Origin of the sequence: Cupriavidus sp. WS, assembly GCF_000395345.1 — a bacterium.
Taxonomy (GTDB): Bacteria; Pseudomonadota; Gammaproteobacteria; order Burkholderiales; family Burkholderiaceae; genus Cupriavidus; species Cupriavidus basilensis_B.
The window spans coordinates 1-54152 of record NZ_AQPL01000199.1 but is presented as its reverse complement, the minus strand read 5'-3'; the positions used below and the strand labels follow the sequence as shown (position 1 = coordinate 54152).

The 54152-nt window shown below is 61.2% G+C and carries 62 protein-coding genes and 1 pseudogene; 48 read left to right on the top strand and 15 right to left on the bottom strand.

The features are described 5' to 3' along the window. From K206_RS0116780 to K206_RS38500, 23 genes are all read left to right on the top strand, one after another. On the top strand, nucleotides 1-2571 hold a 2571-nt coding region (locus K206_RS0116780), incomplete at its 5' end, for an error-prone DNA polymerase (RefSeq protein ID WP_020203553.1). A gap of 110 nt (nucleotides 2572-2681) precedes the next feature. Beyond that, nucleotides 2682-3353, top strand: a complete 672-nt coding sequence (locus K206_RS41665) for a tyrosine-type recombinase/integrase (RefSeq protein WP_231401618.1) — start codon at nucleotides 2682-2684, stop codon at nucleotides 3351-3353. A 322-nt stretch (nucleotides 3354-3675) separates the two neighbouring features. Beyond that, a complete protein-coding gene (locus tag K206_RS0116775; protein ID WP_020203552.1) occupies nucleotides 3676-3948 on the top strand; it encodes a hypothetical protein in 273 nt (90 codons plus the stop codon). Next, the gene (locus K206_RS0116770) at nucleotides 3902-4363 is read left to right on the top strand and encodes a hypothetical protein (RefSeq protein WP_196812887.1); all 462 of its coding nucleotides are present in this window, start codon (nucleotides 3902-3904) and stop codon (nucleotides 4361-4363) included. The genes K206_RS0116775 and K206_RS0116770 overlap by 47 nt, the downstream gene beginning before the upstream one ends. A 94-nt stretch (nucleotides 4364-4457) precedes the next feature. Further along, nucleotides 4458-4679 (top strand): hypothetical protein, encoded by a 222-nt coding sequence (locus K206_RS0116765; RefSeq protein ID WP_020203550.1) that lies wholly within the window; start codon nucleotides 4458-4460, stop codon nucleotides 4677-4679. Between the two features lie 23 nt (nucleotides 4680-4702). Beyond that, nucleotides 4703-4981 carry a hypothetical protein gene (locus K206_RS0116760; RefSeq protein ID WP_020203549.1) on the top strand — a complete coding sequence of 93 codons (279 nt, stop codon included), beginning with the start codon at nucleotides 4703-4705 and terminating at the stop codon, nucleotides 4979-4981. Between the two features lie 245 nt (nucleotides 4982-5226). Beyond that, on the top strand, nucleotides 5227-5457 hold the full coding sequence (locus tag K206_RS42915; protein ID WP_155888107.1) for a hypothetical protein: 231 nt from the start codon (nucleotides 5227-5229) through the stop codon (nucleotides 5455-5457). Nucleotides 5458-5894: 437 nt separating this feature from the next. Continuing rightward, nucleotides 5895-6146, top strand: a complete 252-nt coding sequence (locus K206_RS42910) for a hypothetical protein (protein WP_020423814.1) — start codon at nucleotides 5895-5897, stop codon at nucleotides 6144-6146. A gap of 23 nt (nucleotides 6147-6169) precedes the next feature. Continuing rightward, entirely contained in the window at nucleotides 6170-6562 is a 393-nt protein-coding gene (locus tag K206_RS42905; protein ID WP_155888106.1) for a hypothetical protein, read from the top strand. An 11-nt stretch (nucleotides 6563-6573) separates the two neighbouring features. Continuing rightward, nucleotides 6574-6771, top strand: coding sequence for a hypothetical protein (locus K206_RS42900; RefSeq protein WP_020423813.1), 198 nt, complete (start codon nucleotides 6574-6576; stop codon nucleotides 6769-6771). Nucleotides 6772-6782: 11 nt separating this feature from the next. Continuing rightward, the gene (locus K206_RS0116745; protein ID WP_020203546.1) at nucleotides 6783-7007 is read left to right on the top strand and encodes a hypothetical protein; all 225 of its coding nucleotides are present in this window, start codon (nucleotides 6783-6785) and stop codon (nucleotides 7005-7007) included. Between the two features lie 15 nt (nucleotides 7008-7022). Then, the gene (locus tag K206_RS0116740; RefSeq protein ID WP_020203545.1) at nucleotides 7023-7250 is read left to right on the top strand and encodes a hypothetical protein; all 228 of its coding nucleotides are present in this window, start codon (nucleotides 7023-7025) and stop codon (nucleotides 7248-7250) included. 485 nt (nucleotides 7251-7735) lie between these two features. Next, the gene (locus K206_RS41650) at nucleotides 7736-7975 is read left to right on the top strand and encodes a hypothetical protein (protein ID WP_081651425.1); all 240 of its coding nucleotides are present in this window, start codon (nucleotides 7736-7738) and stop codon (nucleotides 7973-7975) included. 59 nt (nucleotides 7976-8034) lie between these two features. Next, nucleotides 8035-8385 (top strand): phage protein NinX family protein, encoded by a 351-nt coding sequence (locus tag K206_RS0116735; RefSeq protein ID WP_020203544.1) that lies wholly within the window; start codon nucleotides 8035-8037, stop codon nucleotides 8383-8385. Between the two features lie 16 nt (nucleotides 8386-8401). Further along, entirely contained in the window at nucleotides 8402-8626 is a 225-nt protein-coding gene (locus K206_RS0116730) for a hypothetical protein (protein WP_020203543.1), read from the top strand. Nucleotides 8627-8641: 15 nt separating this feature from the next. Continuing rightward, nucleotides 8642-8854 (top strand): hypothetical protein, encoded by a 213-nt coding sequence (locus K206_RS41645; RefSeq protein ID WP_081651424.1) that lies wholly within the window; start codon nucleotides 8642-8644, stop codon nucleotides 8852-8854. 227 nt (nucleotides 8855-9081) lie between these two features. After that, complete coding sequence (locus K206_RS0116720) at nucleotides 9082-9327, top strand: hypothetical protein (RefSeq protein ID WP_020203541.1); 246 nt, start codon at nucleotides 9082-9084, stop codon at nucleotides 9325-9327. 13 nt (nucleotides 9328-9340) lie between these two features. Then, on the top strand, nucleotides 9341-9565 hold the full coding sequence (locus K206_RS41640) for a hypothetical protein (RefSeq protein WP_020203540.1): 225 nt from the start codon (nucleotides 9341-9343) through the stop codon (nucleotides 9563-9565). A gap of 12 nt (nucleotides 9566-9577) precedes the next feature. Then, nucleotides 9578-10069 (top strand): hypothetical protein, encoded by a 492-nt coding sequence (locus tag K206_RS0116710; protein ID WP_020203539.1) that lies wholly within the window; start codon nucleotides 9578-9580, stop codon nucleotides 10067-10069. A 171-nt stretch (nucleotides 10070-10240) separates the two neighbouring features. Next, nucleotides 10241-10417, top strand: coding sequence for a hypothetical protein (locus K206_RS42895; protein ID WP_155888105.1), 177 nt, complete (start codon nucleotides 10241-10243; stop codon nucleotides 10415-10417). Nucleotides 10418-10479: 62 nt separating this feature from the next. Then, entirely contained in the window at nucleotides 10480-10824 is a 345-nt protein-coding gene (locus tag K206_RS42890; RefSeq protein ID WP_155888104.1) for a hypothetical protein, read from the top strand. After that, nucleotides 10811-11041, top strand: coding sequence for a hypothetical protein (locus tag K206_RS0116705; RefSeq protein WP_020203538.1), 231 nt, complete (start codon nucleotides 10811-10813; stop codon nucleotides 11039-11041). Before K206_RS42890 ends, K206_RS0116705 begins: the two co-directional genes overlap by 14 nt. 214 nt (nucleotides 11042-11255) lie before the next feature. Beyond that, the gene (locus K206_RS38500; protein ID WP_043366823.1) at nucleotides 11256-11558 is read left to right on the top strand and encodes an H-NS family nucleoid-associated regulatory protein; all 303 of its coding nucleotides are present in this window, start codon (nucleotides 11256-11258) and stop codon (nucleotides 11556-11558) included. 9 nt (nucleotides 11559-11567) lie between these two features. Here K206_RS38500 and K206_RS0116695 read toward each other — a convergent pair whose 3' ends face one another. Continuing rightward, nucleotides 11568-12536, bottom strand: coding sequence for an SOS response-associated peptidase family protein (locus K206_RS0116695; RefSeq protein WP_029043726.1), 969 nt, complete (start codon nucleotides 12534-12536; stop codon nucleotides 11568-11570). A gap of 105 nt (nucleotides 12537-12641) precedes the next feature. Beyond that, nucleotides 12642-12842, bottom strand: coding sequence for a hypothetical protein (locus tag K206_RS0116690; protein WP_020203535.1), 201 nt, complete (start codon nucleotides 12840-12842; stop codon nucleotides 12642-12644). Between the two features lie 376 nt (nucleotides 12843-13218). On the opposite strand from K206_RS0116690, the gene K206_RS40910 reads away from it, so the two are divergent. From K206_RS40910 to K206_RS41635, 13 genes are all read left to right on the top strand, one after another. Then, nucleotides 13219-14160 (top strand): HNH endonuclease signature motif containing protein, encoded by a 942-nt coding sequence (locus K206_RS40910; RefSeq protein ID WP_020203534.1) that lies wholly within the window; start codon nucleotides 13219-13221, stop codon nucleotides 14158-14160. A 627-nt stretch (nucleotides 14161-14787) separates the two neighbouring features. Next, nucleotides 14788-14997: a ribbon-helix-helix protein, CopG family gene (locus K206_RS0116680; RefSeq protein ID WP_020203533.1), complete on the top strand. Its 210-nt coding sequence runs from the start codon at nucleotides 14788-14790 to the stop codon at nucleotides 14995-14997. After that, entirely contained in the window at nucleotides 14994-15260 is a 267-nt protein-coding gene (locus tag K206_RS0116675) for a hypothetical protein (protein ID WP_020203532.1), read from the top strand. The genes K206_RS0116680 and K206_RS0116675 overlap by 4 nt, the downstream gene beginning before the upstream one ends. A 64-nt stretch (nucleotides 15261-15324) precedes the next feature. Continuing rightward, the gene (locus K206_RS0116670; RefSeq protein ID WP_020203531.1) at nucleotides 15325-15831 is read left to right on the top strand and encodes a hypothetical protein; all 507 of its coding nucleotides are present in this window, start codon (nucleotides 15325-15327) and stop codon (nucleotides 15829-15831) included. 13 nt (nucleotides 15832-15844) lie between these two features. Continuing rightward, entirely contained in the window at nucleotides 15845-16111 is a 267-nt protein-coding gene (locus K206_RS0116665; RefSeq protein WP_155888103.1) for a hypothetical protein, read from the top strand. A 55-nt stretch (nucleotides 16112-16166) separates the two neighbouring features. Next, nucleotides 16167-17303, top strand: coding sequence for a helix-turn-helix domain-containing protein (locus tag K206_RS0116660; RefSeq protein WP_020203529.1), 1137 nt, complete (start codon nucleotides 16167-16169; stop codon nucleotides 17301-17303). Between the two features lie 221 nt (nucleotides 17304-17524). Further along, nucleotides 17525-18064 (top strand): hypothetical protein, encoded by a 540-nt coding sequence (locus tag K206_RS38490; protein WP_155888102.1) that lies wholly within the window; start codon nucleotides 17525-17527, stop codon nucleotides 18062-18064. Between the two features lie 347 nt (nucleotides 18065-18411). Further along, nucleotides 18412-19812: a P-loop NTPase fold protein gene (locus tag K206_RS40905; protein ID WP_020203527.1), complete on the top strand. Its 1401-nt coding sequence runs from the start codon at nucleotides 18412-18414 to the stop codon at nucleotides 19810-19812. Next, the gene (locus K206_RS0116645) at nucleotides 19812-21938 is read left to right on the top strand and encodes a phage integrase family protein (protein ID WP_052165892.1); all 2127 of its coding nucleotides are present in this window, start codon (nucleotides 19812-19814) and stop codon (nucleotides 21936-21938) included. Before K206_RS40905 ends, K206_RS0116645 begins: the two co-directional genes overlap by 1 nt. Before the next feature lie 1926 nt (nucleotides 21939-23864). Continuing rightward, nucleotides 23865-24569: a ParA family protein gene (locus K206_RS0116640; protein ID WP_029043724.1), complete on the top strand. Its 705-nt coding sequence runs from the start codon at nucleotides 23865-23867 to the stop codon at nucleotides 24567-24569. A gap of 2 nt (nucleotides 24570-24571) precedes the next feature. Continuing rightward, nucleotides 24572-24904: a stability/partitioning determinant gene (locus K206_RS42885; RefSeq protein ID WP_155888101.1), complete on the top strand. Its 333-nt coding sequence runs from the start codon at nucleotides 24572-24574 to the stop codon at nucleotides 24902-24904. Nucleotides 24905-26349: 1445 nt separating this feature from the next. Then, a complete protein-coding gene (locus K206_RS0116635) occupies nucleotides 26350-27654 on the top strand; it encodes a replication initiation protein (protein WP_029043723.1) in 1305 nt (434 codons plus the stop codon). A gap of 427 nt (nucleotides 27655-28081) precedes the next feature. Next, the gene (locus K206_RS41635) at nucleotides 28082-28369 is read left to right on the top strand and encodes a hypothetical protein (RefSeq protein ID WP_081651423.1); all 288 of its coding nucleotides are present in this window, start codon (nucleotides 28082-28084) and stop codon (nucleotides 28367-28369) included. A gap of 125 nt (nucleotides 28370-28494) precedes the next feature. Here K206_RS41635 and K206_RS0116630 read toward each other — a convergent pair whose 3' ends face one another. The 13 genes from K206_RS0116630 to K206_RS0116570 form a co-directional block, all read right to left on the bottom strand. After that, nucleotides 28495-30222 carry an ATP-dependent helicase gene (locus K206_RS0116630; RefSeq protein ID WP_020203523.1) on the bottom strand — a complete coding sequence of 576 codons (1728 nt, stop codon included), beginning with the start codon at nucleotides 30220-30222 and terminating at the stop codon, nucleotides 28495-28497. Nucleotides 30223-30448: 226 nt separating this feature from the next. After that, nucleotides 30449-31300: a hypothetical protein gene (locus tag K206_RS0116625; protein ID WP_020203522.1), complete on the bottom strand. Its 852-nt coding sequence runs from the start codon at nucleotides 31298-31300 to the stop codon at nucleotides 30449-30451. A 61-nt stretch (nucleotides 31301-31361) separates the two neighbouring features. Continuing rightward, nucleotides 31362-31976 (bottom strand): DUF4400 domain-containing protein, encoded by a 615-nt coding sequence (locus K206_RS0116620; RefSeq protein WP_020203521.1) that lies wholly within the window; start codon nucleotides 31974-31976, stop codon nucleotides 31362-31364. Between the two features lies 1 nt (nucleotide 31977). Then, nucleotides 31978-32286: a hypothetical protein gene (locus K206_RS0116615; protein WP_029043722.1), complete on the bottom strand. Its 309-nt coding sequence runs from the start codon at nucleotides 32284-32286 to the stop codon at nucleotides 31978-31980. Then, nucleotides 32261-32767: a hypothetical protein gene (locus tag K206_RS0116610; protein ID WP_020203519.1), complete on the bottom strand. Its 507-nt coding sequence runs from the start codon at nucleotides 32765-32767 to the stop codon at nucleotides 32261-32263. The genes K206_RS0116615 and K206_RS0116610 overlap by 26 nt, the downstream gene beginning before the upstream one ends. Before the next feature lie 6 nt (nucleotides 32768-32773). Then, on the bottom strand, nucleotides 32774-34630 hold the full coding sequence (gene traD, locus K206_RS0116605) for a conjugative transfer system coupling protein TraD (protein WP_020203518.1): 1857 nt from the start codon (nucleotides 34628-34630) through the stop codon (nucleotides 32774-32776). Continuing rightward, nucleotides 34630-35880 carry a TraI domain-containing protein gene (locus K206_RS0116600; protein WP_020203517.1) on the bottom strand — a complete coding sequence of 417 codons (1251 nt, stop codon included), beginning with the start codon at nucleotides 35878-35880 and terminating at the stop codon, nucleotides 34630-34632. Before K206_RS0116600 ends, traD begins: the two co-directional genes overlap by 1 nt. Then, the gene (locus tag K206_RS0116595; protein WP_029043721.1) at nucleotides 35877-36953 is read right to left on the bottom strand and encodes a type IV secretion system protein; all 1077 of its coding nucleotides are present in this window, start codon (nucleotides 36951-36953) and stop codon (nucleotides 35877-35879) included. Before K206_RS0116595 ends, K206_RS0116600 begins: the two co-directional genes overlap by 4 nt. After that, the gene (locus tag K206_RS0116590) at nucleotides 36950-37690 is read right to left on the bottom strand and encodes a hypothetical protein (RefSeq protein WP_020203515.1); all 741 of its coding nucleotides are present in this window, start codon (nucleotides 37688-37690) and stop codon (nucleotides 36950-36952) included. The genes K206_RS0116595 and K206_RS0116590 overlap by 4 nt, the downstream gene beginning before the upstream one ends. Nucleotides 37691-37702: 12 nt before the next feature. Continuing rightward, entirely contained in the window at nucleotides 37703-40153 is a 2451-nt protein-coding gene (locus K206_RS0116585; RefSeq protein WP_020203514.1) for a VirB4 family type IV secretion system protein, read from the bottom strand. Next, nucleotides 40147-40476 (bottom strand): VirB3 family type IV secretion system protein, encoded by a 330-nt coding sequence (locus K206_RS0116580; protein ID WP_020203513.1) that lies wholly within the window; start codon nucleotides 40474-40476, stop codon nucleotides 40147-40149. Before K206_RS0116580 ends, K206_RS0116585 begins: the two co-directional genes overlap by 7 nt. Before the next feature lies 1 nt (nucleotide 40477). After that, a complete protein-coding gene (locus K206_RS0116575) occupies nucleotides 40478-40825 on the bottom strand; it encodes a hypothetical protein (protein ID WP_020203512.1) in 348 nt (115 codons plus the stop codon). A gap of 15 nt (nucleotides 40826-40840) precedes the next feature. Further along, nucleotides 40841-41893 carry a CpaF family protein gene (locus tag K206_RS0116570; protein ID WP_020203511.1) on the bottom strand — a complete coding sequence of 351 codons (1053 nt, stop codon included), beginning with the start codon at nucleotides 41891-41893 and terminating at the stop codon, nucleotides 40841-40843. Nucleotides 41894-42291: 398 nt separating this feature from the next. On the opposite strand from K206_RS0116570, the gene K206_RS0116565 reads away from it, so the two are divergent. The 12 genes and pseudogenes from K206_RS0116565 to K206_RS38475 all read left to right on the top strand — a co-directional run. Then, the gene (locus K206_RS0116565) at nucleotides 42292-42999 is read left to right on the top strand and encodes a type IV secretion system protein (protein ID WP_020203510.1); all 708 of its coding nucleotides are present in this window, start codon (nucleotides 42292-42294) and stop codon (nucleotides 42997-42999) included. Between the two features lie 20 nt (nucleotides 43000-43019). Further along, nucleotides 43020-43928 carry a TrbG/VirB9 family P-type conjugative transfer protein gene (locus K206_RS0116560; protein WP_029043719.1) on the top strand — a complete coding sequence of 303 codons (909 nt, stop codon included), beginning with the start codon at nucleotides 43020-43022 and terminating at the stop codon, nucleotides 43926-43928. After that, complete coding sequence (locus tag K206_RS0116555) at nucleotides 43928-45175, top strand: TrbI/VirB10 family protein (protein ID WP_020203508.1); 1248 nt, start codon at nucleotides 43928-43930, stop codon at nucleotides 45173-45175. Before K206_RS0116560 ends, K206_RS0116555 begins: the two co-directional genes overlap by 1 nt. Further along, nucleotides 45168-45977, top strand: a complete 810-nt coding sequence (locus K206_RS0116550) for a transglycosylase SLT domain-containing protein (protein ID WP_020203507.1) — start codon at nucleotides 45168-45170, stop codon at nucleotides 45975-45977. Before K206_RS0116555 ends, K206_RS0116550 begins: the two co-directional genes overlap by 8 nt. Further along, nucleotides 45974-47230: a hypothetical protein gene (locus K206_RS0116545; RefSeq protein WP_020203506.1), complete on the top strand. Its 1257-nt coding sequence runs from the start codon at nucleotides 45974-45976 to the stop codon at nucleotides 47228-47230. The genes K206_RS0116550 and K206_RS0116545 overlap by 4 nt, the downstream gene beginning before the upstream one ends. Continuing rightward, entirely contained in the window at nucleotides 47227-47667 is a 441-nt protein-coding gene (locus K206_RS0116540; RefSeq protein ID WP_020203505.1) for a lytic transglycosylase domain-containing protein, read from the top strand. Before K206_RS0116545 ends, K206_RS0116540 begins: the two co-directional genes overlap by 4 nt. Before the next feature lie 16 nt (nucleotides 47668-47683). Next, complete coding sequence (locus tag K206_RS0116535; protein WP_029043717.1) at nucleotides 47684-48304, top strand: toxin co-regulated pilus biosynthesis Q family protein; 621 nt, start codon at nucleotides 47684-47686, stop codon at nucleotides 48302-48304. A 15-nt stretch (nucleotides 48305-48319) separates the two neighbouring features. After that, a complete protein-coding gene (locus tag K206_RS0116530) occupies nucleotides 48320-50104 on the top strand; it encodes a hypothetical protein (RefSeq protein ID WP_020203503.1) in 1785 nt (594 codons plus the stop codon). Next, a complete protein-coding gene (locus K206_RS0116525) occupies nucleotides 50101-51441 on the top strand; it encodes a type 4b pilus protein PilO2 (RefSeq protein ID WP_020203502.1) in 1341 nt (446 codons plus the stop codon). The genes K206_RS0116530 and K206_RS0116525 overlap by 4 nt, the downstream gene beginning before the upstream one ends. A gap of 15 nt (nucleotides 51442-51456) precedes the next feature. After that, the gene (locus K206_RS38480; RefSeq protein ID WP_020203501.1) at nucleotides 51457-52089 is read left to right on the top strand and encodes a hypothetical protein; all 633 of its coding nucleotides are present in this window, start codon (nucleotides 51457-51459) and stop codon (nucleotides 52087-52089) included. A gap of 6 nt (nucleotides 52090-52095) precedes the next feature. After that, nucleotides 52096-53931 (top strand): ATPase, T2SS/T4P/T4SS family, encoded by a 1836-nt coding sequence (locus K206_RS0116515; protein WP_029043716.1) that lies wholly within the window; start codon nucleotides 52096-52098, stop codon nucleotides 53929-53931. Beyond that, a pseudogene (locus K206_RS38475) lies at nucleotides 53928-54152 on the top strand (pilus assembly protein TadE); the annotation flags it as partial. The gene K206_RS0116515 and the pseudogene K206_RS38475, both read left to right, overlap by 4 nt.

The window sequence follows — 54152 nt, the reverse complement described above, 5'->3', positions numbered from 1 at the left end:
GCGGATCACCACCTGCGGCTGGTGGCCACAGGCAACGTCCTCATGCACGTGCGCTCGCGCAAGCCATTGCTGGACCTGCTGACCGCCATCCGCCTGGGGAAGCCCGTGGCTCAGTGTGGCTACGATCTCACGCCGAACGCTGAACAGCATCTGCGCTCGCAACTGCGGTTGGCCAACGTCTACCCACACCGGCTGCTCACCGAATCCGTGCACATCGCGAACCTCTGCCAGTTTTCGTTGGATGAGCTGCGGTATGAGTACCCGGAAGAACTGGTGCCCGACGGCCGGCCCCCGACCGAGTACCTCCGCGACGAGACCTACATCGGCGCGAATCGCCGCTTCCCGAAGGGCATCCCGCTCGCGGTCCAGACGCAGCTCGAGCACGAGCTCGCCCTGATCGCAGAGATGCACTACGAGCCCTACTTCCTGACGGTCTACGACATCGTGCGCTTTGCGCGATCGAACGGCATCCTGTGCCAGGGACGCGGCTCGGCCGCGAACTCGGCCGTCTGCTACTGCCTCGGCATCACCGAGGTCGATCCTGCGCGCGGCAACCTGCTGTTCGAGCGGTTCATCTCGAAGGAGCGCGGCGAGCCGCCCGATATCGACGTGGACTTCGAGCACCAGCGGCGCGAGGAAGTCATCCAGTACCTGTACCGCAAGTACGGGCGCAACCGCGCCGCCCTGACCGCGGCGGTGGCCACCTACCGCCCCCGCGGCGCCTTGCGCGAGGCCGGCAAGGCGCTGGGTGTCGATCCGGCCATCGTTGACACCGTTGCCAAGGCACATCACTGGTTCGATGGAAAGGCCGACCTGCTGCTACGCTTTGCCGAATGCGGGCTGGACACCGACGCCGAACTCACCCAGCGCTGGGCCAGCATGGCGACGCAGTTGCTTGGCTTCCCGCGTCACCTGTCGCAGCATTCGGGCGGCTTCGTGTTTGCCAAGGACAAGCTGTCACGCCTGGTACCGATCGAGAACGCCGCCATGCCCGACCGCAGCGTGATCCAGTGGGACAAGGACGATCTGGATGCGCTGGGTCTGCTCAAGGTCGACGTGCTCGCGCTGGGCATGCTGTCGGCCATTCGCCGCGCGCTTGATCTGGTATCGGCGCGGCGCGGCGAGGCCTTCGAGCTGCAGGACATCCCGCCTGAAGATCCGGCGACCTACAACATGCTCTGCCGGGCCGATAGCATCGGGGTGTTCCAGGTGGAGTCGCGCGCCCAGATGTCGATGTTGCCGCGCCTGCGCCCACGCACCTTCTACGACCTGGTGATCGAGGTGGCCATCGTGCGCCCGGGCCCGGTTCAGGGCGGCATGGTCCATCCCTACCTACGCCGGCGCCAAGGCATTGAGCCAGTGACCTATCCCAGCCCGGACATGGAAAAAGCACTGTCGCGCACGCTCGGCGTACCGATCTTCCAGGAACAGGTCATGCAGGTGGCCATGCTTGCCGCCGGCTTCTCCGCCGGCGAGGCCGACCAGTTGCGCCGGGCGATGGCGGCGTGGAAGCGAAAAGGCGGCCTCGGCCAATACCACGAACGCATCGTGAGCGGCATGCTCGCACGCGGTTACGATCTTGAGTTTGCCGAGAGCATCTTCCGGCAAATCCAGGGCTTCGGCGAGTATGGCTTCCCGGAGAGCCATGCCGCCAGCTTCGCCCTGCTCGTCTATGCCTCGGCCTGGCTCAAATGCCATGAGCCGGCCGCGTTCCTTTGCGCGCTGCTGAACAGCCAGCCGATGGGCTTCTACACCCCCTCTCAGCTGGTGCAGGATGCGAAGCGCCACGACGTGACGGTGCTGCCGGCGGACGTGTCGATTAGCGGCTGGGACTCTGCCCTTGAGGCTGCGGACGGAGGCCATCGACCTGCGGTGCGCCTTGGCCTTTCCCTGCTGCGCGGCATGCGGCGCGAGTCGGCGCAGCGTATTGAGGAGACACGCGCCATCCGTGGGTTCTCCGATGCGACAGACCTGGCCCGGCGCGCCGTCCTGGATCGGCACGACCTGCAGGTGCTGGCCGCCGGCAACGCGCTGGCCTCGCTCACCGGCGGGCGCCGACAGGCCCTGTGGCAGGCCGCCGCCGCGGTGCCCGACAAGGACCTGTTGCGTCCCGCCGACCTGGTGGAGGCGCCAGCCGAGCTTGCGCCGGCGACCGAGGGCGAAGAAATCGTCGGGGACTACCGGGCGATGGGCCTGTCCCTGCGACGCCACCCGTTGGCGCTGCTGCGCGCGATGCTGGCCAGCCGTCGCTTCGTGGCTGCGGCCGAGCTGGCCGCCTACCGGCCGCGCCAGACCGCCCGGGCGGCCGGCATCGTCACGGTACGGCAGCGCCCTGCCACGGCGAACAGCGTCATTTTCATGACGCTGGAGGACGAGACAGGTGTCGTCAACGTCATCATCTGGCCCCATGTCTTCGAGCGGTTCCGCAAGGAAGTGCTGAGCGCCACGCTGGCCGGCGTCTTCGGGCAATGGCAATGCGAAGGCGAGGTGCGGCACCTGGTGGCGCAGCGGGTAGTGGATCTGTCGCCGTTGCTGGGTCGTCTGGAAACCAGCAGCCGCGACTTTTGCTGAACCGCCTAGCACGCCGGTCGGTAGTTCCGAGGTTTGGCTCTGGCTTGCCCTCGCCCATTGCTTTCGTCCGAGGTGATCTTCATACTATCTCGTAATATAAACGGATATGGATGTATTACGGGATGCCAAAGTCGGGAGTGATTGAAAATCACGAGGTCCGCCATGCCATCAAAGTGGCGGCGGCTACAGGGCAAAACAGAGAGCGGGATGTCGCCTTGCTGACCGTTGCCTATGGCACAGGCATCACACCAAATGAATGCGCCAAACTGCTTGTCTCGGACTATTTGAGTGCCGATGGCAACGTGGTACGGGAGTCAAAGGTACGCGCGGAGATTGCCTTCAATGGCAAAGCTCGGCCGCTTCATTGGTCGAGCCCTAGCGTGCGTGCGGCAGTTGATGCGTACCTGGCATATCGCTTGGCGGCGCGGCATGCCATCACAACGCACCCTGCCGCTTACCGCGGCTTGGATCACCAGAGCCCGCTATTTCTCGCAGGCGACGGCGCGCCCTTTGCTTTCACACGCCGCATAACGCCGGCTGGTGCGGTGAGCTACTCGTGCGAGTCCTTAACAGAGGTCTTTCGGCGATTGCACCAACAAGCAGGGATTGCCAAGGGCAGCGCCACCACCGCGCGCCGAACGTTTGCAGTGTCCCTCCACAGAAAGGGCCTGTCCCCCAAGCTGATTCAGGAGTTGATTGGAGTTTCGAGCCTTTCAGCCGTTAAACGAATGATTGCGGGCGATCCTGTCCGCCTGGGGTCAATTGTGAGCGGAGTTATCTGATGACCCGAGCACCGAAGATGACAGCGCGCGGGCCTGGCCGACCGGCAACGCTCACACCGGACGCGCGGCAAGAACAACTCCGAGCAGGTAAGGCCGCTCATCGAGAGCGCCAAGCGGAGTCGGGCCGCGTACGCCTCGATCTGACTGTGGATGGGGAAACGAAGGCTCGCCTGGAGGCTTATCGCGACAAGCACGGCCTACAGAACCTCGGCACAGCACTCGACCAGCTCCTGAAAAATATATGTTGACCGGGAAACATAAATAGACGATACTTATCTCATGGTCGGACGTGGGTGTGCCGAGGATCGCTAGGAGATGAGAGGTGGCAATCATTATTGGACGCATTGTGGCTGGGGACGGGATGAACCATCTGACCGACAAGCCGCTGACGGCGACAACAGCCGATACCGCAAACGACCTCCTCTATTCCTGCCCGGACGACCAGATCACGCGAATGCAACTGGTCTGGAAGGCTGTCACCGCCGGTGAATGGATGGATGCCGCTCACCATCTGCGTAACGCCGCGGCCGAAGGCGACACGACCTGGCATGACCGTTGCGATGCGCTGGCCGACGACTACGAGAAGCGAGCCTAACTACAAGCCGATCACAGGGTGCAAGATGAAGGTTCTCGGATACGACGAAGCGATTACCACCTGCGACTGCTGCGGCAAGGCCAATCTCAAAGGCACGTTCGCCGTCGAGCGGGTAGGTGGTGAGATCGTCCACTATGGCTGTGTCTGCGTGACCCGCCACACTGGCAGGGCTGCCAAAGTCATCCGCCAAGAAGCAAGGACGGCAACCCAAGAACGCCGCGATGCCGCCGTTCGCGAGGTGCGCCAGCACCCGACCTACGCCGCTTACCAAGCGCGGATGGACGACGCACGCAAAGCTGGCCTGCTGGGTGTGCCCTTCATGGAGTTCTGCCGCGCCGAGCGCGAAGCCCAAGAGGCCGTGCAGATGGAGATCGCGCAACGGGCAGGCTTCAAGTTCTACGAGATATACACCTAACCAGACTTGGATCGCGACGGCGATGAGTGTGCCGCTGCCGCCCAGCAATAGAACGGAAAAGCCGGCTAGGCCGGCGCATGGAAGACCAACAACGATGACTGATGACAAGAAGCAGCGGGTTGCCGACACGATTTCCAGCAACTGCGAAACAAGGACCCCGTTCAAATTCGACCCCCACGGCGCAGAAGTTGGCCATAGCGTTGTGATCGGGCCGACAGGCAAAGGCATGTCCGTTATGTCCACCGCCCTGCAGTGCGAATTGGTCAAGGCTGGTGGCACGGTGCAGGTAATCGACAAAGGTCGGTCCCTGTTCTGAGGGCGACGTAACCGCGAAATGAAATGAATCAGACCATCGACACTGAACGCGAGCGCTGGGCCGAAAACCTCTCGGTGGCGGTGCGCTCGCTACGCAAATACGGCTTCCTCTTCGTGCAGGACCCTGATGCTACCGCGATGGCGCAACCGGACCAAGAGCGCCAGGCGCGTGAGGCCGCGTGCTTCCTGCTCGCCGTGCCGGCGACGACCGAGAACCTGTCGGCGCACGCTGTCCACAACCTAGCGAGCGCTCTGCTCGAAAACGGCGCAGCGGCCCTCGACCGAATTCGCGGGCGGGTATAAGCGATGCCATCTCGCGCGGACCTCATACGACCTGCGCAGCGCGAAGCTATTGCGGTGTCGCTATGCGATTTGCTCAATGCCACTGATGCCGTGACTGCCCATCTGTCCGATAAAGTGCCAGGTTGGCTCCACGAACAGTTGGCCTGCGAGCGCGTGCAGATCTACAAAGAGAGGCACGGCACCTGGATTCTGGCACCATTGGAAGAATAGGAAAGGCCGGCGTGGCCGGCGACAAGGGAAACACCATGAGCACGATGACACCTGAGCGGGCGAGGGCAATTCTTATCGCGATTCCGACCACACAGCTCTCTGCTACCCGCATCCGCAGTGATGTCGAGTACATCGAAACTGAATTCGTCCGGGTTCGCGAAGATGGCCTACAACGAGTCCGGCTCGATGGCGATTACACTGCTGACGAACTTGAAGCCCTCGCCATGTGGATGCGTGATCCGGGTGCAGTCGGCGGTGCGTCCTGAGCTGGTAACGACAGAAAAGATCGCATGGGACTCAACAACGTCGGCTTCGCCTCATGCCAACACTGCGGCGCGGAGTTTCGCTTATTCACGATTTTCAACCGTGACATGCAGGGGTTGTGCAAGGTGTGGAAGCGGCGTCATGAGCGGGCCTGCAAAACGAGGTCGCCGGGTCAGCGCCGAGCATGGGCGAAGCAGTATGTTGGGAAAGATGCTACGGACAGTAGCTTGAACGTCGACCTGGGGCACGCTGGGTTTAAGGAATAGAAAGCGGGAATGCTGGCCGGGCCGGCACATAGAATCATCGTCAAAAGGAAGCATTGACATGAAATACCACCAGGTGCCACGTGTAGCCCACTGTATCGGCTGTGGTTGCCACGACTATCAAGCGTGTGAGTCCGGATGCTGGTGGCTGCGAGTCGACTACGCTGCGACCGTGGGTGTTTGTAGCGAGTGCGCAGTGCATCTGGAGCGTTGGGACGCTGGCGACCGCACGCGCGCGGCGAAGCCGCATCCGGCACTGGCATAACGTCAAGGAACAGTGTCATGTCGCTGACGAAAGGGCAAATTGCACTGAGCTGGCCGACGACTACATTTTGCTCGGTGACACCGACCTGCGTGTGCTGCTGTCGCACCGGGCCGCCACCGACTTGAATCAGCAGGCTCGCGAGCTGGCGGACAGCGACATTTGAACGGAAAACAACTGGAGTACGGAATGGAAGAGACGTTGAAGAAGGCTCAAGCTGCGGCCGATAGAGCGGACGCCCCGATGTACGTATTCCGGACGCACGGACCAAACGGACACGAGGTAAGCTGGTTCAATGCGACCGGCGTGAAGAACTCCCCCAAGGACGATCTTTACCAAGTCGTTGAACCTCAAAGCAAAGGTACCTCTAACGAGAATGGCTTCAAACTTACTCTCGGAAAGAAAGTACTGTTTGAAGCAAACGAACCGAAGGAACTGGCCCACCACCTTGTAAAGCAGTTTCCACCTAACGGCGACTTCCCGTCGCCAAATCCGCATAACGCCGGATTCGCGATCATTCTCCCTAATGGGGATAGGCTTCAAGGACTTCGGGCTGAGCGTTGGGTTCGGCAAAATCGGTAGGGAAAGCGGTGATGCTCAGCAATGCACAACGGAAGATCGTGGATCGAATGAAGGCAGGCGAATCGCTGTCCTACGATCGGAAGTTCGGACGCTACGTGATGAAGAAGAATGGGGCGGCGTCGCAGATTGACCAACGGCCTGTCCTGGTGATGATTCGAGACGGCTCGATTCGCCAGGACCTCGGCGGCAGTTGCCACCTCGGCATTTGAACGGAGAAGGAATGGCGAAATCAACCTATAAGATCACCGCGATCCGACCGGGGATGGCGAAGACATATCACGAATTCTGGTCCGAGAACAAGACAGTGTCTGAAGATGGGACACCGTTGCGACCCCAGGATTTGGCGATCGTCGACATTGTTGAGGCCAAGAACCAGCGTGAGGCCGAGGTGCTGGCGGCGAAGCGATTTCCCGGTCACTCATGCGAAGTGAGTCGGGTCGGCTAACCCACGGAAAAATCAATGACGCGAGATCTGAGAAACGGCGACTTCGTTCGGGTAAAGGCTGATAGCGACCTTCGGCCCGGCCAGGACGGCATGGTTGTCGAACCGAGTGACGGCTTCTCGGTGGGACTCGTCTTCGGCATTGATCGGCATGGTCGTGCGCCGGTCGACACCGGAGTCGTGATGACAGGGCTCGCTGAGGAATGGTTTCTCTATGAGCTGGACATGAACACGGTCCAGCACTGATTCGGAAGCCGCAATATGGGTATGAACAATACCGGATATGCCTGCTGTGAGATCTGTGGTGCAGAGCTCCGCTTGCTCACCATCTTCAGTCGCGACAGGCAGGAGCCCTGCAAGGCCCGGAAGCGGCGGCACGAACTGGCGTTCGTTGAGACCTACCCTAGGAAATGCCGCTATGGAGCTTGAGCAAATCGTAGAGGGCCGTTGTTACATGAACTCACGCCGTCCAAACTACTTTCGACAGGTCGAACTAATCGTGGAATCGGATAGCCGTGGCGGCGGCAAGTTGGTTGCATGGAGCACGGACGGATTTCTTGTTCAGACCAATAGCAGACGCGGTGGCCAGACGCACGGTAAGTGCAGCATTGAAACGTTCGCAAAGTGGGCAACCGCTGTAGTTGAATAGGAAAAGTTGTTTGATCGTTGCCCGTGCGGTGGGCAACCATGAACCGACTACCAGGCCATTGCGACGGCCTACTGGTGAACAGATGACAGAAACGAAGCGTGGCCGGGGACGCCCCGCCACCGGCGAAGCGAAAACTCCGACGCAGCGAGTGAAAGGCCTGGATGCCGCGCTGATTGAATCAGGTGGGCGCATTCTCAACCGCCTACGGCTGTCGGCCGAGGCAGCGACCGCCCTTGCCAACCTGACGGAGAGCTACAGCTCGGATCGGGCGGCCATAGAAGCGGCGCTGATCGAACTAAATAAACGTTGCGCGCAACGTTAATTATACATACACTGCCGTCATGGCCCGCGCACGTGTGCCGTTATCCCAATGAGGCTTAAATGAAAGTATCAGACTTGACCGGTGCGATGCTGGACTATTGGGTCGCTCGGGCCGAAGGCGCGGACCACGCACGCGCGATTCGCGATGCCGCCAACTACCGCCCGACAGAAAACTGGGCGCAAGGCGGCCCAATCATCGAGCGCGAGCGAATCGCGACGTGGAGCGGCGTTGAGTTCATCGGCAACTCGGAGCAGATCTGGACTGCGAACGCTCCCGGCATGGACGGGTATGGTGGAAAGGACGCCTATATCGACGTTGCCAGCGGACATACTGGCCCAACATTGTTGATCGCGGCAATGCGCGCCTACTTCGTCGCCAGGTTCGGCGAAACCTTCCCGGACAACGACTGACGCAACGGAAAAGGAAATGGCTACGTTATTGGAATGCCTTCGGTCGCTTCCGAGCGAATTGGTGATGCGCGACATGGCTGCAGTTCGCGATGAGGTCGCTTCGGTGGCATCGCACATCGAGCGCATTGGCCATGATGAGGATGGTTATGAGGTTCGCAAGGAGTCGCGCAACTATGGGCGCACCACGTTCGTGACCGTCGGATTGATCGGCGGGCCCGCGATGTTCCGCGAAGTACGATAGGAACGGAGGATTGAGATGGACCGAGTATGGACTGTAGTGCGATTTCCGAATGGCACATGGAGCTATGGTGGTAAGCCGAGCGACCCGGACTACGCGCTCTGCGAGATCTTCCAGATCGAAGCGTCGTCGCCCGACAAGGCGGTGAAGAAGGCCCAGGCGAAGCGTAGCCGTGACAACAAAAAGGCAACGGACGCCGCGAAGCGAGACGCCATCGCTATTCGCTATTGAAAGGGCAAAGGACTTTGATGATGCACACGAAAGAGAATCCGCCGGACTCCCCGGCACAACGGAATCCAGCAGCGGAGAATCCCCCAAAGATCCACCCACTGAACCAGGACGAGCAAGCAGCCTTCGAGCAAATTGCGTCTAGGACGCGCCGGCTGACTGAAGACGAACTGTCCAAGCCGATGGCGGGCGATTTGATGTGGTGGAAGGGTGAATAGGAATAGGTTTCCATGCAAATCATTGAAGCAACTCCGCCGACCGATTTCCCGGCCCAAGTTGTCGTGATGGACAAAGAGGTTGGAAGGCGCCATCCGTCGAAAGCGTTCTACCTCCGCGTCGCAGTCGAGGATGGCACTGACCATATCGACCTGGAGGGCGCTATCACGCCGCTCGAGGCGCGGAAGATCGCCAGAGAGAAAGGGTACGAGCCGACTCACTGGATGGAAGTAGGCAGTATCCGACCCACAGTGTTTTGATACCTCGAAAAAGATGAATACGATCCTCACCATTGCCGAACGCACTGCGATCAGAGGCTTGGCGGCCGGTGACAAAGCGCAATTGGAGACCGCGCGGGTCGCATATGATCGGGCGGCGCGGGAACACGGGATTGATTCGTGCGTCGAGCTTCAGTTCATGGCAGAGGTCCTTGCACCGGTTCCAGATCTGCTCCTGCGCTCGCAGTATCGCGCGGCCGTGCTGAAACAGCCTGTGTGACAAGGAAAAGCGATGAGCATTGGTTGTGAGATCAAGGTCGAATTCCATCGAGCGCTGACGCCTGCCCAGTTTAGCGAGGTCAAGGATCTTCTTGCCAATCGGCTTCGCACATTGATGCCGGGGGATTCCGAGATTCTGTGGCTCTCTGATCCGGCGGACTTCGAATACGAAATGCTGGGCTACAGTGGCTACAGCGTCGATGACAATGGCAATCTCTATGACGATGGTGCCAATAGGGGCAGCAACACAGTTGGGTATGGGTATCAAATTCCCGCTGGAGCACTGGGCGGAATCAGCTACCTGTCCCGCTGGTGGGCTGACAGCTACCCGGACGGCCCTATGCCACTCTACGTGACAACCTTGCTCACGCTGCTCAGTTATCCCCTAGTCAAACGGGTCTGGTACATGCCAGACGACATCAGCGCGTGTAAGTGCAAGAACATCACTCGGGAAGGCGTGCTCGAACTCTTCGAGAAATTCATCTCGATTGGCCACAAGCGTTAGGTGTCGGCTGGCCGACAACACGCTGAAGAGCGACTACACTCGTGGTTAATCACGGAAAAGCAACAGGCGCGCAGGGGCTTCCCGCCTTCGAGCAAGTTCGCTGGTTATGTCGTCCACCTTCCTGGCAGCGACGAGTTCGTAGTCACGGCCAAGGAGTCACAGCCGGGCGTCATGATCTACGAATATTCGCGCACTCCAGCCTTGGCCAAGGTCTATCCCGATTTCCGGCAGGCACGCAAAACGGCCATCGGCATCCAGAAGCACAGGGCACTGGTAGCTTACCTGTTCGATCATGGGTCCCAGTGGGCAATCGGCTTCACTGAAGACGAGCCCGATGGTAATCGTTAGAATCTGGCGCGAATTAGCGCCCCGCACCGGTGCCGGTAGCCCGTAACATCAAAGATGTGAACATGAACAGAATGCTCGCCAAATTGCGCTGCAGGGTCTCCGGGCATCCCTTGCCGGGTGGCATGCGCGAGTTTGCTGCCCCGATCCGGCAAGCTCAGCCAAGGTCCGATCTGCCATACCTCAAGGCAGCTTGCCCGCGCTGCGGCGTGGAACTCCACCTGCATTTCATTCCAGGTGCGGGTGGCATGAACACGCCGGCCCATGCCATCGCCATGCTGCGCGCGCAGCTCGGTGACACCGACCTGCAAGTGCTGCTGTCACACCGCGCCATTGCCGACTTGAATCAGCAGGCTCGCGAACTGGCTGACAGCGACAACTGCACGGAACAGAGCGATGGAAGTAAATAACAGCACGGCTAAGCCCATTCGGCTGAAAGACGCCACGCTAGATGAGCTGGGGCAGGTCTCGCTGGGAGAGTGGTTGCGCGCGTCCGACCGGCTGCTGATGCTTTTTGGGGCGTCGCTTGCGATTGGTGTTGGATCGGGCTCGGGCCTCATCGGCTTGGGGACCTTCTGCACTTTGCGCTATATCGGTCAGAAGATCGACCAGGCCGCCGATGAATAGAACGGAAAAGCAATGCAGCGACTGACTCCACTCCCTGACACCCGCCCTCAGGACGCGTTAGGGTTCAACCGACTCCACCATGTTTGCCTGCTATGGGTCGACTATCTCCGCGCAGTGAGCGAGGCCGAAAGACAAGCCCTCCGGTCTCACTGTTTTCATCAACCCTCACTGTTCCGTATAATCCGGCGCTACTTCCAACGCAAAACGCAAAACTATGGCAACGAGCAAATACCAAGACCTTAAGGCACAGATCCTCGAGCTGGAAGCCAAAGCTGAAAGTGCACGTGAAGAGGAGTTGGCAACCGTCCTTGCCGACGTGCGGGAGAAAGTCGCAACGTATGGACTGACAGTAAAGCAGGTCTTCGGAACGGCTCGCAAACTCGGGGCGGCCGGCGCTAAGTCCAAGGTTCCCCCCATGTATCGCGATCCCAAAGCCGGTGCGGAATGGAGCGGCCGCGGCCGCGCACCGGCGTGGATCGCAGACAAGAAGCGCGAGCGCTTTCTGATCAAGGAATAAGCGTTTCTCCTAAGCTGCTGCCAAACGATGCTCGTAGAAAAGGCGAGTCCGGTCGGCCAGGATCGCGTATGCCTCAGCGAGGTCACCCGGCTTCGGGTTGAGCCAAGCATCGAGATGCTCGGACTTGATCGGCACGATGCATCGATCATGGCCCGCGGCGGCAACCTCCGCCGGCGGGTCATCGGTGATGGCCGCAAACGAATATAGGTCCGGATCTTCCCCTTCCGATTTGCTGAAGGACCAAAGGCACGCTAGCAGCATCGGCCGCCGGGGCTCCGGCTGGAACTCCAGTACAACGTTCTGTTCTTTCTCCCCTGCCGCGAGCTCGCGATGCTCCATCCTGTGGCGGGTCACGTTCTCGAAAAAGGCATTGGCGACGAGAACTCCGTGCTGCACGCCAAAGAGCCTTCCCCAGGCTCTTTCCAGGTTATCCATGCGAGCGTTATAGGTGCCCGGCTTTTGCCGCTCCATCGCTTCCGTCCAACCGGGGAGCCGGCACCGATAGCGCATCGGCACGATCGTCCGCTGGCCGTCATTCGCAACGATGACCGGAGCGTAGTAGCCGGGGAAAATTCTGGAGTCCGAGTCCATTTGCTCGACGCGCTGTAGGTCTACCAGGTTGCGCTGGGCCGCGGCGATCTTCTCGCTCGCAATACGCTTGTCGCTCTCGGCTTTCTTCGTTGCTTTGACGGCAAGAGAATGCTCTGCGGAGGCTAGGCGGGACCGTTGTTTGAACAGTTCTGTCTCGAAGAAACTGGCCTGTGCTCGCTGGCCCTCCCCGATCAGTCCAGCGATCTCGCGTTCAAGATCGTTGCAAGGGGACTGGAAACTGGCCCGCATCGTTTTGGGCACCTTTTGCCATCCACTTCCGGCTTTCAGGTGCCCAAACAACTCGGCGAACAGGGGCAAGCTCAGAGTGGCGCCATATTCTCGTTCCAGCCAACGAAGGTCCGCTGCTATCTTTGCCGAATAGCACATATCTGCCTCCTGAGCACCCAAGAACAGCACCATACCGATAATAGAAGTTATCGGCATGGATGCCGTGTCAAAAAAGGGGCCCGGAGGCGGCCTCAATGTGCGGAGTCAGTAGATGCGCGTAGCCGTGAAAGTCTGGGACGGCACTGCTCGCTGGACCATTTCCAACGCGGCTGCGATCGCAGCCTCCTTCGTCGCGTAGGTCGCTGGCCCGACCACCAGCGGGCTCGGGTTGTTGCCCTGGTAGACCACATTCCGATACAGGCCGGTTTCGAGGTCCGGTTCGGTTTCAATACGAAAGCCCGCCATATTTTCTCCTAATGGCATTGTGAAGGAGCCGATTGTGGCTGAGTTTCACAAATCCGCAAGAGGCAACTGAGTTGCAGTAGCGTAGCTGAGACGCCGAGTTCCTGTCGAAGGCGGCGTTTTCCTTCAAACGTGTGCTTATGCACCAAACTGTCTCAGCGTACTGTGGCACGAGCTCGTGACGCAGGCCATACTGGCCAAATATCTACTTGATCCACCTTGCGGGGGCCTGAAGACTCCGCGGTACGTGGCAACTGTGGCAATGCATGAAGGACTGTACCAGCGGATGTCGTGAAGGGAACGTCACGGGGCACCGAACGAATTGCGTGATCGCCCTGGGCTAGCGTTTGCGAGCATTTTTCAGAAAAAGGGGGAGTCCATGTCCAAGAAGCTGGCGCGCTTGCCGGAGTCCTACGAAAACGAGATGTTGGTGCTGGAACTGGTGCCGGCGCTGCTCACCGGAAGCGGCTTTTCCGATATCCGCATGGAACGGCGCGGACAGGTGAAGTTGATTTCGGCGACGACAGCCAAGGGTGACCCGGTGCGTTTCTGGCTCAAGGTCGGGTGGACCGGCACTCAGCATTTCTGCGCGGTGCAGTTTGGGCTATTCACTGGGGAACAAGACACCGACATTCCCGACGCGCGCTTTCTGAAGTTGGTGGACCTGCGGGTCACGCGCGTGAAGGCGCTCGGCGCAACCCATGCGTTGCTGGTCCACATGGCTAGCGGCGTGCTGCGCAACTGGGTCACGCTGACGATGGATGGCATGGCTGCCGCCTATCACGAGCAGCTGGCCACTTGGCCGGTACGCGCCCGCAAGTCCAAGTCGCCCACACTCTGGTTCGAGGAAACACGCAACAGACCGGACGCGGACTGCGTGTCGGTGGTCACCGCACGGGATCTGGATCTCTCCAGTCTCGCAGCAGGGCAGCCCACACCCGCTTTGTCGCAGCCTGGCCCATCTCAAGGTCCGGCCTCCAAGACCGTGACCGTGGAGGTGGAACGTCGGCTGAAGCAGGCGGCGTTTCGCCAGCGACTGGGCACGCAGTATGGCTGGCGATGCATGGTATCCGGCACAACGGTGAAAGCGGCGCTGGATGCCGCACACTTGCCAGGTCGAAACTGGCGCATGCACAACACGGTGACGGACGGCATCCTGCTGCGCGCCGACCTCCACCGCTTACTCGATGCCGGGCTGGCCAACATCGAGGCGGGGTGCTTCGTGGTAGCTGCTCCCGCCCGTGTCGGGGAATACGCGAGCCTGCACGGAACGCCACTGCCACATGCCATGGATACGAATGAACCCGTGGGGACAACGTGAGCGCCGGCGCCATTTGATTAGCCCTATTGGCAACCCCGCAGGAGAGAGGCTTGAGCAAATTTGGGGGCTGGCGACGTCGGGCGATTTCCTACCGCTACCGAACGGTTTCGTAAATCAAACCGAAAAGTGATCTATAATTACCAAATAAGGATTAAATTGAGTATTGAGATAATTAATATCTTCAACTAGCGTTTTTCTCCAAGAGATCCGTTTAACCGGTTAAACAGCATTCCCTGCCGGCTACCGTGTGCATGACGGCACTGTATATTCATACAGCGCATGAGACTGGTAGCCGCCCCGCCCCCCCGTCAGCCCTGGGACCATTAGCGCACTATCTTGGCTTCCGCCGCAGTCGACGTGCGGCGCTGGCCTTATGTATGAGACTTTCGTTGCGAAGCACTCGCCCGTGAACTGCCCGGCGCCAGCTAGCCATTTGGTATGGCTATTCAGGTGACGAGTACAGCAAGCTGCGTCGGCGAGATCAGACTATTGCGTCCGCTCTTCTCGCCACGAGTGCGCGCCCCATCTCGTTTTCTGCGACGCCCCAAAGACAGTCGGCTCCGTTTGTCGAATGCGCCAAAAAGGTGTATAAACAACACATCAAACACGCATGCAAAGGAGTAGATCATGAGCGTCCGCTTCAATGTCGTCCTGTCGGACGATCTCAATCGCGAGATTGATCGTGTAGCTGCCGAAACGGAAAGCAACAAGAGCGAGATTCTTCGCAAGGCGCTGCAGCTATTTCTGACTGCCCGCGACGGCAAACAGCGCGGCCTGAAAATCGGCCTGGTCGAGCCCAAGAGCGAGAAGATGCAAACGGAGATCATTGGCCTGTGAGCACAATCGACCTCAACTCCCCACCACCGAACCATAAGTACAGTGTCTCCGTTGAACGGGAGGAAACGGCTGGTGAGCGGCGGGTCCGGCTCTTCAAGGATGTTGCCCTGTTCGCGGTCGCGATTGGCTTCGTCATCTTGATCGTCGGTCTGTGCTACAGCACCTTGTCGTCGCCGACGGCTACCGCCGAAGAAAAGAAGTGGGCGATGTCAGTGCTGTCTGCCGCCACGGGTGGGATCATTGGCTACTTGGTGCGCAAGTAGTTGGGGCCTTGCGAGAGGTACGGCGCCGGCCTCCAGAACAGTCATGACAAACAGGAGCGAAGCGATGTTGGATAGCAGCGCAGTCCTCAAAGAATTCAGGGCGTTCGGCGGCACCGGTATGCCGCTCAGCACACTGCGCGAGGCGTTGCGGAGCGCCGGGTATGACCACGCCACGATCGCGGAAGCGATCGACGCTGCGTTGCAGGAAAGGCGGCTTATGCTGGATTCCGCTGGCATGGTCCGCGAGGGGCAGCGCTTGGCGCATTTCACTGCCGACCATATCGGCCTGACAGATCTGCGGCTGAGCGCAGACGAGTTGGCGGCACTGACGTCGCTCGCCGCCGCCGGGATGCGCACGCCTGGTCGATATGAGGTTTCGACGGAGGTGAGCAAGCAGTTCGGCATCACGCCAGAATCCCTACAACAGCTGATGAAAGCCAGCAGTGACCTGGGACGCCATCCTTATCCGCTGCCGCTGATCATCAAGACCATCGGCACCTTCACATCGACATGGGACGCCAGCCGGCAAGATCCGTTCAGCTTCGAGCTGGCCGTCCAGATCATCGACTAGGCGAGCGCGCAATATGACGACACAGAAGCGAGGCCCGAGTCCAGAACGCATCAAGGAACTGAAACGCCAAGGCTATTCCGTCCACATGGTCGTCGATCAAGACCCCGTGTTGTACGGTTGGATGCAGCTTGGCACAGGCAATGCCCAAGGCTACTACAAGGCGCAACAGCCCTACCGCAGGACGAAAGAGCAGGCTTGGGCAGATTGCGACGACTATGCATCCCTCAGCGTGCCGGATACTCCGAATCCGGACTGGGACGCGAGCGAGGGCCAGCCCTGAGGGCTGCCAGTCCTCGTGAACGACCATTCAACAACACCAGGAGCGGTGACGATCGATGCTGACGACTCTCAATCACGAAACGCTGCAGGCCCTGCGTGACAATAGCGCGCGCGAATCCGTCGAGCTCGATTTCAAGTCCGACTTCAATGCCGACAACACAGATCACCGCCGTGGCCTGATCGAGGACGTGTGTGCCATGGCCAACGCGCGTGGCGGCTGGCTGCTCCTGGGCGTGGCAGAAGATCCCGACGGCGCAATCGCCGGCCTGCCGGGCATCCAGTTTGCCAACGCCGACGGCTTCCGGCTGCGCATCGGCCAGATGATTGAGGGTGGCCTCGAGCCCCGGCTAGCCGGCGTGCGCATCGAGTGCGTGCCGGCCGACGGCGGCCGCTGGATCGCCGGCATTCGCGTGCCGCAGAGCTGGACCGGTCCCCACCGTACGGCCGGTGGCCGCCGTTTCATGGTGCGCGCCGACGCGCGCAACACCGAATACGACATGCACGGGCTACGACAAGCCTTTACGGCGCGTGACCAGGCGACGCGGGCGTGGGAAACCTTCCGCGACGACCGCATTGCGCGCTACTACGCTGGCCGGTTGCCGCTGCCCATCCAGCCGGGCCCGGCGGCGCTTATTCACCTGCACCCACTGGGCGCGACGACTCCTGTTGATATGGCGAGCGCCACGGCCGCCCCCGAGTTCGCGCCGCCGGAGAATGATGGCCGTGCCGCACAGCCGAATTTCGACGGCGTGATCCGCAAAGGACACGGGGGTGAGGCGGGTTGGCTGACCTACGTGCAAGTGTTCCACCGCGGAGTATTAGAGGCGTTCCGGATGTTGGATCCTCAGATCGGAGGCAATCCGGGGCTGGTGCTGCCGTGGCTGCAACGCGATGCGACCGGGCTTCTCCCGCGTTGGCTGGCCGGCCTCCAGCGGCACGGTGTGGCCGGGCCATATGAGTTCGCGATCACGCTGGTGGGCGTGCGCGGCCAGCGGCCGCTACAGGACGCGCGCGGTCATCCGGCTTGGGGCGTGGCCACGCAAGAGGACACGCTGGCGCTGCCGGCCTGGTTCATCGATCCTGTTGAATTCGACGGCGCCCAGAGCAACGCACTGCTCGAGGAGCTGCGGGTGCAGTTGCACCGCGCGTTCGGCCGTGATGGCATCCAGAGCCGGTTTTTCGAGTTGCAATGAGCGCCGGCTGCAGGAAAGAGACGGCCATGCGCCGGACCAGCGTTCCCATCGAGACACACCATGGCTAACGACGCCGCACTCAGCCGCACGGCGCTGGGGGCACTGCGCCCCAAGCCGTCACCGAACCAGCCGCCCGCGAAGCGGGTGCAGGGCCATCGCCGCCGCGCGCACATCGACTTGTCGACCCCGCGCGATGCGTGCCAATGCGGGAGACGCGGCCCGTGTCCCCGGCCCAGTTGGCCGCGCTCACGATCACCGATGCCGACTGCGCAGGCTGCGGCCAGAACATCGAGCGCCTCACGCTGAACCGGCACGGCCTGTGCGACAACAGCATGGCCGCCGAGTTGCGCGGGCTCATCGGCAGCGCGCGGCCAGGCCGCACGCTCTATCTGGACACCGAGGCCACCGGTCTGTCCGCGGCCTCGGGCGACGAGTTGCTGGAGCCGGCCGTGGTCGACGACGCAAGCGCCGTGCTGCTCGATACCCTGGTCCGCCCGATCCGGCGTACGCAATGGCCAGGGGCTCAGGCCATTCACCGCGTCGCGCCGCACGCCGTGGCCAGCGCCTCCGCCCTGGCCAGCGTGTTGCCGACGCTCTGGCTAGCGCTTGGACAGTTGCGCGCGCTCGACCTCATTGAGCTGGTCACGATGCAGGTACTGGCCCGACACGGGCGGGATGGGCGTCAGCTTCGCGGTCACGCCCGCGCCAGCTTCGTCTCCGCCCGCACCCACCAACCCCTCCACTTGCCCGTTTTCCCTTAGCCCCCAGGCAGCCAAGTGCCAGACCGTCGGCGGGTTCCCCGCCCGCACGTCCGGATGAACAAAGAACCAATCATGGGCTGGGATGATCTGCGTGTGCATGGTTGCGCGCTCCGTTGTCGTGATGACGTTGTGGAAAGCGACTCTTACGGCACCACTTGGTATTTCCTGAAGTAGAAATTCACTTTTTGCACTACATGATAAGTCTTATTATCATGTAGTGCGAAAATAAGGTACGCATGGCCTAGCGTCGCCGTCGATGGCCGGCCTATAATGTGACCCATTCGCGTGCGCACCGCGCCGGCGCTGGGCTGGCGGGCCGCGCGAGCTCGTCCTGACCGGGGTTCCCCATGACCGATGCCTCGCCCTCCGTACTCCTGCAACACCCCTCGCTGGATGCCATCGACACCCCTTTCGTCGGCGACCTCCTACAACGCAAGGCCGTCGCACAGCGCCTGACCGCCTACCTGCAGCGCCTGCGGGTCGGCGCCGTCGTCGCCATCGACGCGCCGTGGGGCGAGGGCAAGACCTGGTTCGGCCGCCATTGGGCAAAGAGCCTCGAGCTGGAGGACCACCGGGTGGCGTTCATCGACGCGTTCGGGCAGGACTATGCCGAGGACGCCTTCCTGGTGCTGTCCGCGGCGATCCTCAAGCTGTGCGCCGCCGATGCGGCGACCACGGAGAAGGTCAAGAACGGTGCGGCCAAAGTCATGCGCACGGTGCTGCCGGCGGCCACCAAGGCGCTGATCCACGTCGCGGCGACTGCAGTCGGCGCCGGCGCGCTGGTAGGCGCAGTCAACCAGGCGCTCGAACTGAACGTGGACGCTGATGAATTCGCATCCGCCGCCAAGCAGGCTGGCGACAAGGCCGGCGACGTCACCAGCGAGTGGGTCAAACGCCGGCTCGGTCAGTGGGAGACCGAGCAGAAGAGCGTGGCGGGCTTCCGGCAAATCCTGGCCGAGTTCGCCCGCAAGACTTTCCAGGACACCGGCAAGCCGGTCGTCATCCTGGTGGACGAGCTCGATCGCTGCCGGCCCGCCTTCGCCGTGGCGCTGCTGGAGCGCATCAAGCATTTCTTTGATGTGCCGCACCTCGTCTTCGTGCTGCTGATGAACCGGGACCAGTTGGAGAAGGCTATCCGGGGCGTGTACGGGGCCGAGACCGATGCCGCTGCCTATCTCGGCAAGTTTCTGCACCTGTCATTGCGGTTGCCCAAGACGCGCGCGCGCACGGTGAACACCGCCCACCCCATGCATCGCTTCGTCGAATCTGTCATGAGCCTCCTCGGCCTGCAGACGGGCAATTTCGCAGACCACTTCTCGGCGTGCGCGATGCTGTTCAACCTGTCGCTGCGCGAGATCGAGCGCGGCTGCACGCTCTTCGCGTTGACAAACGGTCGACAGGAGATGCTTCGGGCCTATCTGATCGCGCTCAAACTGAAGCGGCCCGACCTCTATCAGGCCTTGCGGGATCCGCTTCGCATAGACGAAGCGCATCGGGCCTGCGTCGCGCTATTGGAAGAGGAAACGTCCGTATTGATCCGAGCGGAAAGCAAGCACTGGCAAAAGCCGATCGCTCTGCACGATACAGGGTTTCCGGGACCGTATTTCAATGGCCTGCTTCACTTTCATGGAAGTTTTACAGGTCACAGTCACGGTGTCCCTGAGGACGCTGATGGCATTTTTGGACCCCGAGACGCCGACCGCGCATTCGAGCGCGCGCTGAGCGCAATTGACCTGGACGTCCAGTAATGCCGGTAAGCCTCGCACTGGTGGTGCCTGCTCAGCCTCCCCGCCGGCGCCGCTCGGTGACACGCCGGCCGCTGCACCGCGGCCACTTTGGCTTCCTGCGTGCCATCGTCCAGGGCATGCCCGCCCGCCCGATGTGGGAACGCTATCTGGCCGAGGAAGGTGAGATTGAGGACGAGGCTCCGGCGATGGCCGCAACGAGTGCCCCCGATGCAGTGGAGGCAGCCGCCGCGCGATTCGCGGCCCACCCGAAGGTGCGCCGGGTCACTGCCTGGCTGCGCGGAGAGTTGGCCGCGGCGGCAGGCCGCGCCGAGCGGTACGGCATGGCTCGCCTGGTGCGCGTCGACTTTCGCCAGATTGGCCGCCCGGGCGAGGGGCTACCCTCGTTGGAGGATTTCGCGGCCGAGGCCGGGCTGGACGGGTTTTCCCAGTCGGAGCAGTTGGAGGCGTACCGGGCCCGCTTCGGCCGCGCGCTTGAGCGCGAGGCCAAGCGGGCCGCGCTGATGCGCCGGCAGCTGGAAGCCATCGACTGGCTGGAAGGAAAATACGCGCAGTCGGTGTTGGCCGCAGACGCGTGCCGCGCCTGGCTGGCCGACACCTTGGCCACGCGGCTGGAGGCCGCCGGCGTGGGCACGCTGTCCGACCTGATCGATCGCATCAACGGCCTCGGCAGCGGCTGGGCTCGGGGCCTGCCCGGGATCGGCGCGGGTAAGGCCCGTGCGATCGAAGCCTTCCTCTCGAGCCATGCCGATACCCTCGGCAAGACGATCGGCGCCCATGTGGCGGTACCCCGCCGCCGGCGCTACGCCCACGAACTCGCCCGCGTCGTGCCGCGAGGCTCCAACGATGCGGCCTTGGTGCCGCTGGACAAGCTCGTCATGCCGGCCGAACTGGACGGGCGCAGCGGTGCCTACCGGCTTCCGCAGGCCCGGTGCCTTATCAGCGCGCACAACGACTACGAGGCTGTGCTCTCCTGGCTGCGCGCCAAACAGGGCTTACCGCCGGACCAGGTGGCACGCTTGCGCGAGCGCCGGCGGGACGTGTCCACCGTGCCCGGGCCACTCGACTGGCTCAACTGGCTCTCCAATACCCAGCGCGCCTACCGCAAGGAGGCCGAGCGCTTCCTGCTGTGGGCGCTGCTCGCCCGCCGCAAACCGCTGTCCTCGATGGACACCGATGACTGCATGGCGTACCGGGATTTCCTCGCCGCGCCGCCGGTGGACTGGTGCGCGCCGCGCTCCCGCGAGCGCTGGAGTCCGCTGTGGCGCCCGTTCGAAGGAGCGCTCAATCCCCGCGCCCAACGCTATGCGATCGGGGTGCTGGCCAACCTGTACACCTACCTCAACGACAAGAACTACCTTGCCGGCAATCCGTGGCAGGGAATCCATGTGCCACGCAGCGCCGCGCCGGAATTGGATGTGGGCCGCAGCCTGACCGAGGACCAATGGATCTTCGTGACTGGCTGTCTCGCCCGACTGGAGCCGACATCCGCCAACTTGCGCCTGCAGGTCGCCCTCCCCTTGCTGTATGCGACAGGTCTGCGTCTCTCGGAAGTGATCAGCGTCACGACCAACGATCTGGAATGGGTGAGCCTGGCCCAGCCGGGAACCGGCGAACGAGAGGAAGGCTGGTGGCTCACGGTGCTCGGCAAGGGCAACAAGCTGCGCCGCGTGCCGGTGCCGGACGGCTCCATCGCTGCGCTTGGCCGGTACCTGGAGTCCCGAAGTTTCGCTGCGGATCCAGCGGCCATCCGAGAACCCGGAGGCGTGGCGCTGCTCGGCCATGCCACTGACCAGGCGGAACGTGCACCGTGGGCCCGCCGGGACTCGGCCGGTGCAGCTGCTGGCCTCGCAGCGACGACCCTGTATCGCCAGATCAAGCGCTTCTTTCAAGCGTGCGCAGCTGAGCTTGAACCTGCAGACCCTCGCGGTGCTGCGCGATTGGCGTCCGCGAGCACCCATTGGATGCGGCACACGCATATTTCGCACGCGCTGGCGGCCGGCGCGCCGCTGGAAGCGGTCAAGCAGAACGCGGGGCACGCTTCGCTGGACACGACAACGCGATACGTGACCACGGAGGATGCCCGCCGCATGGCCGCAATGAAGCGGTTCTTTGATTCGGAAAAATGAAATGTGTCGGTGCAGATCGACTGTCGAGTCAACCCTCCCGCCCTCTGCCCGAACTGTCATCGACAGCGGCATTTTGGGCCGGCCGACAGCGCAACGTAGCCTCCGACTAGGTAGCGAGGCGTTTGCCCCCGCCCTGGCTAAAAGCCATTTACACCACGGGGTTCCGCGTGCCACATGCAACAAACGAAGCCGGCGGCGTTATTCAGAAAAATTCAGTATATAACTGCGTACTGCAGCGGAGACATGCCAGATAGCTAGTAGCTACCAGCTATGTTTGCGTGTGCACTGGGATATGAACCGCGCCCCGCGGCAAAGGGAAATCGACCCGCTTTTGGCTAAGCCCACTGCGAGGCCACTCATCTCTCACGCCTCTCTTATCTGGTAGCTATCTGGTAGCTTAGACACGCGAATGCACCGGCACAACCGAGTGGGACGATTCCCGGACCCCACCGAGTTAGCTGGTAGCCAGTTGGTGATGGCCCTCGCCAAACCGAAACGGTATGGTGAAAGCAAGGTTGTCTGCGCTACGTTCCAAAACGAGACCCCGCACAACCACACAGGTAGCTACCAACTACAGATCGGATTTGCCGGCGCACGCGTCAAGACACAAGTGACGCTTGGTTGTGAAGCGAAATCGAGCGGTTATTCGTAACGCCCTCCCCCGCTTGACTGCCGCCCGCCAACCCCTGCTCTCTGGTATCTGGTAGCTATCGGATAGCTTTGCGCTCGCAGGCGCCAGCGGGTCTAACGCAGACGACCGGCCAGATCAGAGGCACAGCCCCTTGGTGCTAGCTGGTAGCTATCTGCTTTGAATTGAGATAAGCAGGGGAACGCCTGATTCGCAGTCCAGCTTTCCGAGACCAATGCGCTGCATTGGAATCTCGAATTATGGGATAGCTGGTAGCTACCAGCTATCAGTCGGACTTGCCTAAGGCTGATTAACCACGGCGATCAATTGTTGGCTGACAGTGAACAGAACTTGACTGGTTATGCACCCCCACTGGTTCACCCGCAATGTTTCCGCATCCCCGGTTAGCCGGTAGCTATCTGGTAGCTTGATCTCGGAAGCACTGACGAGGCCGTGCCAGATGACCAGATCGTAGGTTCGGGCACTTCGATTAGCTGGTAGCTATCTGGTATCGAACTTGACTGAACGAAAACTGGCCGCTAGAAACAAGGTTGTCCAGGCGACTGTCCCGAAGTCACCAAGTCAATGCGTGCCATCGGGAACTCCAATTTAAGCTACCTAGTAGCTACCAGCTATCCGCAGGATATGCTTGCTACCGCTGCGCCAGTGCGCTCTTGCGGTGCTTGGTAGTGAAGGGCACTTGACGAGTTACACGCCGCCTCTGGAGTCGCTCGCCGACAGTCCCTATCCGCTATTAGCAGGTAGCTATCTGGTACCTGCTTTAGCCCATTCAAACTGACTCGATAAAGCACCGTTGTCGGATTTGCTCGCCTGGGCCAATGCCCTACGCGGCATACGAGCCAGTCACTGGGAAGACATCTAGCTGGTAGCTATCAAGTAGCCACATCATGGCCTGTATCGCGGCGGCAACGCGTTCCTCGGGCCGGCGCTGTTTAATGGGTATGCAGCTAGCCGATAGCTACCAAGCATGTGAGATTGACAGCATAGGTATCTTAATAGTATCTATTTAGTATCTATCAGGTATCATTACTACGGAAAATATTCATAATTTTCAATTAGTTAGTCGTCTGCTCAGCGACTCACTGGTAGCTATCAGATACCTTGTAACTATCGTACAGATAGTGTGATAGCTATCCTGGTATCTATCAGGTACCAAGATAGCTACCGGATATTCCTTGGCTATCCGATAGCTATCCGCTACCATAGATACCAACCAGATACCAGAATACCTCGTTACCTGATAGCTACCAGCTAAGATAAGCAACTAAGGAACTTCGATGCCAACCATCGTGTTTGTTAGCCCAAAGGGCGGAGCAGGGAAAACCACCTCGGCACTGGTTCTCGCTACGCAAATTGCAGAGCGGGGCCGTGACGTTACGGTTATCGACGCCGATCCGAATCATCCCGTTCAGACCTGGGCCAAAGGCGGTGCGGCACCAAGAACCATGAAAGTGGTGTCTGATGTGACCGAGGAAGACATTGCCGACAGAATCGATGAGGCCTCCAAAGAATCCACCTTCGTGATCGTCGACCTCGAGGGAACGGCGGCAACCATCGTGGCCCACGCTATCAGCGAGGCGGATTTCGTCGTAGTGCCGACCCAAGGTTCTCAACTCGACGCCGAGCAGGCCGGGCGAGCATTTCGCCTCATTCGTGCCCACGAACGCGGGATTCAGAAGCACAAGCCTGACTATAAGCTCCCCTACGCAGTGCTCTTCACAAGAACCTCGGTTGCGATTCGAAGCCGTGATACGGCTCATATCCGCCAATCGTTCTCCGAGGCGGGAATTCCGATGTTCACGACGGAGTTGAACGAACGCGCAGCGTTCAAGGCAATGTTCTCATATCGGCAGTCGCTATCCGGGCTTAGCCGCTCGGAGGTATCGAACGTGGATAAGGCGATCGAGAACGCTGAAGCGTTTGCAGGCGAGGCTCTTCAATTTCTGCGCAAGGATCAAACTGACACGGCAAGGGTGGCCTGAAAATGAGCAGAGCAAATCCTCTTGACGCGGCACTCGAAGAATTCGAGCCTCAGCCGCGGGACGACAAGCCTCGTGCTGACCGGGAAGCTATCGAGCAACTGGCCAAGGAAAACGGCTTCGTTAGCCGCGATGCTCGAAAGCTCGAGACAGCAGTCGGCGCACCGCCAGCACGGCGCCAGCGCCGCTTTACGACCGGGCGCAACATGCAGATCAACATCAAGGCCACCGCGGAAACGATTGCTCGCTTTAACGCGTTGGCGGAAGCTCTCAATCTCCCGGCTGGCGCATTGCTCGAGCGTGCTGTCGAAGCAATGGAAGCCAAGCACAAACGATAGCTGGTAGCTATCAGATACCATAAAGAAGGGGGCGTTGCTCCCTTTTTGTCTTTCTAACGTGGTGGTGACGTTGGCTGTGGCGCCAACTTCAAATCGACCATAGTTGGTTCTAGTCTGAACACAATTGGCTTTCTGCGGATTGCTCACAGCAGCGGCCCGGAGAACTTGGCCCTGGTGAAAGAAGCGCTTTGCGTCGTCAGTGCTGGCTCAACGCGACTGTAACGCCGTTGCTCAGTCGCCACGTAGCCACCCAGTACCTCCGTAGTCGAGCAAGAAGCCTCTGAGAGCCGCTGCAGGTTCACAACCAGGCCAGTGTAGTGCTCCCGGTGTTCTTTCCAGCAGCAGCTTCGTAGAGCGATCTAACAGGTAGCGAAGAATGGATCTCAGTGCATGTCGTGCTTACACAGAGCGCTGAGACCTGGTGGGATCGGTGTGGAATCTCTTGCTATGAGACACGCGCTGGTTTAAGTGCTTTATTACACACTGTAAACCCTTTGGTAAACCTTTAGCAGCCCAAGATCCGCTCCCAGCAAGGGTTTCCGGTTAGTTAGGTGAACAGCAGTAGGGATATGGTGAACAGTGGTGGGGCGAAAGGGTTGGGGATTTGGGGAAATGGTGAATACAGATGGGGCAATAGGGCTGTGGATTTGGGGGAAGGGTGAACTCTTTTGGGGTGCCGGCTGACGCTCTGCCTGGTGGTCTGGAGGTGAAGAGATTTGGGGCTACTTTATGGTGAAGCTTTTTGGGGGTGCAGATCCTTGGAAATTCAAGCCCCTCAGAGCGCCGCGACCGATAGGTGAACAGTATTGGGGACGAGCTTAGGTGAAGAGATTTGGGGCTGCTGGAATCGGAGAGCCCCCTAAAAGCCAGTCATAGCGCCATAGGTGAACAGAATTGGGGATGCCAAAGGTGAACAATTTTGGGGCGGACGTATGTGAGTGAGTGCTTCGACTACGTGCCCGCATGCGATAATGGTGAACGAATTTGGGGATGTCATAAGGTGAAAGGAAATGGGGCAAAGCGAATGCCGCCTTAGCCTTTGGGTGTCATATGGCGCACTTTTATCCTGCCTTTGCTACCGCGGCCGATTTGACCCGCGAACGCAACGCTGACATCGCGGATTTTTTCCCCGAAAGCTAACCAAAAACCTTCACCTTTCGTGTCCCAGTGGTCTATATGTGACGTTTAAGACGCCAATTTTCTCAAAAGGCGAACGAATTTGGGTAGCTTTCGAAGCCTAGGTGAAGGATTTTGGGGCGGGCATAGCTGAAGCCCCCTGTGAGGTTACGGGGCTAAGTTCCGGATTCTTAGGGCAAAGCGAATCGAGATGGGATAGCACCGATGGCAAGACGCTGGTCATGCGCGGGGCTGTACCTGTGTCGAGCTTGATAGGTGAACGAATGAAGACTAAGATTTCACCAATCCATCGCCTACACCGGTCCTAGATGTCCAAACCAGCCGCGGGTCAGAGGGGCGCGCAAATCGCCTTGTTCCAGCAACCCGAAGTGCCAGAGCCATTCAAGAAGGCCGTTCAGGCTATTCACCTGTCGCCAGTCGGCGGCGCACTGTCTCTACAGCAACGCCGTCTTTTCAATGCTCTGATCAAGAATGCTATCGAGCATCGGCTTGCCAAGAGCGACAGTGCAACGATCTTCCAGATATCAATTCCGGAGATGATGACTGGCCTAGGCTTGACGACCAAGGACACCGGCTACATTAAGGAAACGGCCAAATCGCTCATGCGGACCGTGGTGGATTGGGACCAGCTGAACAGCGACGGCACTGCTACCTGGACCGGCTCGACGCTTGTCGCCGGCGCAAAAATCACAGGGTCGCAGCTGTCCTATTCGTTTGCACCTCAAATTTCCGAGGAGCTCCTGAACCCCGAGCGGTTTGCGATGATCGACATGCGCATCGCGAAACTGTTCCGGCGTGCCCATTCCCTCGCTCTTTGGGAGAACACCGTCCGGTACGAACGGATTGGCGTGACTACGCGGATTCCCTTGACGATCTTCCGAAATCTGATCCTGGGTCGCGAGGAGAGCGAGACGAAATACAAAGAGTACAAGATCTTCAAACGCGCTGTGCTCAACCCCTGCATCGAGGAGATCAATGCCGTTTCCGATCACCTCATCGAACTCGTTGAGCACAAGAATGGGCGTTCAGTGACGGAGCTCCAGTTCAAGATCAAGCGAAAGGAGACGCCGTCGGAGGAGGATCAACAAGATCTCGACTTGATCCAAGCGGTTGTGAAATTCGGTGTGCCGCTTACCGAGGCCAAGAAGATGACTCGCACCTATGGTGCGGAGCGAGTAAGGCAGGCCGTCGCCTACACCAAGACACGTATTGGCAAGAAGAATGTCCCGGCGCTGGACAACGTGGCAGCTTACTTCCGGAAAGCGGTTACAGAAGACTGGGCAAAAGCAGCTTCGCCAGTGGAAGAGACCCGCGTCGACAAGAAGCCACCAAAGGCTGTAGGCGCAAGAACGCCAGCGGAGGCGAAGGACCAATACATCGCCGCACGCCTTCCAGATGCACAAGCGTACTTTATGGAACTCTCGCCCGATGAGCAGAGCGCTCTCATAAGCCAGTACAACGAACAGTGTGCGGCTGCAGATCTGCGCCTGCCAACGTCGAAAAAGCCCAGCAAACTTGCGCAGTCCAGTTTCTTCCGGTGGCTTGCGGATCGGACGTGGGGTGAACCCTCAGCGGACGATATTCTCACATTCATCCTCAGCGGGAACGTCTAGAGTCCGCGAACCGCCCCGCTTGCTGGGGCCTCTGAGGGTGGAGCTGCAGAGTCTGGTCAGCCCAGTCGGCGCTGGCACAGAAGCAGGGGGCGGGTGTGTTCTGGCCGGCTCGACTTTCGGCCCCGGCGCCTACAGGCCCATCAGTGCAAGGTCAACATAATGCGATCTGCAGCATGAGCTGCCAGATCCGAGGTGCACAGGCCTGCGCGCACCGCGTGTGCCGGCGCCGACCTCATGCCCGGCCAGTGCCTACGCCGCCCAACACCCGCATGTGGACGGAGCGTGAACCTCGTGCCATGCCGAGGTACGGGCAGCATCGACGGCGCCCACCACGTTGGCGCGGCGTGCACCTACTGGGTGAACAGTTGCCGGCACGCTTCTGGCAGTACTACCTTCAAAACAACTCTGGCAAGTTGGAGCAGTTCCGATGAATGCAAGCGCCCTGACATACTTGGATTGGGTCAAAGCCCTTCCTTCGAACGACGATGAGTACGCTTCAACAAAGTGTCCATGCTGCGGTTCCATCGGAATTCGTCGTCAGTACTTTGGCTTCGAGGATGGGGACTTCGGATGGAAGCTTGTGTGGTGCGATGCCTGCAAGCAAGGGATTCAATTGTCCAGGGTCAAACTTCCTGCTGACGAGTTTGTGCTGCGAGGTGAGGTCGCCCAAAAGGAATTCTTGTCGCAGCACAAAGACTTGAAGCTCGCAGTATGATCAGCTGGCGGCTTTGGCGAATTGATGGGAGGTGTAAGGGAGATACCTCCTGCTGCATAGGCTAAATATTTGAGCAAAGTCTGGCCCGACTTCACAAGAGCGGCCTAGCGGCATCGACCTTCTCGCTACACGAGTCCCGCCTCAACTACGAATCGGGAGGTGGGGTTTTTCTTGGCGGTGCTGATCCTCAGCGTGTCTCGCGCACGCGTCATGCCGACGTAGCAAAGGCGACGTTCTTCCGATTCCGTGCTTCCGTCGTCGGGGACCACTGTCTCCTCGACCCGGATCAGTGCAACGTGTGTCCACTCGCGCCCCTTCGATGCGTGCATTGTCGTCAGGACCAATGCGTCTGGTGCCGGCTCGTTGTTCTTGCGGCGCAAATACTCGAGACGCTCCGAAAACGGACCATTGAGGTTCGATAGGACGTCGTAGGTGGTATTGATGGCACGCCTGGCCTGGTCGGAAAGGACCCATTGCAACATCCACTCACGTACCCCATCGAGCACGAGAGAGTGGAATTGCCGCTCGCAAAGAGATCTCCAGTTTGTCATTCGCTTAGCGAAGTCTCGATACTTGTTGGCCGACTCCTCCGATAGCCCCATCTCCAGGAGATCCTTCTTCTTCGCCGATGTGCCATCCCAGGTCGATCCCAGCTTCTTGTGCAGCAGCATCAGTTCATGACTACCGATCCCGGCGTGACTCAGCAGCGAATCCACGCCGGACCCCGACACCTTTTGGATGAGATCAAGCAGAGTGCCAAACAACGCTGCCTCTGGACGGTCAAGGATCGATTTCCCCGCCGCTCTGAAATATCTGATGCCGTGAGACCGGCAGACGGCCTCTACGGGATCGAGAATTCGGTTGGTGCGAGCGAGTACGGCGGCAGTTTCGCCGTTTCGGAGCGAGGGCGCCAGTGCCTCGACTGCGGCCACTGCCTCTGTGTACTCGTCATCGCAGCGCTGGAAATGCACCGTTCCCCCGGCCCCGCGGTGCGCGACCAGCTCTTTCTGGATCCGATCCTTGTTGTTCCGAATGACCAGGTCGGCGGCCGCCAGAATTTCCGCGCGAGAGCGGTAGTTCTTTCCCAGCACGACAGTCTTGGCATCGAACTGATTGATAAACTGCTCCATACCGCGAAAGCCGAGTGCCGACCTGAATCCGTAAATGGATTGGTCGTCGTCGCCAACCACGGTCACGGTTGCGCCGGCGCCGGCATGCGCCGCCGTCCACTGCGCCTGCAGATCATCGCAGTCCTGGTACTCGTCCACGAGCAGATGGGTAACGGGGTACGGGTCCAGTGTATTGCGGCGCATGCCGTCGACCGAGAGGCGAAGCATGTCCTGGAAATCGATTTTCCCGTTCCGCTCCAGCGCCTCCTGATATGCCTCGTACAACTGGGAATCCACCGTTCCAGGCTCGGGGGCAGCGAGTACCGTCTTGAGGCGCTCGATCGCGGCAAGAGCGTCTTCCATCTTCCAGTCGATGCCAGTGTCCTGAAGCACCTGGGCGACGATCGCGACGCGGTGCCCACTACTTACGATGTCGATCCGACTTCCGGACGCACGATGCAACTGCTTGTAGGCGAGCGAGTGGAAGGTGCCGGCGAGCAGGCGCTTTTTCGCGGAGGGCACGGCAAGCGCTAGGATCCGGTCGCGCAGCTCAATTGCCGCGTCTCGACTGAACGTTACTGCGCCCACGGTTACCTGGGGGTCGGCGAGCAGCGTCGCGGCCTTGGCCGCGATCGTCGCCGTCTTTCCGGCGCCCGGTACAGCGACCGCGACGCAATGCCGGCGAAGCTCCACCACTTCACGCTGCGCGGGATTGAGCCCCGCTAATACCTCATCAAGCGCCATCAAAGGGTCTCGGTTGATATCGTGAGCCCGGCACGTAGTGCCAGCATGTGCCCCGATGAACTCCCCATCAGGGCTATGGGGGAATCATCGGGGACTTGGTGCCAGCAAGTGCCACTAGCTGGCAGAGGCCAGGACGGAGAAGGTGCCACGTGAGGGGACCAACTCCCGCTTCGAGGCACATGTGCCGTCGACGCCCTAGTTGTCGAAATATCCTCCGCTTTGGGTGTCAAGCACCCCGAACCGTAGTCATGAGCTTCAGGTGCGTGGTGTAGCTGCGCAGGCCGAGCGGCTGGAACTTCCGCAGGAAACGCATCACCTCCTCGTTGACGTCGGTCTGATCGCGGATGCCATTCCACACCATGAAGTCGAACTGATCCATGGTTTTGTCGAACCGGATGAGGACGTGCAGTACCCGCACGGCGAAGCGAGAGTACGCCTGCACCTCGAGGTCGACCGACGGCCGCGTGATGGTCGGTTCGAAGATGATGTCGTTCTTGGCCTTCATCTCTTCCTGGCGCTGACCGCGGTAGGCCGTTGCCACCCGCTGTTGCTCATCGACATACGCTTCCAGCTTGGCCAGCTCACGTTCCAGGAATGTCTCGATCGTAGACAGCTCAGCGCGCGAGAACGTGTTTTGGCCGAAGCGCTGCAGATTCAGGCTCATCCGATTCATGTACGGCCACCACTGCTCGAACAACGGGCGCAGGCGCGTGTGATTCAGCCGGAGGCCGACCACGACAACCGATGCCCCAGCCAACTCGCGCGTGAGGATCTGCAAGCCAAGCTCGCGGCGCCGGCGGACGATCGCCTGACGATCCTCCGGCGAGAGCTCCCGAAACAGCTTGCGGGTGCGTTCGACCGCGGCCCTCTTTCGCTCCAGATCGGCCGAGGAAATCAGCCCCTCCTTGCGCAGGGCATCCGCCGACTCCTCCATCGCGAGCAGCTCGTCATCGACTTCCAGCGTCTCCGACTCCGGACGCGTCTCCGCAGTGACCGCCAACGCATCCGCGTCGGGGGCAGCGGGAAGCGTAATCTCTTCGCGCTCAGCGATGGTCGCCAGTTCGGTTGTTGCAGTCATGGTATTTCTCCCAAAGGCGGCAGGGGGCTGCCCGAAAATAAAAGATGTGTTGGTCGGCGTGCTATCGACCGACGTGAAACGAGGAAGCCAGGCGCCAGCAGAGGACGCCGGCCAAGCCAACGGCACCGCTCCACCAGTAGGCGAGCAGCGGAACCGGTACAAACATGGCTGAAGACGCAATGCCGAAGCAAAACAACAATCCATGGGCGGCGACGTGGAACGACACCGGATTCGCGAAGCCGGCCGAGGCAGCCTTGATTCTTCTGGCCACCGCGCCGTCGTTGAGCAGCGCCGCGAGGACCACCAACGAGCCGAGCAGCCAGTAACCGGCAACGGAGGCGCGATAGACGCCTCGGTACATTGACAGCCACAGATGCCGGACCCATCGGCGCCCTATGGCGGAGGCGCCACCGTCCGAAAATTCAGTACGCGCATCGGAGCCGGAGAACGAGAATTTCATCGCGCCCGACTGCACGAACCACCGATCGAATCGTTGATTGGCTGCCTTAGTCGCCTGGTCTGCGCGATGCTCACCCAACGCTTCAGCGACAGATTCCTGCTCGGTAATGCCGATCTCGAACACGCTGTCGTCACGGAGCATCGGCGCCGCAACGCAGAGCAAGAGCGGGGTGGCCAACAACCAGAGGCGAATGTGAGATGCGAATCTGCTCGCCATGTCAGAGCACCCACCGAAGAGCGATCATGATGGGAAGACAGAATGTCGCCACAATGGCGCCATAGAACGTTCCTGGGCGGTCGGACGCGATGCGGAGCAACGCAAAGCAGGGCGCGGCCCGGCCGGCGACGAAGTGGTCCGGCGCGGGACCGAGCGGCTCCACCTCCTCGCGGTGCATCCGAATCCATGTGGCCATCGACGCGGCCAGCTCGCGATCGACGCCGGTGACGCGGGCGGCAATCGCAATGGGCCACCCATCGACGCGAGCCCGTAGGGCCATCGCCTTAGTGTGCAAAGTCGCGAGCGACATCGTAGGCCTCAAAATAGCGGCAGAAGGAATGCCCGGTCAGGACGCGCGCCGCGAGCTGAAATGCAGCACTGCGTTGAGTGACCGTGCCGGGCACCGGCTCATTTACGACCTGGCATACGTAGCCGGGTGCCTGGCGTTGTTCGAAGGCAGGGATAGGTTCGTTGAACGGATACCAGACGGTGTACTTCTCTCCCTTGAACGCGGCGTATCGCATCGTGTAGAGGTCGTGGGCACGGCCAAAAAGCCCTTTCATGAACGCAACGTTGGCGTCCCCATGCTTCCGCGCCGCACGCCAGGCTGTGATTGCGTCGACGAGCATCTCCTTGACCAGCGGCTCCTCACGAACACGGAAGTTCACCCCGATGAAATCGACCACGCGCGTGCACGCGTCATCCAGATCAGGAGACAGGTTGAAAACCGGCGACAGCTTGGCCGAGAGCTTGTACTCCTTGGCGACCTGTCGGAAAAGACTGGTGGACATTGATAATTAACCTTGGATGATGGGAATGCGACCCTGGTAGACAGAGCCACCGGAGATGCGCAGAAAGTACTGCAGATTCGGCAGCATCGTGATGAGCTCTTTCGGGACCAACGGAACCTTCTCGAGCTGTGAGGACCGCGAAACCGAGCCGCTGAATTCACCAACGTGGGCTTCGGTACCGGTGCTGGTGCTGCTGGAGGTGACCAGGTTACGGATCGCTGTATTACCAATCTTCTCGGAGATCCACTCCGCCGTATCGGTGTCTTCCAAGCGTAAGACGATTTGGTTATTCAGATTCGCCAAAACCTGCATCATTTTTGCTACGTTTCCGAGCTTGGAGGTGATATCGGAACGACTCTGGAAGGCGGCGAACACATTGAAACCTGCGCCGCGGCCCTTGTTCAGGATCTGGATCGCCTGCTCGTTGATGGCCTCGGCGATCTCGTCGATCATGAGAACTACCTTCGGCGGCTTCTTGTAGAAGTTGTAGATCGCTCCCGCCACGGATGCGACATCTGCCAGGATCATCGACATAATGGCTTGAGCGACCATTGAGTTCGAGAGCGAGTCTGCACCGACGTAAAGCACAGCCTTCTGCTTGATCACCTTGTCGATGTCCCAGATCTCACGGTCGTCTTCGAAGTCGTCGGCCTTGGGCGCGAGCATCAGGCCGGTTTCGCCAGTGGCGAGCATCTGCAGCAAGGGCAGGACCGAAGCAATGATCCGGCCGTAGTGATCTCGGTCATGCTGATAAGTGGACACCAGGCCGTCGATGGACTCGTGACCGCGGCCGGCGTTGGCGAATCGGTCAACATACATTTGCACCATCGCATCAAGCAGGGTACCGCCGGCCCGCTGTCCGACTTTCTGCATGAAACCATTGGCCTCATCTTCCCAATCGCCCATCCCCGCCTCTGGGAAAAATCGACGCAAGCCCCGTTCGAGTAGTGCATTGACGCCACCCTGAGCGTAGCGAAGAATTGACCGGAGGTTGGGCTTGTCACCGACGTACAGTTCGCCCTTCACGCTGCGATCCATGAACAGGAACGCAAATTGTCGAAACGGACCTTCCTCCATCAGTTGCGCGACCCGGCTTGGAATCTCGGATGGCTGTGACCAATTCTCGAGCGGATTGAGCCGGATCGACTTGGAGGGTTCGGCCTGTTTCCAGTAGAGGAACTTGCGGCCCGCGCGCTCGCATTCGCGCTTGACCCTAGCAATCCATTCCGCATCGGACTTCGGGTCGATGATCACCAGAATGTCCTCGCGACTGTGAATTACCTGCGAGGAAATGATCTCGAACGTGCGTGTCTTGCCCGCGCCCGTCGTACCGGCGACGAGCGTATGGCCGGGCATCGCCTTGTAGTGAAAAGGGACAATAGCCTTGGCCGGCTCCATCCCGTGGATCCACGACTGACCCTGTGGCAAGCGATCACGAATCGCGTTCTTGGGCGCGAAGATCTGCTCGACGCGCGCAGTTGCGGCATGGGGAAGCCACTTGGGCAGGCCGGGAATCTCCGTGGATGGCATCCGGAGAACGTCGTGAGCGATCTGGCAGTGCTTCTGGGTCCATTCGAATCCCGTGCCGAGGTACATTGAATCGATGTCCCCCTTCATCCGGATGCTGATGGCGATCAGCTCGTCGATCCCAATGAGGGACAGCCATTTGGTCGAGATGGCCATGCGAAACTTCAGTGCGCCCCATACCTGCGCGGAGCGAGCCGCCAGCATCAGGGCGCAGAACAGCGCGAAGTAAGCGGCGTGAGGCATCCCAGAGAGCGGCAGCAGCACCAGGGCGAGCGCCCAGCCTATCGCAGCTCGGAATTCGAAGATCGGGCGGAAGTGGCTGACGTAGTGGTCCATTATTGCGATTCGCTGGATGTGGCCGGGCGGGGTGCAATAAGGCTGCCGATCTTGTCGACCAGTAGAACGTCCTGGCCGACCTGCTTGAAGAGGAGCTGCTGCTTGCGCAGGTTGTCGAGGAGCGTCTCGGAGGCGATGCCATAGTTGCTGAGCACGCGCTTCGGAATAGCGAGGCGGTCCTCCACCCAGGCGACCTTGACTTTGCCGGCCGCGACGTCCTGGCAGAGTGCGCGGAAGAAGTCGCGCATCAGGTTCGATGGTGTTGTAAGCACAGCGGAAAATGGATCCCCGGTAGCCTCCTTGCGCACCGTCCGCTCACCATCGAGGCGCAGTACGTTCGGGCGATCCGTCTCGGTCCCCGCGCTGGTTGCGTTGTTCTCTTGAGGCCGTCTCCTGTCGGCGGCGGCCTCGGCCTGGCTGGGGGCGACGGACGCCGACTGGGCACCGTCATTGGTCGCAAGCGCGGGTGGTACGGCCGCCGAAACTGGTGCCACTTGGGGCGATGCGCTGCCGCTCGCAGAGAGCGCGGCAGCGCTCGGCGCGGCCGTCGCATCGGGCGAAAAGGCGGCGCGTCGCGCCTTGATCTCAAACTGCATCACAGCGTCAATCGCTTGGCGAGCGACCTTGTGCAAGAGCGTCTCAAGTCCGCTGGGGCGTGGGTCTGGGTTGATCGAACCCAACAGATCCGACATGACAACGCTGTCGAATCGCTCCAGCCGCTCCGCGCCGAGAATATCGCGAGCGAGCAGGGCAGTGCGCATGCGCTCAACCGGCTGTTCCGTTTCGCGCCGCACCACACGGTAGGTGTCCGGCCCGAGCCACGGCCCGAACGCGCCGTGAACCGCCGGCACCCATTCTGCGTCGTCGCGATTCCGGAAGAACTGAAAGTTTCGGCACGGCTCGTCCAAGCGCGAGCAACAGGCGGCGAGGAAAAGCGCATAGAGGTACTGCGGCTCAAGTGCACGCCGGCGCTCCGAAGGTTGATCGGCTCCGAACTTCTGCCCACCGGACAGACGCATGGCAAAGTAGGCGGCCTCGACAGATGCTCGAAAAGCGCCACCGGGTTCAGCGTGCTGATCGGGGCGCAACGGCATAGAGGAGAACCACTCTGCGCAGCACCTCAGCACGGAGAGCCACTGTCGATCAAAGTCAGCCGGATCAGCTTCGTTCGCATACTGGCGCACCAGGGCGATGCGATCCCGGTGTTGGTCGAGCAGAGCGGAGGGATCGGTGGTGGTGTGGGAAGTCATTTCTTGCCTGCCAGTTTGCCGCCAAGGCCCCACGCACCACGGCCCAGCATCTTCATGGCGCCGCCGCCGCTGATCCCACCGCCAGTGCCGAAGATTGAACCGGAGATCTTGGGAATCTCAAGGGCTACGAACACCAGAATGATCGCCATGCTGAGTGCGTAGCTTGCCCCGATGTAGGTGTCTCCACCGATAACCCCAACATCTCCGATTGCGATTAGCAGCGAAGCGGAGACGAGTTGAGCAATGACTGCGGAGACCACCATGTACAGCGAACCCGTGAACATGTAGTCGAGCCACGCCGTGAAGTACTTGCGCGTGTAGTCGCTGAACCCGAGAGCCACCCCAATCGGGCCAAGAGCGATGCCAACAGCGACTTGGAAATGGCCGAGAAGGATGAACCACGAGTAGATGAGCGCTCCGACCATCAGCGCGATGAATGTGAGGACGAACAGAAGCGCCTGGATCGCGGCATCTATGAACTTCAACGGGTTCGAGAATCCCGCGACGAGGGCACGAACCACGGCTTCGAAGAAAACACCTGCGGTCTTGGCCAATGTCAGCGGAACGTTATAGATGTCATCCCCATCGTTGATAAGGGATGCCAGGTCATTAAACCAAGTGAAGATACCCGGCGCGAATGTGGTATAGCTGACATAAATGGAGGCGAAAATGCCTATCACGATCAACGTATCGAACATGTCTGTCCACGCGCCTACTGGGTCAGACGTTGCGGCGAATCGCAGGCCGGCAAGCACTAAGGTGATCACGCCAAGCCCAAAAGCGAGTTTGTCGGACTCCTTCCGCGTTCTATCACTGATGCTAGTTGCGCCCTGTATAAGGCTGCTTCGGAGTCCGTTTAGCTTGTCGAGGGTCTTCTTGATGCCTGCGCCCACGTCTCCGGATTGGCCAGCAGACGATGTAGCCGCCAGTGTCGATGCACCGGTTCCCGCGGCGCTTGTACCGCCGGAACCGCCGCTAACCGATTCCTGAGCGTGAGCCAAGGGCGTCAACGGTAGCAGGAGGATGGTTACAGCCAGGAGACGGCTCCGGAGAAAGAAAAGAATGCGCTTCATTTCAGCTCGATGATCTTTTGACGCTGGGCATCGCGCTGTACTTGGAGATCTCGGGCGAAGTCTGCGGATTCCGTCTCGATGGCTACGGCCTTCTGGTCTTTGTCGGCGTCGGACTGCGTCTTTGCGCTCATCAACTGCAAGACGTTGGAGTTCTGGCTAGCGAGAACATCGAGCATCTGGTTGGTAGTTTGTGCGGCGGCCTGCGCGGTCGGTGTCAGATTGGTCTTCTCCTGAATTTGCTTCCGACGCTTGGCGAGGGCCTCCGTGTTCGAAAAAACCTTTGAGCCCAGATTGAAGAGGCTCTTCGCCGTCTTGTCCCCATTCGCCAGGAGCGAAGCTTGATCCTGAAACCACTGGGAAGATGTCTTGCCGGAGGAGTGGACCATGCTTTGGACGCGGTGCAGATAATCGACACTGTCGGAGACACCGCCGTACAGATCCTTCAAGGCGGAGCCATAGGTCTGTAGATCGTTGATGTTGTCGGAGATCGAAGAAACCTGCTCTGCGAGCGAGTCCGAGTCCAGGCCCGTGGACTGGAGCAGTTGGTTGGCCATCATCTTGTATTGATAGATGATGTTCGTGTTCTCGTAGACTTCGGTCTTCACCGACTGGAGGGCGGAGACCGTCGTCTGTGCCAAATTGGCGACGTCGATGACAGGGAGCCCGGTCGCGGTCGCCCCGGTTGACGCGACAACGCTCGCCGCAAGTGCGGCTTTGCCAATCAATCTCTTCAGCATATTCAGTTCTCCTCAGGCGGAACGCGCGAGCATCTCGCGCACATAACGGTCGTGCCAGTCGGGGGCGCCCGTGGCCATGTGTTGGTCCAGTACGTGTTGAGCAACGCCGTCCGAGCGAAGCATCGCCACCATTTCGTCAGAGAACGTGCTTTGCAGCATGCGAGTCTGATCGCGTGTGATCCACAGGTAATCCCGATTGGGGACCGCATCGTTGATCATCTGGATCTGGTCATCGGTCAGCCCGAACTTGTCCTTGTAGAGGCCCTTGCTGGTGTTGGCCTGGCTGTTGGGCAGATAGATCAGGTTGCCGATGTTGTCCTTCAGAATCTCGAAGTCCGGAACGCGCTCGAGCTGACGCAAAGATTGCGTTGCCATCCAGATCGCGCCGTTGAGCTTCCGAATCGTGGTGATCCAGATATCGAGGCGGCGGAAGAAGCGCGGGTACTGGAAGAAGAATCCAGCCTCTTCCAGTTCGATGATCGTGTACCGGCGCCCATCCATAGACAGGCTGATGCGATGGAAAGCGTAGTCGACGAAGAGTGCCGCGGCACGGGGATACTTCTCGAATAGGTCCCCCATCTCGATCGACAGGTTGTCGCTGACCACGAACGCGTCCTCAGCATGGTCGAAGAAATTGCCGTACTGGCCACCCTTGAGCCATACCTGCAGGCGTTCACGCAGCGTGTCGTGAAGCAAGGTCGCAAGAAAGCCGAGCGTCCAGCGCTCGCGCGGATAGGTTGCCAGGATCTTCACTGCCTCGAACACATCGGACGACTGCTGCGGCGTGACGCTGAAATCGTCGTCTTCGAGCGCGAGCGTCACCCATTCGCTGACGTAGGTGAAATTCTTTGAGTCATTCAGCAGAGACAGCGGGTTGATCGGCGTTGAGCTTTGGAACTTGCCAGTCACATCGATGAATTTGCCCCCACTCAGCAATGTCGGAATGCGGGTGGAGCGATCCTTGTCGAAGCGGATGCGGCGTGCATCATGACGCCCCGCCTGGGACACCAGGAAGTTCAAGAACACGGACTTGCCGGCACCGATCGGTCCGATCACGAACAGGTGCCCATTGCCACCTGGCTGGTGCAGATCGACGCGCTGAGCCGTGCGGTGTCGCGTAGGCAGGCAGGTCAGCGGAGGTACGTCCTTGCCGGCGAGCCCAGACAGCCACTTGTTCTGCGATGGTCCAGGCTGGACAGAGCGAACTGGCGCGATGTCGGAAACGGCGGGCGTCTCGACAAACTGCAGCCGACGTTGCTTGTCCCAGCGGCCCGGCAGGGTACTGTTCCACGCCGCCATCAAGTTTGCCTTCTCACGGATTGACCCGAAGCCTGCGTTGGTCAGTGCGCCGACGACCTCGCTGACGGCATCTTCGCACTCGGACTCGCTGTGGCCATAGACGACGATCGAGATGTTCGCGAAGCCGTGTTGAACATTCTCGGCTGCCAGGCGCTTAAGCGCGACGCCGGCTTCCTTGGCAAGCTCGATACGGCCCTCATCGTTCTCCGGTTCCTCCTTGGCGAGGTATTGCTTGAGAATGCCCCGGATGTTGAAGGATGCCATCTTGTAGAAGCGACGAACCTTTTCGATGTACGCGGTTGCCCGAGCCGTGTCCAGAAACCGATACATGATGCAAACATCAATCTCGGCGTCGATCTGCATGAGGCTGTCCAGCGCCGCCTCCTGGAAGCTCATCCATTCCTTTACGGCGATGATGGCGCCATAGCGCTTCCCGTGAGCCGATTCGAACAGCAGTCGCTCGGATCCCGATGTCACCTCAGATTCGGTCAGGTGCGTGTCGAGCAGCGTCACCGGATACCGGATCCGGCGGGGTGGCACACTGGGATTGGCGGTCTGATGCAACGACGCATAGCTGTCCTGCATGACCGTCCGCTTCATGCGCAGCCGAGGCACACCACCGACAAACGCGTCGAGGATCGACTCGAACCGCTTCGCTTCCGTTGTCACACGTTCCAGATCGAAGGCGAACGCACTCCGCGCGAAGAGGGAGTCCTTCGTGGCCTCGAAGATCGCCGCGTAGATGCTCTTGCCGCCGACTGTCATGTGGAAGCCGACTTTGTCGAAGAACTTGGCGATGCCGGTCTCCGGCGTGTAGGCCAATGCCAGCGAATGGGTATTCCGGAAATACTTTCCGGTGGTCATGTGCGCGCGGTTCAGCGCGTCGAGGCGCGCATCAGCGGCCTCCGAGAAATCGCCTTCCACATAGTCGTGGGTACGCCGGTGCCGGAGCCGCCACCATGCGGTGATCCGATGGTCGAAGCTCTTGCACGCTTGGTCGAGTTGTTGGCGCGCAGTGCTGATATCACCCGCGTTCGGCGAGTCGGCATCGACCCCCTCGAAATCGTAGGTAGCGAGCAGTGACCCGTCCTTGTTCAGGATCAGTTCGGGCGTGATGGAGGTCAGCCACGGCGCGATTTCATACAGTGGGCGTCGCTTCAGCATGGCAGGTCGCTGTCAAAGCCGTAGGGCCGGCGGAACAGGGAGTGCAATTTGCCATGCCACGGCGTCGACTCGTACAGATCGCCATACTGGTTGTAGACGTTGAGCACCTGATTCCACCAGGGGTCACGCGATGTGAGCCAGGCGAGTAGCCAGTGGGAGAACATGCCGAGCACGACGAACGCGGCCGGAATCTTCCAGCCGCTTCGGAAGGTGACGTACACCAGCAAGACGACGATCAGTCCGTTCGCAAGGGCCAAGCCTCGAACTGCCCCCCCAATCTGTCTGGGGCGGGAGAGGCCAATGCTGACATGGTGCTCGCGCATGCTAGAAGCCGCTGCAGGCGGCGCCGATGCCAAACTGCTTCATGATCGCTGGCGCCGAAGCCGCAAGGCCGACCCCCATGATCAGGCCCGACAGAACCTTCATCATCGTGGACTCAGCGGCGGCGAGTGCAATAAAGCCGAAGACCAATAACACGAGGCCACCAACGAATAGGTACTTCGTGTTGACGAACGTCGCGAGGCCGCAGATGAAGATCCCGAGATTCGAGAAGGCGGGAATCTCTTGGGCGAGGGCGGGGGGAGCTACGGTGAGGAGCGCGGCCAGCAATACGACCGGAGCGGCGTACTCGCGAACGATCGGGGCAGTGCGGTGGAAGGTGCGATTCAGCATGATTTGGTTTCGTGGTCAAAAAACGCGTTGGAGGTCATAGCCGTTCTTGCGTGCTCCCTTGATCTCGACGATCTCGGAAACGTGTCTGGTCTCTCCCGTGCGGCGCATATGCACCACAAAGTTGAAACTCTCGGCGATAAGCTTCCGCATGTCGTCGAGTTCCCAGCGAGAGCCTTGGGGGATGCCGAGCATGGCGAGGCTTTCCAGCCGGGCCAGCGCCGCAGGTGCGCTGTTGGCGTGAAGGGACGCCATACCCCCGTCATGTCCGGTATTGAGGGCCTGAAGCAGGTCGAACGCTTCTCCACCGCGGACTTCGCCCACGAGGATGCGGTCAGGCCGAAAGCGCAAGCTCAGCGCGACGAGCTGCTGCGTGGTGACGTTCTTGTCGGTGTTCGAAAGCAGCCGGACCGTGTTCGGCACCTGCGGCTTGAGTTCCATCGTGTCTTCGATCGTCACGACCCGCTCGGATGGCGGGATCGCTTCGACGAGTGCGTTCAGGAAGGTGGTCTTCCCCGATGAGGTACCGCCGGCGACCAGAACGCTTTTGCGGCGGACGACCATCTGCCCCAAGGCTTCCGCCAACGCTTCGTCTTCAACGACTCCGTTGAAGATAGGTCGGTCGGTTTCTGCGCTGCGGGCGTGACGCAACGAGAAGGCGCCGGCCTGCGCATAATCAGCGAGGCTCAGCTTGGTCTCACGATGCCGCCGAATACTCAGCGCGTGGCCGTCGATCGCGGTCGGCTGCATGACCGCAGCAATACGTAGTCCCTTGTGGCCGGCGTTGATGATCCCCTGGGCGGTGCCGCGGACGGCCGATTTCTGCACGGATGAGGCAAGGGCGCGCACTGCGCCCTCGACTTTGGCCGGTTCGAGCTCGATGTCCAGCCTGATCAGTTGACCCCGGCGCTCGATCCATACGCTCCGGTGGTTGTTGATCATGACCTCGGCGATGTCGGGCGCTTCGAAGTACGGACGGATGGGAGACAGTGACTCGAAGAACATCGCGACGGCGCTTTCTTCGAGTTGGCTCAGCTGCAGGAAAGGGTGGTTGGCGGCTACTGGATCCATGCCCGCTATTGTTGGCGGGCTTGATCGTCGCGTGTGGTGCGAAAGCTATGCGATCTTCGTGAGCATTCGGCGAAAATGCGAGAGCGCTTTCTGCGCTTCACCCGACACCAATATCACGATATTGAGTTGATCTCGGAAAGGCGCACTCAAAATGCTAGCTTTCGACGGAAAACCTGTTTTGGTCGCTAGACGCTGTGGTTTGCGTTCGGATGGGCCCTACTCATGCCGTCGAATCAGCTGAGACCGAAGGCTTGAGGGGCAGGCGGCTCATTAGGTCCTCCTGGAAGACAGAGAGTTGAATTAAAGCGGAATGCTCACGAAAATCGCATAGCTTTCGGCTCTCTACATCGGGGCTTTCGCTGTTTCAATTGGCGGCATCCAATAGGACGTTGCCGCGCATGAAGCTCTTCTCCAAAAAGTCCGATCAAGCCAAAGCCGTGGCTGTGGCGCCGGGTATGTACGCCGGTGAGAGCCCGAATCAATTGATCTTCGATCGGACCACGCGTATCGCCGTCGACCGGAATCACTGGAAGATCGCTACCTTCGTTGCTGCAGGCCTTGTATTGGCGGCAATCATGACGCGAGAGGCTCCGCCGTCGGTGGTCAAGGTGGTAGGCGTATCGAGCGACGCGACGGGCAAGCCGATCACGCGCGAGCTGGAGTCTTACGTGCCACAGAGCATGCAGCTGCAGTGGGCGTTCAAGGATCTCGTGACGCGCATGTACACCATCGAACCGATCCTCACCCCGCAGATCGAGGATTCCCGGATGTCGCGGAGCCTGCGGACGGTGCGGGATCAGATGATCGGATCCGCGCGCGACCAGTTTCAGGCATGGGTCGACGACGACGCGCCGTTTCGCTCCATCAGCGCCTCGCCGACGCTGGTTCGAGAGCCAAAGGTGACGAACATTGCGGTGCTTCCTGACAACACGGTAGTGGTCGAGTTCATCACCACCACATCGGAAGATGGGTACAAGCCGCGCCGCCAGCGGTACGCGATCACGTTTCGATACCAGGTGAAGCCCCCGCAAAGCGACGCGGCGCTCGGCCCCAACCCATTCGGCATCTACCCCGTTTTCTTCAGCATTCAAAAGTCTGCCGTTTGAACGGTCACGGCACGCCCGCAATGGAATCTCCTATGACTTCCCGGTTCTCCTCCCTTGCCATTGCTCTTGCAGTGGCCATGTTGTTGTCGTCCCCCGAGGGGCATACGGCGGACAAGCCGCAAGCCGGAAAACTGGGGCTGCCCGGCTTGGGCATTGGCAGTCTCAGCGATGCCATGAATCCCGCCAATCCGTTCAATGGTGGGGCGGATCCGATGGCGTTGCCGGGCGACTCGCGGCTCGTGGTCTTCACCTATAACCGCGACCAGATTTTCCGCGTACTCAGCGCCCCGCTGAAGATGACCACGATCGAGTTTCCGGACGACGAGCAAATTGTTGGCGATCCGGCGTGGGGTGAGAGCGTCCGGTGGGACTACGATACCGACGGCGCGAACCATCTCTACGTGAAGCCGCAGGCCCCTGGCCTCGTCAACACGCTTTCGGTGAATACCAACAAGCGGAGCTACGAGTTCACCCTCGTATCGTCCCCGCTTGGCGGCATCTTCTACCAGAAGGTGCGTTTTCGAATCCCGGCCTCGATTTCTGCGAAGGTGAAAGCACGCAGCGAGGCGCGCGCCGAGCGTGCTGAGCAGGCAGACCCAGTGGCGGTGCCGGACGCGCATGCGCGAGACGGCGATATCGTGGCCGTCTCCCCGGAAAAGCTGAATTTCGACTACAGCATTTCCGGTAGTGCGGACTTCAGGCCGGATACGGTCTTCGACGACGGGAAGTCAGTCTGGCTGCGGATCCCGAACGGCGCCGACTGGCCCGTGGCGCTGATAAAGGACGGCAGCGACTTCGTTGTGGTCAATTTCATCCGTCGCGGCGACTACCTGGTGGTGCAGCGGCTGGCCAAGACCATCGCGCTGCGGTCGGGCGACACGGAGGTGAAGGTCGAGCGCGGCCGTCGTCGCATCCTGGGGCTGTTCTAATGCGTCGCGACAAGAGCGGTCGGGACAAGAGCGTCTCCGATGTGAGCGACGCGCAGGATCGGACGGTCAAAGGCAAGCTGCCGCGCAATATCGTCTACTCGCTGGGTGCCGTGGCAGCCGTGCTGGTAGGCGTCCTTGGCTACTTCTATCAGTCGCAGACCGACGCGAAGCTGGATGCTCAGGCCGAGGAGGAGCGTGCGACCCTCCTCAAGCAACGCGCGAACACTGCGGATGGCGGGCAATCCCTCGACCGGACCATCCGCGAGCAGCAGCAGAAGGCGCGCGAAGAAGCGGAGCGGCAACGGCAACTTGCGGTGAAACCCGACACCAGCGGCAAGACGCCAGTGATGACGGCACGCGATCTCGGCGGCCCGGTGGAAAAGTCGGGTCCCGATGCGGCTAAGAATGAGCTTGACTCCATCTATACGTCGCCTGTTTTCAAGACCGGCAGCCGCAAGTCGCAGATCAATCAGGTCAAGGCCCCCGCCGCGGGTCTTGTGGATGTCACGGACCCCGTGCAGATGCGGCTGCTGCAACAGGCAGCGGCTGCCCGTACGGCGGCGGCGACCGCGGGGGTGACGAACGAACCCGCGGCCGCGTCCATGTCGGGCGACAAACAGTTCTTGAAAGAAGCGGCCGCGGTCTCCACGCTTCGGACGGGATTTGATGGCAAGCTGCCCAAGTGCACGCTCAGTCGCGGGTTCATCATTCCGGCGAACTTCGTTGGGGGCATGAACTCCGACAAGCCGGGCGAATTTCGCGCGACGGTATCGCAGGACGTATTCGACACGGTGAAAGGGGATTGCAGGATCATCCCTGCCGGCTCGACACTCGTCGGCATCTACAACAGCGACATCGCGATCGGGCAAGAGCGGATTCTCGCAGCGTTTGTTCGCATGCAGCTTCCGAACGGCAAGACCGTTCCATTGCTCGGCATGCAGGGCGCGGACCCGAATGGCTATTCGGGCATCAGTGGCGACGTCAATAACCACTTCTGGAAGATCTTCGGCGGGGCGCTCGTCATTGGCGCATTGCAGCTGCGTTTCAACGATACCCCCACGGCGACGACATTCGGTGCTGGCGGTGTCACGGCATATAGCAACGCCGCCGGCCAGGTGGCCACGCAGACGGCGCAAACGATCCTGAACCGAAATCAGGGGATTCGGGCAACCATCACGACGGACCCGGGCCAAAAGATGATGGTCCAGGTCAAGCACGACATGGTGCTGGAGCCGTATCGTGATTAAGTCCATTCGCTGCTCTCTCGCGGTGCTTGCTTTTGGCGCTGGCTGCGCGCACGCGGCGACGATCGAGGCAGTCATTAGCCCGAACGCAATCGTGGTCCGTGCCGACGGCCAGCCACGGGTGCACACGATCGAAGGCCGCCCAGTCCTGTACTGCGGGCTGGACGCATTTCTTGGTTGGTCGGCGAAGTTGATCGGGGCGCAGATCGAGCCTGGTGGCGCCGCTGGCCCAGAAGTCACGCTCGGCGGCACGATGCAGCCGATCGCTACGCTGCTTGCCCGCGAAGGCTGGTTGCGGCCGGCCGCGCTGGTCGAAGCAGCTCAGGCCGCGATGACGGAGCGAAGGGGCGGATGGGCCTGCGCACCGAAGACCGAAGCGTTTTCTCAGATGAGCGAGCGTATCGATCCCAAGATACTCGCCGGCATCGCGATGAACGAGTCCGCGTTTGGAGGCAGGCCGTGGCCGTGGACGCTCAACGTTGCCGGTCGCGGGATGTTCTTTGCTACCCGTGAGGACGCCTATGCGGCGATCCAACAACTCATCTCGGCACGCCGGTGCGATTTCGACGTCGGTCTCATGCAGGTCAACTGGTGCTATCACAGCCGCCGCTTCGAGTCGGCCTGGGCGGCGCTCGCGCCGGCGACGAACATCCGCGTTGCGGAAAGCATTCTCGCCGAGAACCTGCAGCGTAGCGGTTCGTCGATTAAGGCGGTGGCCTGGTACCACAGCGCTGACCCCGCGCGCGGCGGCCCGTACTTCCAGCGCTTCATGAATCATCTCTCGCAGTTGGACACAAAAAAATGATCAAACCGCTCCTTCTCTCCGCGCTGGCGCTGGCAGCGAGCGGAACCGCGCTCGCCGCGGATACGGACCCACTCGATTTCGACTATCAGGTGGTCGCTCGCGCGGCGGACCGGCCGGCGCTGATCTTCAACGACGGTTCGGCGACCTATATCCAGCCCCGCGCCGGCCAGCAGGTCCTGGCCGAAGGCGCGCAGCAGAACGGCCCGTACTGGGTCGTGGATGGTGTGCCGGATGTGGTGCGGTACACCGTCGGCGGACAATCGGTTGTTGCCCGCTGGAAGCGGGCCAATGGATTCACCTCCGAACCTGCCAATCCGATCGGCGACTTGCCGAAGCCGCTGGCAGCGATCTCCGGGCGCATCGCCCTGATCGGTAGCTACGGCAACCTCCCGTTGGTGCGGCCGGGCCATTCGTCGTTGCCGCTTGCGCAGATGGTCCGCACCATCGCGCCAACCGGCTGGAGCGGTACCGCGCAGAAGGACATCGCGTTGACCGACGACGTGACTATCGACACGCGTGGCGGAGAAAACTGGCTCCAGGCGTTGGGTCGGGTGCTTGAGCAGCGCAACCTCTACGCAGAGGTCGATTTTGGGCGCAGGAACATCGCTTTGCGCGGGACCCCGCCGAAAGGCTTCGCTGTCGAAGGCGTAGCGCGTGCCACCGTGGCTGCGGGGCGGCCGGAAGTGCCGGAGCCAGGGCTGAAGACCGAGGCGGCTGCAAAGCCAGCGGTTGGCCCGATTGGTACGGAACCTCCCGAAGGTCCGTCGCTGGCCAGTGCGTTTGATGCCGTGGCGATCCGCGATGCGAAAAACGGCAAGATCGAGATTCGGTTTGTCGAGCAGCCCAAGGGTTTCGTGGTGCGCGACGTTGGAGGCAAGACGCTCGATGTGGACTGGAACGACGCCGAAAAGGTGCTTAGCTTCCCGACAGTCGATCAGTTCGTTGCAGTCGGGGGCGGCAAGTCTGTCGAGGTCGCGCGCGTTCCCGGCATTGCGTACCTCTTCCCCACGGACAACGGCGCCGGCCTGGAGCGCATCTTCGAGAAGGATGGCGCAACGTACCTGAGCTTCGCGAAGTCGATGGTGAGCATCTCGGTATTCGGAGAGAACCGCCAGGCCAGCGGCGAGCAGAAGGACCGCTTCTACAAGTTCAACGGGATATCAGATCACCTCACGGTGATCGCCGATGGCAATGTAGTCCAGGTCGATCGCGTGCCGGAAGTGCGCTTCTACGAGCGAGCGGCGAACCGATGACGCGCGTCCAATCCGTCTTGAGCAGGGCCTGCATCGCAGCGGTCATCGTGCTCGCACCTGCGGCGCATGCGGATTGTCTGGACGAGGCCGCGCAATACCAGCAGCTGAGCCCCGTCCTGCTGCGCGCGATCGCGCAGCACGAGTCCGGCATGCGAGCGAGTGCAGTCAATCGCAATGCCAATGGCACCGAGGACATCGGGCTCATGCAAATCAACTCGGTCCACCTGCCGAGGCTGGCCCGTTATGGCATCACGCGCCAGTCGCTCTTTAACCCGTGCGTGAACGCCTATGTCGGCGCTTGGGTGCTGCGAGATTGCCTGGACCGGAATGGCGCGACCTGGAACGCCGTCGGTTGTTACAACGCCGGCGCGCCCGAAAAGCGGTTGAGGTACGCCAACCGCATTTACCAAGTGCTGCTGCGCACGCAGACCCGATAACCGAAGGAACGTCACCATGTCTCAGTTTTCATGCAACCCCCGGCTCGCCCGGATTCTGGTCACCGTCGGGGTGATCGCTGCCAGCGCGTATGCAAATGCTGCGGCGGCGACGTCGCCGTTCGGTGTCGAGCCTGTCGGCAGCTTCGAACCGACCAAGCCGCTGACTGGTTCCGGCTGGCAGCCGCTGGCCAGCGTGACCAAGCGCAGCGCATCCACTCCTGCGGTTTCGGTACCAGTGGCGCCTGCCGCCACGGCTCCGAGCAACGTGCCGGTGGCGGCGGGGCCCTCCATCGATTCGAAGACCGACATCGTGCCGGCTGCCGTGGCCGCTCCCATTGCAACCGTGCCGAGCGCACCGGCAGTGCCGACGAGCTGGGTAGTGTCCCCGGGCGATGGCACGTTCCGCCAGGTCATCGAAGCGTGGGCGCCGCGCGCGGGCTGGACGCTGGCTCCGTGGGAGCTGGACAACGACGTCCCGGTGGAGGGGACCGACAGCTTCGACGGCGACTTCAAGGCAGCCGTGCGCCACCTGCTCGCTTCGACCGAACTGACCGACTACGCGCTGCAGCCGTGCTTCTACTCGAATAAGCGCGTGCGGGTCGTCAAGGCCACCACGAAGTGCGACCCGAGCCTTTAACTGGACCAACCCGACATGACACTCAAAATTCTCGCGCGTCCCGTCGCCGGCGCGCTGCTGACCACGATGATCCTCTCGGGCTGCGTGTCGCCCCAACTGCTCGAAGGCAACCAGAAGGCGGTTGACGGCCTGCAGGCGAGCTCCGACGAGATGACCGAGTCGCTGTATGCCCGCATGCGTCGGGATCGAGCGGCGATCGAGCGCGCGCAGGAGGTGGACAAACCGTTCCTGGCAGGCAAGGCGGTGCCGACATCGCGCAACGTCACGCTGCCCCTGGCGCTGCGCAAGGACGTTGACACGTTGGTCATCTTTCCGGACCGTTCGATGCCCTTGGCGGTGGCTGGCCAGCGGATCACGATGGCAACCGGCATTCCGGTCAAGATCGAGAACGATGTGTACCTTCCGCCGGCTGCCCTCATGCCGCGCGGCACAGCCGCAGCGGCGGCGAACAGCCGCACGGGCAATGGCAATTCGCCCAGTATGGTGCCGACGATCGGCCCGGCACCCACGCTCGGCGGTCCGCTTCCGGCCGGCCTCGCCAGCGCCGCCGGCGGTGCCCCGAACCAGGCCGTTCCGCTCGTTGAATCCGCCTTGAACGTCGAGTTCAAGCAAAGCGAGAAGATGCCGCTGGCCACGATGCTCGACCTCATCGCCACGCGGCTGTCGATCAACTGGGAATACGTGCCGAGCAAGAGCGTCATCCGCTTCTACCGGCTCGCCACCAAGATGTGGCAGTTGCCCATCCGGCCGGGCAAGAATTCGTTCTCGACGGAATTCCGGCAGACGACGCAGGCGAACGGCGCCAGCGGCAATTCCGCGGGGCAGGCGGTGCAGGTCGACACGGCGACCAAATCCGAAGCCAAAGACATCGACGATTTCGAGAACATCGGCAAGAGCATCGAGCCGGTGCTGACCGTCTCGGGCTCCATGTCGATCAATCCGTCGACCGGCCTGCTGACGCTAACGGACACGAAGGAATCCGTGGATCGCGCCGACGAGATACTCAGGCGGCAGATCGGCATCTATTCGCGGATGGTCTACGCCAAGTTCCAAACGGTGGACTTCACCATCACTGACACCGGGCAGGCGGGCGTGGACTGGAATGTCTTGCTGACCAAGGCGCTCGAGCACGTGCCGGGCTTCTCGCTGACCGCACTGTCGCCGACGTCCCTGGTGGGCGCCGACGCTGGCAGCCTGGGCCTGTCCATCACTTCTGACGGCTTCAACGGCACACAGGCAATCGTCAACGCGCTCAAGCAGTACGGCACGGTTTCGACCTCCGTCACGGTGCCGATTGCGATGCGCAACCGCCACGGCGCGCAGTACAACAACCGCCGGCAGTTCACCTACGTTTCAAACACGACGCCCGCGGCGTCGACCGTCGGTGGAACTGGCGGCACGCCGGGTATCACGACGTCGACCGGCACCGTGGGCTTCAAGCTCACCATGTTCCCCGATGCGACTTCGCGCGACGACGTGAACATGACGCTCGCATTCGACCAGTCTCAGCTCGACGGGGAGATTCAGACCTTCACGTCCGGCACGGGGGCGAACCAGCAATCCGTCCAAGTGCCGAAAATCTCCGGCAAGGGGATCAACGGCCAGGAAGTGACGGTGCGCAATGGCCAGACCGTGATCGTGACGGCGTTCGACCAGAACGACACTGCCACAACGCACCGGACCTTGGCGGAACACTTGCCGCTGCTCGCCGGCGGCAGCTTGGCCGCATCGCGCTCGCGGACCTTCACCCTCGTGCTGCTCACGGTGATGGTGCAGGATCAGGGAGCGGCTGCCCAATGATCCTCGACATCCACGGCAAGAAGGTCGCCTTCGGGATGCAGTGGCGCACGCTGACCGGCAGCGACGCGCCGGCGGCGCTCGCCGCCCGGGTGGCGAAGGAAGTTCGGGCCACACGGATCTGGCACGAAGAGTCGGCGCTGCACATGGGCTATCTCGGCTCGGCCGATGCGCAGGTGAAGATCAAGGACAAGCTCTACTCCGCGGCGGCGGCCCTCGCGCGCATCCCACAGCTTTCTCCGAATGCGCTGTTTGTCTTCCACCTGCAGGCGCATGGCAATCACGTCGGCTACCTCGTCTGCGGGATCGTGAAGGGCAGGCCGCGCGTCGGCTTCGACCAGGTGCTTACCGACGAGAGGGAGCTCGCGGCACTGGTGGTGGACTTCGTCTCCAAGTGCGACGGTCAATTCAAGCTGGCTGGCAATGCGCCAGAGATTCAGGGGCTGTTCCCGCCCGACACGCGTGCAATTCATGTGCCGTTCTCGCTTGAGCAGATCGCAGAGGGGCTCGGCCCGCATGCGCTGCTGAAGAAGCCGAGCGCGATCACGCAGCGCAAGCAGGCGATCGTCCTGGGCGTTCTCGTGGTGCTCGGCATCGTGGGCTGGCAGTACAGCGCTCAGGCATACCGCGCCTATCAGGCCAAGCTCCACCCGCCACCTCCTCAGAAGTCGCCGGCGGAGCTTTACGCGGAGGATGTTGCGGCGCGCGCGAGCGTGCCGGTGGCTCTGGCTTCTACCGCCATACCTCGCTTCATGGCGTGGTTCACGACGGCGGTCCCATTGCAAATCGGTAGATGGTCACTCAAGACCGTGACGTGCGACCGGGTGGTCACGCCGAAGACGACCTGCAAACTGGTCTACGAGATCAAGAGCACGACAAAGGGCGCGACCAACATGACCTTTCTGGGAGCGCTGCCCGACGACCTGGCCAACCCGACGTTCCGCAACGAGGACAAGGAGGTGGAGGTGCAGGGTGGCTTTGAGACCGGTCCGGAGTTGCGGCTGACAGCGCTGCTCGCGCAGCTGCCGAAGCCGATGGCATTGCGTGCCGGCTTCGGATCGACTCTCCAGGCGCTGCGGCCGGTAACTGGCAAGGCTGTTCTGGGCGATACGGTCTTGTTCGGCGTGGTGCCGGCAGGGGCGATCGGCATCGAACACGCATACCGGACCGCGTCGTGGCAAGTCGAAGGCCCGATGCGCAATGCAACCGAGATCGTGGCGTTCCCGAGTACTGCCGCGCTGGACCAGATCGTGGCGACCGTCAACCTCGACGCGCAGCCAGCCATCAAGCAATCGAAGTTCATGCTCGCGCTGACCGGCACGGCCTACGCGCGCGATTGAGGAAAGGAGAAAAACGTGAAACGCACCCTCATTACCTGCGCCGCGCTCGCAGTTGCTGCCGCTGCTGGCGCAGCCCACGCCGAGGACGCGAAGCCGATGACCGAGACGCAACGCCTGATCGCCAAGGATGCGCAGCTGGCCGAGCAGCAGCTCGATCAGGAGCTCGCCAAGGGAGCGCCGCCGCCCATCGTGTCGGTCGCTCCTGCCGGCGCAACCGCCGCGGCTCCCAAGGACCGCGGCCCCCAGACCGTCGCCGTCTATGGAGTGGACGCGTCCGCGCTCGGCATTCGCAAGGAGTTGCGCGGCTATGTGCGCTGGCAGGGGCAACTGTATCCGGCCAAGGTGGGCGGCACGATCCGCGGGTACACGGTGGCGTCCGTGACGGAAAAGGGCACAACGCTCACGCGCGGAAAGACGAAGCTGGTTGCCAATCTGGTGGAGGAGGACCTGACTGCGCTCCCGGGCCAGCTGGTGGACCCCGAGCCGACGGTATCCCGCAAGGCGGATCCGGTGCCGGCGGGCGTCGGCGCAGGGACCGCGCCAACGGCACCGCAGCCGCAGCCTGTGATGCCGTTGCGGGCGCCTGCAATGCCCGCGATGCAGCCAGCGCCATTCCCTGTGGCCGCGACGGCTACGGCGAAGAGCTGAATGGTCATGAAATTCTTCAAACGCGACACGGCGGCTCACGGCGCTCCCACAACGGGCGGCGTGACAGTGCTGTCTGGCGCAACACAAGCGCTGGTGCCGACCGGCCCGGCTGCTCCACACCTGCATGCGACGTCACTGGTCGCGGCGGCCGCATCGAACGGCGGCGATGAGATCCGAACCGTCGATGATCTGCCGCAGTTCGTGCGGCCGCTCTATGACGACCTTCGGATGTCGCCGTCGTTGCGCCATGAGATCTGCCCGGTGCTGGTGAGCGAGCCGAAGAGTGCCGGTGGCACGGAGCGCGGCGAATACGCGCTGATTCTCACGCGCGAGATGCTCAGTTCGGACTTCACCGAGGAGATTCAGCGCCAGTTGCGCATGCGCTACGACGCAGCGGCAAAGTGCCTCTACGTGGCGGCGGCGCAGGTCATGGTGACGCTATCGCGCGGCAGTTTTGATTCGAGCGGTGGCCGCGAGGAGATTGTCGGCGCAATGGGTCGGCGAAGCGGCAGCGCTTTGTGGCAGAACTTCGAGTCCGCGATTCGGTTTGCTTTGACGGAAAACGCATCCGACCTGCATTGGGAGGCGGTCGACCACGGCGGCATGTCGCAGATCCGCTTTGCGATTGATGGCCATCTCGTCGCCCCGCCGGAGTTCCGAATGGAAACCGGGGTGCTGCTCGATACGTTGGCCCACGTCTGGCAGAAGGGCAAGGGCGGCTCGCAGGGGGTGTTCAGCCGCGTGTTGCCGCAGCAGACCAGCATTCGTGCTCGGGTCGACGACCAGGCGGTGGTGTTGCGCTGGGCGTCGATGCAGAGCGCCACCGGGCACGTCACCGTCATGCGGATGCACCGCGAGGAGGTCGAGGACAAGTCCGTCGATTTCGTGACCGACCTCGGATATTTCCCGAGCCAGGCGGAGATCATCTATCGCACCACGCTCCAACAGGGCGGTGGCACTGTGTTCGTTGGGGTGGTCGGCTCCGGGAAGACCACGTCCGCCCATGCCGTCATGCAGAAGCTGCCAGACTGGATGCACAAGATGGCGGTCGAAGACCCCGTCGAGCTGCTCGCACGCGGCACGCACCATTTCTCGGTCGCGCGGACGTTGGATGGCGCGAACCGGGACGAAGACCCGTTCATCGCGGTGAAGCGCCAGATCAAGCGGATGAACCCCCACTTCGTGATGATCGGCGAGCTGCGTGACCACGAGTCGGCGGGCCTCTTCCGCGACGTCGCCGGCGCCGGCCTGCGTGCGATGACCACCGTGCACGCGCCCGGCGCTCTCCAGGCGCCCGACCGCCTTTCGGATGGCGAGTTGCAGATCCCGCGCAGCGTGCTGGCGACGCCCGGTTTTGTGAACCTCTACGTCTACCAGGCTCTGATCCCGAAGACCTGCTCCTGCGGTCACAGGGGCGACGCCATGAAGCAGATCCTGGGCGCCGAGAAGCTCAGGCAGATCGAGCGGCTTTTCCAGTTCGACATCGACGGCATGCGCGTGCGCAACATGGAGGGCTGCCCGCTTTGCCGGCGCCCGAATCTGCCAATGCTCAACGGCATCCGCGGCCGGACCGTTGCCGCCGAGATGTTCGAGCCCGACGAGCAGGATCTCGCGTATATCCGCGATGCTCGGAACCTCGAACTCGCAGCCTACCAGCGCAGCAAGCGCGTGCTCGGCTTCGATCAGCCCGACAGCACCGGCAAGTCCTGCTTCGAGGTCGCGATGTACAACGTGTTCACCGGCGTCGTCGATCCGCGCGAGGCCGAGCGCCTGAGCTCGATGGATGCTTACGAGGCAAAGCTCGCACGTCGCAAGATGCGCCACGATGGAGTTTCTCAATGACGATGACCGAAAAGATTCGCGGTGCGTTTGCCAAGGTGGTCGGACGGCCAGTCTTGCGCATGGGCGACCGCATGTTTTCCGACAAACTGTTTTGGGCGAAGCTGCGCTTTCGCTCAGAGCGCGCGCAATACTACTTCGACCTGGCCAAGCGTATCGAGGCCATGCCGGGTGAGCCGATCTCCAACCATTTCGCGAAAGATGCGACCCGCCGGGCGGGCGAG

Bases quoted from the DNA above. Each gene is read 5' to 3' on its own strand.
- K206_RS41665 (WP_231401618.1), top strand. From the start codon at position 2,682: ATGTATTACGGGATGCCAAAGTCGGGAGTGATTGAAAATCACGAGGTC.
- K206_RS0116770 (WP_196812887.1), top strand. From the start codon at position 3,902: ATGACCGTTGCGATGCGCTGGCCGACGACTACGAGAAGCGAGCCTAAC.
- K206_RS0116765 (WP_020203550.1), top strand. From the start codon at position 4,458: ATGACTGATGACAAGAAGCAGCGGGTTGCCGACACGATTTCCAGCAAC.
- K206_RS0116760 (WP_020203549.1), top strand. From the start codon at position 4,703: ATGAATCAGACCATCGACACTGAACGCGAGCGCTGGGCCGAAAACCTC.
- K206_RS42915 (WP_155888107.1), top strand. From the start codon at position 5,227: ATGAGCACGATGACACCTGAGCGGGCGAGGGCAATTCTTATCGCGATT.
- K206_RS42905 (WP_155888106.1), top strand. From the start codon at position 6,170: ATGGAAGAGACGTTGAAGAAGGCTCAAGCTGCGGCCGATAGAGCGGAC.
- K206_RS42900 (WP_020423813.1), top strand. From the start codon at position 6,574: ATGCTCAGCAATGCACAACGGAAGATCGTGGATCGAATGAAGGCAGGC.
- K206_RS0116745 (WP_020203546.1), top strand. From the start codon at position 6,783: ATGGCGAAATCAACCTATAAGATCACCGCGATCCGACCGGGGATGGCG.
- K206_RS0116740 (WP_020203545.1), top strand. From the start codon at position 7,023: ATGACGCGAGATCTGAGAAACGGCGACTTCGTTCGGGTAAAGGCTGAT.
- K206_RS41650 (WP_081651425.1), top strand. From the start codon at position 7,736: ATGACAGAAACGAAGCGTGGCCGGGGACGCCCCGCCACCGGCGAAGCG.
- K206_RS0116735 (WP_020203544.1), top strand. From the start codon at position 8,035: ATGAAAGTATCAGACTTGACCGGTGCGATGCTGGACTATTGGGTCGCT.
- K206_RS0116730 (WP_020203543.1), top strand. From the start codon at position 8,402: ATGGCTACGTTATTGGAATGCCTTCGGTCGCTTCCGAGCGAATTGGTG.
- K206_RS41645 (WP_081651424.1), top strand. From the start codon at position 8,642: ATGGACCGAGTATGGACTGTAGTGCGATTTCCGAATGGCACATGGAGC.
- K206_RS0116720 (WP_020203541.1), top strand. From the start codon at position 9,082: ATGCAAATCATTGAAGCAACTCCGCCGACCGATTTCCCGGCCCAAGTT.
- K206_RS41640 (WP_020203540.1), top strand. From the start codon at position 9,341: ATGAATACGATCCTCACCATTGCCGAACGCACTGCGATCAGAGGCTTG.
- K206_RS0116710 (WP_020203539.1), top strand. From the start codon at position 9,578: ATGAGCATTGGTTGTGAGATCAAGGTCGAATTCCATCGAGCGCTGACG.
- K206_RS42895 (WP_155888105.1), top strand. From the start codon at position 10,241: ATGATCTACGAATATTCGCGCACTCCAGCCTTGGCCAAGGTCTATCCC.
- K206_RS42890 (WP_155888104.1), top strand. From the start codon at position 10,480: ATGAACAGAATGCTCGCCAAATTGCGCTGCAGGGTCTCCGGGCATCCC.
- K206_RS0116705 (WP_020203538.1), top strand. From the start codon at position 10,811: ATGGAAGTAAATAACAGCACGGCTAAGCCCATTCGGCTGAAAGACGCC.
- K206_RS38500 (WP_043366823.1), top strand. From the start codon at position 11,256: ATGGCAACGAGCAAATACCAAGACCTTAAGGCACAGATCCTCGAGCTG.
- K206_RS0116695 (WP_029043726.1), bottom strand. From the start codon at position 12,536: ATGTGCTATTCGGCAAAGATAGCAGCGGACCTTCGTTGGCTGGAACGA.
- K206_RS0116690 (WP_020203535.1), bottom strand. From the start codon at position 12,842: ATGGCGGGCTTTCGTATTGAAACCGAACCGGACCTCGAAACCGGCCTG.
- K206_RS40910 (WP_020203534.1), top strand. From the start codon at position 13,219: ATGTCCAAGAAGCTGGCGCGCTTGCCGGAGTCCTACGAAAACGAGATG.
- K206_RS0116680 (WP_020203533.1), top strand. From the start codon at position 14,788: ATGAGCGTCCGCTTCAATGTCGTCCTGTCGGACGATCTCAATCGCGAG.
- K206_RS0116670 (WP_020203531.1), top strand. From the start codon at position 15,325: ATGTTGGATAGCAGCGCAGTCCTCAAAGAATTCAGGGCGTTCGGCGGC.
- K206_RS0116665 (WP_155888103.1), top strand. From the start codon at position 15,845: ATGACGACACAGAAGCGAGGCCCGAGTCCAGAACGCATCAAGGAACTG.
- K206_RS0116660 (WP_020203529.1), top strand. From the start codon at position 16,167: ATGCTGACGACTCTCAATCACGAAACGCTGCAGGCCCTGCGTGACAAT.
- K206_RS40905 (WP_020203527.1), top strand. From the start codon at position 18,412: ATGACCGATGCCTCGCCCTCCGTACTCCTGCAACACCCCTCGCTGGAT.
- K206_RS0116645 (WP_052165892.1), top strand. From the start codon at position 19,812: ATGCCGGTAAGCCTCGCACTGGTGGTGCCTGCTCAGCCTCCCCGCCGG.
- K206_RS0116640 (WP_029043724.1), top strand. From the start codon at position 23,865: ATGCCAACCATCGTGTTTGTTAGCCCAAAGGGCGGAGCAGGGAAAACC.
- K206_RS42885 (WP_155888101.1), top strand. From the start codon at position 24,572: ATGAGCAGAGCAAATCCTCTTGACGCGGCACTCGAAGAATTCGAGCCT.
- K206_RS0116635 (WP_029043723.1), top strand. From the start codon at position 26,350: ATGTCCAAACCAGCCGCGGGTCAGAGGGGCGCGCAAATCGCCTTGTTC.
- K206_RS41635 (WP_081651423.1), top strand. From the start codon at position 28,082: ATGAATGCAAGCGCCCTGACATACTTGGATTGGGTCAAAGCCCTTCCT.
- K206_RS0116630 (WP_020203523.1), bottom strand. From the start codon at position 30,222: ATGGCGCTTGATGAGGTATTAGCGGGGCTCAATCCCGCGCAGCGTGAA.
- K206_RS0116625 (WP_020203522.1), bottom strand. From the start codon at position 31,300: ATGACTGCAACAACCGAACTGGCGACCATCGCTGAGCGCGAAGAGATT.
- K206_RS0116620 (WP_020203521.1), bottom strand. From the start codon at position 31,976: ATGGCGAGCAGATTCGCATCTCACATTCGCCTCTGGTTGTTGGCCACC.
- K206_RS0116615 (WP_029043722.1), bottom strand. From the start codon at position 32,286: ATGTCGCTCGCGACTTTGCACACTAAGGCGATGGCCCTACGGGCTCGC.
- K206_RS0116610 (WP_020203519.1), bottom strand. From the start codon at position 32,767: ATGTCCACCAGTCTTTTCCGACAGGTCGCCAAGGAGTACAAGCTCTCG.
- traD (WP_020203518.1), bottom strand. From the start codon at position 34,630: ATGGACCACTACGTCAGCCACTTCCGCCCGATCTTCGAATTCCGAGCT.
- K206_RS0116600 (WP_020203517.1), bottom strand. From the start codon at position 35,880: ATGACTTCCCACACCACCACCGATCCCTCCGCTCTGCTCGACCAACAC.
- K206_RS0116595 (WP_029043721.1), bottom strand. From the start codon at position 36,953: ATGAAGCGCATTCTTTTCTTTCTCCGGAGCCGTCTCCTGGCTGTAACC.
- K206_RS0116590 (WP_020203515.1), bottom strand. From the start codon at position 37,690: ATGCTGAAGAGATTGATTGGCAAAGCCGCACTTGCGGCGAGCGTTGTC.
- K206_RS0116585 (WP_020203514.1), bottom strand. From the start codon at position 40,153: ATGCTGAAGCGACGCCCACTGTATGAAATCGCGCCGTGGCTGACCTCC.
- K206_RS0116580 (WP_020203513.1), bottom strand. From the start codon at position 40,476: ATGCGCGAGCACCATGTCAGCATTGGCCTCTCCCGCCCCAGACAGATT.
- K206_RS0116575 (WP_020203512.1), bottom strand. From the start codon at position 40,825: ATGCTGAATCGCACCTTCCACCGCACTGCCCCGATCGTTCGCGAGTAC.
- K206_RS0116570 (WP_020203511.1), bottom strand. From the start codon at position 41,893: ATGGATCCAGTAGCCGCCAACCACCCTTTCCTGCAGCTGAGCCAACTC.
- K206_RS0116565 (WP_020203510.1), top strand. From the start codon at position 42,292: ATGAAGCTCTTCTCCAAAAAGTCCGATCAAGCCAAAGCCGTGGCTGTG.
- K206_RS0116560 (WP_029043719.1), top strand. From the start codon at position 43,020: ATGGAATCTCCTATGACTTCCCGGTTCTCCTCCCTTGCCATTGCTCTT.
- K206_RS0116555 (WP_020203508.1), top strand. From the start codon at position 43,928: ATGCGTCGCGACAAGAGCGGTCGGGACAAGAGCGTCTCCGATGTGAGC.
- K206_RS0116545 (WP_020203506.1), top strand. From the start codon at position 45,974: ATGATCAAACCGCTCCTTCTCTCCGCGCTGGCGCTGGCAGCGAGCGGA.
- K206_RS0116540 (WP_020203505.1), top strand. From the start codon at position 47,227: ATGACGCGCGTCCAATCCGTCTTGAGCAGGGCCTGCATCGCAGCGGTC.
- K206_RS0116535 (WP_029043717.1), top strand. From the start codon at position 47,684: ATGTCTCAGTTTTCATGCAACCCCCGGCTCGCCCGGATTCTGGTCACC.
- K206_RS0116530 (WP_020203503.1), top strand. From the start codon at position 48,320: ATGACACTCAAAATTCTCGCGCGTCCCGTCGCCGGCGCGCTGCTGACC.
- K206_RS0116525 (WP_020203502.1), top strand. From the start codon at position 50,101: ATGATCCTCGACATCCACGGCAAGAAGGTCGCCTTCGGGATGCAGTGG.
- K206_RS0116515 (WP_029043716.1), top strand. From the start codon at position 52,096: ATGAAATTCTTCAAACGCGACACGGCGGCTCACGGCGCTCCCACAACG.